General features: G+C 68.9%; 50 protein-coding genes, 1 rRNA gene, 2 pseudogenes and 1 riboswitch (1 of these 54 cut by a window edge). Of the genes and pseudogenes, 25 read left to right on the top strand and 28 right to left on the bottom strand.

What is annotated here, in order from left to right; genetic code table 11:
• From rrf to AB0C28_RS36615, 3 genes and pseudogenes are all read left to right on the top strand, one after another.
• Positions 1–88, top strand: a 5S ribosomal RNA gene (rrf, locus tag AB0C28_RS36605); the annotation flags it as partial.
• Positions 89–547: 459 nt separating this feature from the next.
• Entirely contained in the window at positions 548–1,183 is a 636-nt protein-coding gene (locus tag AB0C28_RS36610; RefSeq protein WP_358080186.1) for a transposase family protein, read from the top strand.
• A pseudogene (locus AB0C28_RS36615) lies at positions 1,120–1,584 on the top strand (transposase); the annotation flags it as partial. The gene AB0C28_RS36610 and the pseudogene AB0C28_RS36615, both read left to right, overlap by 64 nt.
• 123 nt (positions 1,585–1,707) lie before the next feature.
• On the opposite strand, the pseudogene AB0C28_RS36620 reads toward AB0C28_RS36615, so the two are convergent.
• Positions 1,708–2,205: pseudogene (locus AB0C28_RS36620) on the bottom strand (histidine kinase); the annotation flags it as partial.
• A gap of 629 nt (positions 2,206–2,834) precedes the next feature.
• On the opposite strand from AB0C28_RS36620, the gene AB0C28_RS36625 reads away from it, so the two are divergent.
• The 3 genes from AB0C28_RS36625 (at position 2,835) to AB0C28_RS36635 (ending at position 4,848) form a co-directional block, all read left to right on the top strand.
• On the top strand, positions 2,835–3,389 hold the full coding sequence (locus AB0C28_RS36625) for a carboxymuconolactone decarboxylase family protein (RefSeq protein WP_358080187.1): 555 nt from the start codon (positions 2,835–2,837) through the stop codon (positions 3,387–3,389).
• A 118-nt stretch (positions 3,390–3,507) separates the two neighbouring features.
• The gene (locus AB0C28_RS36630; protein ID WP_357853462.1) at positions 3,508–3,672 is read left to right on the top strand and encodes a hypothetical protein; all 165 of its coding nucleotides are present in this window, start codon (positions 3,508–3,510) and stop codon (positions 3,670–3,672) included.
• A gap of 378 nt (positions 3,673–4,050) precedes the next feature.
• On the top strand, positions 4,051–4,848 hold the full coding sequence (locus tag AB0C28_RS36635; RefSeq protein ID WP_357853459.1) for a hypothetical protein: 798 nt from the start codon (positions 4,051–4,053) through the stop codon (positions 4,846–4,848).
• Between the two features lie 813 nt (positions 4,849–5,661).
• Here AB0C28_RS36635 and AB0C28_RS36640 read toward each other — a convergent pair.
• The 4 genes from AB0C28_RS36640 to AB0C28_RS36655 all read right to left on the bottom strand — a co-directional run bounded on the left by AB0C28_RS36640 (position 5,662) and on the right by AB0C28_RS36655 (position 9,525).
• Positions 5,662–6,870: a hypothetical protein gene (locus AB0C28_RS36640; RefSeq protein WP_358080188.1), complete on the bottom strand. Its 1,209-nt coding sequence runs from the start codon at positions 6,868–6,870 to the stop codon at positions 5,662–5,664.
• 62 nt (positions 6,871–6,932) lie between these two features.
• Positions 6,933–7,679, bottom strand: coding sequence for an ATP-binding cassette domain-containing protein (locus tag AB0C28_RS36645; RefSeq protein WP_358080189.1), 747 nt, complete (start codon positions 7,677–7,679; stop codon positions 6,933–6,935).
• 66 nt (positions 7,680–7,745) lie between these two features.
• Positions 7,746–8,084 carry a hypothetical protein gene (locus AB0C28_RS36650; RefSeq protein WP_358080190.1) on the bottom strand — a complete coding sequence of 113 codons (339 nt, stop codon included), beginning with the start codon at positions 8,082–8,084 and terminating at the stop codon, positions 7,746–7,748.
• Positions 8,085–8,760: 676 nt separating this feature from the next.
• Positions 8,761–9,525, bottom strand: coding sequence for a PhzF family phenazine biosynthesis protein (locus AB0C28_RS36655; protein WP_358080191.1), 765 nt, complete (start codon positions 9,523–9,525; stop codon positions 8,761–8,763).
• Positions 9,526–9,693: 168 nt separating this feature from the next.
• Between AB0C28_RS36655 and AB0C28_RS36660 the strand changes: the two genes are divergently transcribed.
• Positions 9,694–10,077, top strand: a complete 384-nt coding sequence (locus tag AB0C28_RS36660) for a cell division protein SepF (protein ID WP_043633494.1) — start codon at positions 9,694–9,696, stop codon at positions 10,075–10,077.
• A 290-nt stretch (positions 10,078–10,367) separates the two neighbouring features.
• On the opposite strand, the gene AB0C28_RS36665 is transcribed toward AB0C28_RS36660, so the two are convergent.
• The 5 genes from AB0C28_RS36665 to AB0C28_RS36685 form a co-directional block, all read right to left on the bottom strand.
• Complete coding sequence (locus AB0C28_RS36665) at positions 10,368–11,702, bottom strand: hypothetical protein (protein ID WP_358080192.1); 1,335 nt, start codon at positions 11,700–11,702, stop codon at positions 10,368–10,370.
• 120 nt (positions 11,703–11,822) lie between these two features.
• Entirely contained in the window at positions 11,823–13,550 is a 1,728-nt protein-coding gene (gene argS, locus AB0C28_RS36670; protein WP_357853442.1) for an arginine--tRNA ligase, read from the bottom strand.
• Complete coding sequence (locus tag AB0C28_RS36675; RefSeq protein ID WP_358080193.1) at positions 13,547–15,901, bottom strand: HAD-IC family P-type ATPase; 2,355 nt, start codon at positions 15,899–15,901, stop codon at positions 13,547–13,549. The genes argS and AB0C28_RS36675 overlap by 4 nt, the downstream gene beginning before the upstream one ends.
• A 41-nt stretch (positions 15,902–15,942) precedes the next feature.
• The gene (gene plsX, locus AB0C28_RS36680) at positions 15,943–16,962 is read right to left on the bottom strand and encodes a phosphate acyltransferase PlsX (protein ID WP_358080194.1); all 1,020 of its coding nucleotides are present in this window, start codon (positions 16,960–16,962) and stop codon (positions 15,943–15,945) included.
• Positions 16,963–17,159: 197 nt separating this feature from the next.
• Entirely contained in the window at positions 17,160–17,717 is a 558-nt protein-coding gene (locus AB0C28_RS36685) for a DUF1707 domain-containing protein (RefSeq protein ID WP_357853433.1), read from the bottom strand.
• Between the two features lie 177 nt (positions 17,718–17,894).
• On the opposite strand from AB0C28_RS36685, the gene AB0C28_RS36690 reads away from it, so the two are divergent.
• Positions 17,895–19,211 (top strand): lysine 2,3-aminomutase, encoded by a 1,317-nt coding sequence (locus AB0C28_RS36690; RefSeq protein WP_357853431.1) that lies wholly within the window; start codon positions 17,895–17,897, stop codon positions 19,209–19,211.
• A gap of 408 nt (positions 19,212–19,619) precedes the next feature.
• Positions 19,620–20,582, top strand: coding sequence for a hypothetical protein (locus tag AB0C28_RS36695; RefSeq protein WP_357853428.1), 963 nt, complete (start codon positions 19,620–19,622; stop codon positions 20,580–20,582).
• A gap of 775 nt (positions 20,583–21,357) precedes the next feature.
• Here the strand turns inward: AB0C28_RS36695 and AB0C28_RS36700 are convergent.
• From AB0C28_RS36700 to AB0C28_RS36710, 3 genes are all read right to left on the bottom strand, one after another.
• Positions 21,358–21,513: a hypothetical protein gene (locus AB0C28_RS36700; protein ID WP_357853425.1), complete on the bottom strand. Its 156-nt coding sequence runs from the start codon at positions 21,511–21,513 to the stop codon at positions 21,358–21,360.
• Between the two features lie 381 nt (positions 21,514–21,894).
• Positions 21,895–22,761 carry an ABC transporter ATP-binding protein gene (locus tag AB0C28_RS36705; RefSeq protein WP_346111236.1) on the bottom strand — a complete coding sequence of 289 codons (867 nt, stop codon included), beginning with the start codon at positions 22,759–22,761 and terminating at the stop codon, positions 21,895–21,897.
• Positions 22,754–23,689: an ABC transporter permease gene (locus AB0C28_RS36710; protein WP_357853422.1), complete on the bottom strand. Its 936-nt coding sequence runs from the start codon at positions 23,687–23,689 to the stop codon at positions 22,754–22,756. Before AB0C28_RS36710 ends, AB0C28_RS36705 begins: the two co-directional genes overlap by 8 nt.
• Positions 23,690–24,161: 472 nt before the next feature.
• On the opposite strand from AB0C28_RS36710, the gene AB0C28_RS36715 reads away from it, so the two are divergent.
• The 5 genes from AB0C28_RS36715 to AB0C28_RS36735 all read left to right on the top strand — a co-directional run bounded on the left by AB0C28_RS36715 (position 24,162) and on the right by AB0C28_RS36735 (position 29,898).
• Positions 24,162–25,799, top strand: a complete 1,638-nt coding sequence (locus AB0C28_RS36715; RefSeq protein WP_357853419.1) for an ABC transporter substrate-binding protein — start codon at positions 24,162–24,164, stop codon at positions 25,797–25,799.
• A gap of 129 nt (positions 25,800–25,928) precedes the next feature.
• Positions 25,929–26,873, top strand: coding sequence for an ABC transporter permease (locus AB0C28_RS36720; RefSeq protein WP_346111240.1), 945 nt, complete (start codon positions 25,929–25,931; stop codon positions 26,871–26,873).
• Complete coding sequence (locus AB0C28_RS36725; RefSeq protein WP_357853415.1) at positions 26,866–27,846, top strand: ABC transporter permease; 981 nt, start codon at positions 26,866–26,868, stop codon at positions 27,844–27,846. The genes AB0C28_RS36720 and AB0C28_RS36725 overlap by 8 nt, the downstream gene beginning before the upstream one ends.
• 14 nt (positions 27,847–27,860) lie before the next feature.
• Positions 27,861–28,898 (top strand): ABC transporter ATP-binding protein, encoded by a 1,038-nt coding sequence (locus AB0C28_RS36730; protein ID WP_357853412.1) that lies wholly within the window; start codon positions 27,861–27,863, stop codon positions 28,896–28,898.
• Complete coding sequence (locus tag AB0C28_RS36735) at positions 28,882–29,898, top strand: dipeptide ABC transporter ATP-binding protein (protein ID WP_346111244.1); 1,017 nt, start codon at positions 28,882–28,884, stop codon at positions 29,896–29,898. Before AB0C28_RS36730 ends, AB0C28_RS36735 begins: the two co-directional genes overlap by 17 nt.
• A gap of 187 nt (positions 29,899–30,085) precedes the next feature.
• On the opposite strand, the gene AB0C28_RS36740 is transcribed toward AB0C28_RS36735, so the two are convergent.
• From AB0C28_RS36740 to AB0C28_RS36760, 5 genes are all read right to left on the bottom strand, one after another.
• Positions 30,086–31,270, bottom strand: coding sequence for a lipid-transfer protein (locus AB0C28_RS36740; protein ID WP_358080195.1), 1,185 nt, complete (start codon positions 31,268–31,270; stop codon positions 30,086–30,088).
• Positions 31,271–31,343: 73 nt separating this feature from the next.
• Positions 31,344–31,748: an OB-fold domain-containing protein gene (locus tag AB0C28_RS36745; RefSeq protein WP_358080196.1), complete on the bottom strand. Its 405-nt coding sequence runs from the start codon at positions 31,746–31,748 to the stop codon at positions 31,344–31,346.
• 25 nt (positions 31,749–31,773) lie between these two features.
• Positions 31,774–33,018, bottom strand: a complete 1,245-nt coding sequence (locus tag AB0C28_RS36750) for a S8 family serine peptidase (protein ID WP_358080197.1) — start codon at positions 33,016–33,018, stop codon at positions 31,774–31,776.
• Complete coding sequence (locus AB0C28_RS36755) at positions 33,015–33,806, bottom strand: hypothetical protein (RefSeq protein ID WP_358080198.1); 792 nt, start codon at positions 33,804–33,806, stop codon at positions 33,015–33,017. The genes AB0C28_RS36750 and AB0C28_RS36755 overlap by 4 nt, the downstream gene beginning before the upstream one ends.
• A gap of 127 nt (positions 33,807–33,933) precedes the next feature.
• The gene (locus AB0C28_RS36760; RefSeq protein WP_358080199.1) at positions 33,934–34,740 is read right to left on the bottom strand and encodes an SAM-dependent chlorinase/fluorinase; all 807 of its coding nucleotides are present in this window, start codon (positions 34,738–34,740) and stop codon (positions 33,934–33,936) included.
• A 117-nt stretch (positions 34,741–34,857) separates the two neighbouring features.
• Between AB0C28_RS36760 and AB0C28_RS36765 the strand changes: the two genes are divergently transcribed.
• The 3 genes from AB0C28_RS36765 to AB0C28_RS36775 are packed head-to-tail and all read left to right on the top strand — an operon-like array spanning position 34,858 to position 36,676.
• Positions 34,858–35,157, top strand: a complete 300-nt coding sequence (locus AB0C28_RS36765; RefSeq protein ID WP_346111251.1) for a DUF3263 domain-containing protein — start codon at positions 34,858–34,860, stop codon at positions 35,155–35,157.
• A gap of 39 nt (positions 35,158–35,196) precedes the next feature.
• A complete protein-coding gene (gene otsB / locus AB0C28_RS36770; protein ID WP_357853392.1) occupies positions 35,197–35,967 on the top strand; it encodes a trehalose-phosphatase in 771 nt (256 codons plus the stop codon).
• A gap of 34 nt (positions 35,968–36,001) precedes the next feature.
• Entirely contained in the window at positions 36,002–36,676 is a 675-nt protein-coding gene (locus AB0C28_RS36775) for a hypothetical protein (protein WP_358080200.1), read from the top strand.
• On the opposite strand, the gene AB0C28_RS36780 is transcribed toward AB0C28_RS36775, so the two are convergent.
• Complete coding sequence (locus AB0C28_RS36780; protein WP_358080307.1) at positions 36,654–37,826, bottom strand: MFS transporter; 1,173 nt, start codon at positions 37,824–37,826, stop codon at positions 36,654–36,656. The two genes, AB0C28_RS36775 and AB0C28_RS36780, sit on opposite strands and share 23 nt — an antisense overlap.
• 165 nt (positions 37,827–37,991) lie before the next feature.
• The gene (locus AB0C28_RS36785; protein ID WP_357853386.1) at positions 37,992–39,416 is read right to left on the bottom strand and encodes a trehalose-6-phosphate synthase; all 1,425 of its coding nucleotides are present in this window, start codon (positions 39,414–39,416) and stop codon (positions 37,992–37,994) included.
• Between the two features lie 221 nt (positions 39,417–39,637).
• On the opposite strand from AB0C28_RS36785, the gene AB0C28_RS36790 reads away from it, so the two are divergent.
• The 6 genes from AB0C28_RS36790 (at position 39,638) to AB0C28_RS36815 (ending at position 44,655) form a co-directional block, all read left to right on the top strand.
• Positions 39,638–40,096 carry an RNA polymerase sigma factor gene (locus AB0C28_RS36790; RefSeq protein WP_357853506.1) on the top strand — a complete coding sequence of 153 codons (459 nt, stop codon included), beginning with the start codon at positions 39,638–39,640 and terminating at the stop codon, positions 40,094–40,096.
• A gap of 79 nt (positions 40,097–40,175) precedes the next feature.
• A riboswitch (SAM riboswitch) is annotated at positions 40,176–40,317 on the top strand.
• Positions 40,318–40,330: 13 nt separating this feature from the next.
• Positions 40,331–41,563 carry a threonine synthase gene (thrC, locus tag AB0C28_RS36795; RefSeq protein WP_357853383.1) on the top strand — a complete coding sequence of 411 codons (1,233 nt, stop codon included), beginning with the start codon at positions 40,331–40,333 and terminating at the stop codon, positions 41,561–41,563.
• A gap of 24 nt (positions 41,564–41,587) precedes the next feature.
• Positions 41,588–41,863 carry a MoaD/ThiS family protein gene (locus AB0C28_RS36800; protein ID WP_132331077.1) on the top strand — a complete coding sequence of 92 codons (276 nt, stop codon included), beginning with the start codon at positions 41,588–41,590 and terminating at the stop codon, positions 41,861–41,863.
• 247 nt (positions 41,864–42,110) lie between these two features.
• Positions 42,111–42,311: a cold-shock protein gene (locus AB0C28_RS36805; RefSeq protein WP_106250594.1), complete on the top strand. Its 201-nt coding sequence runs from the start codon at positions 42,111–42,113 to the stop codon at positions 42,309–42,311.
• A gap of 329 nt (positions 42,312–42,640) precedes the next feature.
• The gene (gene groL / locus AB0C28_RS36810; RefSeq protein WP_357853378.1) at positions 42,641–44,269 is read left to right on the top strand and encodes a chaperonin GroEL; all 1,629 of its coding nucleotides are present in this window, start codon (positions 42,641–42,643) and stop codon (positions 44,267–44,269) included.
• Between the two features lie 149 nt (positions 44,270–44,418).
• Positions 44,419–44,655 carry a hypothetical protein gene (locus AB0C28_RS36815; protein ID WP_357853375.1) on the top strand — a complete coding sequence of 79 codons (237 nt, stop codon included), beginning with the start codon at positions 44,419–44,421 and terminating at the stop codon, positions 44,653–44,655.
• Positions 44,656–44,798: 143 nt separating this feature from the next.
• On the opposite strand, the gene AB0C28_RS36820 is transcribed toward AB0C28_RS36815, so the two are convergent.
• On the bottom strand, positions 44,799–45,329 hold the full coding sequence (locus AB0C28_RS36820; protein ID WP_357853373.1) for a YbhB/YbcL family Raf kinase inhibitor-like protein: 531 nt from the start codon (positions 45,327–45,329) through the stop codon (positions 44,799–44,801).
• A 63-nt stretch (positions 45,330–45,392) separates the two neighbouring features.
• Positions 45,393–47,402: an AAA family ATPase gene (locus AB0C28_RS36825; RefSeq protein ID WP_358080201.1), complete on the bottom strand. Its 2,010-nt coding sequence runs from the start codon at positions 47,400–47,402 to the stop codon at positions 45,393–45,395.
• 121 nt (positions 47,403–47,523) lie between these two features.
• On the opposite strand from AB0C28_RS36825, the gene AB0C28_RS36830 reads away from it, so the two are divergent.
• The gene (locus tag AB0C28_RS36830; RefSeq protein WP_346111262.1) at positions 47,524–47,856 is read left to right on the top strand and encodes a hypothetical protein; all 333 of its coding nucleotides are present in this window, start codon (positions 47,524–47,526) and stop codon (positions 47,854–47,856) included.
• A gap of 292 nt (positions 47,857–48,148) precedes the next feature.
• Here the strand turns inward: AB0C28_RS36830 and AB0C28_RS36835 are convergent, their stop codons facing one another.
• The 6 genes from AB0C28_RS36835 to AB0C28_RS36860 all read right to left on the bottom strand — a co-directional run bounded on the left by AB0C28_RS36835 (position 48,149) and on the right by AB0C28_RS36860 (position 54,969).
• Complete coding sequence (locus tag AB0C28_RS36835) at positions 48,149–49,063, bottom strand: IS982 family transposase (RefSeq protein WP_358080308.1); 915 nt, start codon at positions 49,061–49,063, stop codon at positions 48,149–48,151.
• Positions 49,064–49,158: 95 nt separating this feature from the next.
• Positions 49,159–49,977: an ABC transporter permease gene (locus AB0C28_RS36840; RefSeq protein ID WP_357853365.1), complete on the bottom strand. Its 819-nt coding sequence runs from the start codon at positions 49,975–49,977 to the stop codon at positions 49,159–49,161.
• Positions 49,974–50,981 carry an ATP-binding cassette domain-containing protein gene (locus AB0C28_RS36845; RefSeq protein ID WP_358080202.1) on the bottom strand — a complete coding sequence of 336 codons (1,008 nt, stop codon included), beginning with the start codon at positions 50,979–50,981 and terminating at the stop codon, positions 49,974–49,976. Before AB0C28_RS36845 ends, AB0C28_RS36840 begins: the two co-directional genes overlap by 4 nt.
• A gap of 237 nt (positions 50,982–51,218) precedes the next feature.
• Complete coding sequence (locus tag AB0C28_RS36850; protein ID WP_357853359.1) at positions 51,219–52,871, bottom strand: DNA repair helicase XPB; 1,653 nt, start codon at positions 52,869–52,871, stop codon at positions 51,219–51,221.
• A 146-nt stretch (positions 52,872–53,017) separates the two neighbouring features.
• A complete protein-coding gene (locus AB0C28_RS36855; protein ID WP_358080203.1) occupies positions 53,018–53,371 on the bottom strand; it encodes a DUF4190 domain-containing protein in 354 nt (117 codons plus the stop codon).
• 119 nt (positions 53,372–53,490) lie between these two features.
• A complete protein-coding gene (locus AB0C28_RS36860; protein WP_357853353.1) occupies positions 53,491–54,969 on the bottom strand; it encodes an AMP-binding protein in 1,479 nt (492 codons plus the stop codon).
• A 351-nt stretch (positions 54,970–55,320) separates the two neighbouring features.
• On the opposite strand from AB0C28_RS36860, the gene AB0C28_RS36865 reads away from it, so the two are divergent.
• A protein-coding gene (locus tag AB0C28_RS36865; RefSeq protein ID WP_358080204.1) for a hypothetical protein crosses the window boundary here: on the top strand, positions 55,321–56,110 show its 5' portion. Its footprint extends 575 nt past the window's final position; 790 of the gene's 1,365 nt are visible here — the first part of the coding sequence; it begins with the start codon at positions 55,321–55,323; its stop codon lies off the right edge, out of view.

Consider the following 56,110-nt stretch of genomic DNA (forward strand, 5'->3'; position numbering starts at 1 on the left):
CGGTTACATTCCGAACCCGGAAGTTAAGCTTCCCTGCGCCGATGGTACTGCACTCGGGAGGGTGTGGGAGAGTAGGTCACCGCCGGACAATCTTTCAGGAGAGGGTCTCGACGCTTCACAGCGTCGGGGCCCTCTTCTGCATGTCCGGACCTTTATGGTGCCCTGCCTTCTGACGCCTTCCGAGGCAGCTTCATGTCTCCACGTCTGGGCATGGGCGCATGAGGGCGCTCTCTCGCCAGGGCTGGCCTGCTGTGAGGGGTCGTGCGGCCGACGTCGTGTCGTAGCCGGACAAGCAAGGGACTCCGGCGAAGAGTTCAATGACCAAGAAGAGCCTGAACGCCGGAGACCCGACGACCAAGAAGAGCCTGAACGCCGGAGACCCGACGACCAAGAAGAGCCTGAACGCCGGAGACCTCATTTGCCGGCTCTTCGAACTTGATCGGGGTTTGAGGTGTCCGCCGGGCCCTGGAGGCTGGAGAGAGCTCGTGGCTCTCGATGATCCTTCTTATTGTCGAGGCAAGAAGATCACAGCAGAGAAGCCACGAGCATGGTCAACGATACGACGCTGCTGCTCGACCTGGACGGGGTGACCGTCACAAGGGTCGTCGCCGCAGCTGACGGGGTGCAGGATGGACCGGTGGTGCACCTGGCCACCGCGGATGAACGGGCCAAGTTCTGCCCGGAGTGCGGGGTCGCCGCGGTCCGGATGAAGGAATGGGTGACCACAAGCCCACGTGACCTGCCGGTGGCCGGGCGAGGGTGTGCGCTGCGCTGGCGTAAGCGCCGCTGGTGCTGTGACCAGGCGTCCTGCCCGCGCCAGACGTTCACCGAACAAGTGCCGCAGATCCCCGCACGGTCCCGGCTGACCCGGCGATTACGCCAGGCCACAGGCGCCGCCGTGGGAGATGGCGGGCGAACGGTGATCCAATCAGCGCGAGATCACGGGGTGTCCTGGCCGATCGTGTCCGCGGCGTTCACCGAGCACGCCCGCCGGGTGCTGCCCACCCAGCCCGGGCCGGTCGCCGTGCTGGGCATCGATGAGGTCCGCCGGGGACGGCCCCGCTGGATGACAGCACCGGCACGTGGACGACGGCGGTGGATCGCTGGCATACCGGCTTCGTGGACCTGTCCGATGATCAGGGTCTGCTCGGCCAGGTCGAGGGCCGCACCATCGCCGCCGTGACCGGCTGGCTCAACCAGCGTGATGCCACCTGGCGCGAGCAGGTGGCCTTCGTCGCGATCGATATGTGCACCATTTTCAAAGCCGCCGTACGCGCCGCGTTACCGCAGGCCCGTCTGGTGGTCGACTACTTCCACGTCGTACAACTGGCCAACCAGGCCCTCACCGAGATCCGCCGCCGCATCACCGTCCAGATCCGCGGCCGGCGCGGGCGCAAAGGTAACCGGGAGTGGGAACTGCGCAACCGGCTCACCCGCTCCGCAGCCCGGATGCACGGCTCTGAACTGGATCCGATGGTCGATGACCTGCAGGCGCTCGGCCGCATCGGCAAGCCGATCCTGGCCGCGTGGAACGCAAAGGAAGACCTGCTGGACCTGCTCGCCCTGGCCCGCACCAACCCTGACCGGACCGTCATCGCTGAGCGGCTGTTTCGCTTCTACGACCGCTGCGCCGTCTCCGGCCTGCCCGTTCAGGGGAAGGACGGCGGTGACGCGGTAGCCGTGCCCGGGTTGGGGCCCGGCCTCCAGTGTCCCGCCGTAGAGCGTGGCCCGTTCCCGCATCCCGATGAGCCCGTGTGCGCCCGAGGGCGCCGTCAGGCCGGTTCGCTTCGAGCTGCCGTCGTTGACGACCTCGAGGCGCAGGGTCTGGTCGCTGTACCGGATGACGCAGTCGATCCGGGTGGCGTCGGCGTGCTTGAGGACATTGGTGATCGCTTCCTGCAGGATCCGGTAGGCCGACAGGTCGATGCCCGGCGGCAGCGGTCGTGGGGTGCCCTCAACCCGTAGTTCGGCGCACAGCCCGCCGGCCCGTATCGAGTCGAGCAGGTCGCCGGCGTCGGCCAGCCGCGGCAGCGGGGTGTGCGGGGCGGCCTGGCCGGGTTCGCGCAGCAGGCCGAGCAGCCGGTGCAGCTCGGCCAGCGCCTGGCGACCGGTCTGCTCGGCCATCAGCAGGGCTTCCCGCTCGGCCTGCTGTTCGGGCCGCAGGAGCCGCCGGATCCCGCCGACGTGCAGGGCCATCGCGGTCATGCTGCTGGCCACGACGTCGTGCAACTCACGCGCGATCCTGGCCCGCTCCCTGTCGACGGCGACCTTGGCCTGCCAAGCGGCCTCCCGTTCGGCCTGCGCGGCCCGCTGTTCGGACAGCTGGGAGCTGAGTTGCCTAATGCGCAGCGCGTGCCGGCCAGCCACACACCGCCCACGTACATCCCCGCGTACAGCGGGTCAGCGGGCGAGGGCCCTTTCTCGATCAGCACCGCCACCCAGGCCAGGCCCACCGCCATGGGCAGAACCGCCATCGGGTGTCGCGCGTGACAGGCCGCCGAGCAGAGCGCGGTGACCAGAGCGAAGATCATCACAGAGCCGGTATTGGAGTCCACGCGGGCTGAACCCCTCCAGCGGACCGGCCAGCACGCGATCGAGCAGCACATCGACCACGTCGTCCGGTAATGGGGGCAGCTCGATCCTGTGCACCAGGCCTTCCTCCCACAAGGCACTGACCGCGTCGCGCACCCGCTCCCGTCTACGGACGCTGATCACCAGGATCGCCCGCGCGAACGCCGCGGCGATCTGGTCCCAGGCGGGCCGGAGCTCCTCGTACAGCTGCCGGCCCACTGCGGTCAACTCCACCCGGCGGCTATTTAGCCGAAGGAACCGTCATGACCTTTATCGACCACACGATCGAGTCCGCCCCAGCCGCCGCCCGCCGCTCCATGGAGGCCGTCCTCAAGCACCAGGGCTACCTGCCCTCGGCCGTCGCCCGTCTCGCCGGCTCCCCGCAACTCCTCAACGGTTTCCTGCAGATCAGTGGCCTGTTCGAGAGGACGACCCTGGAACCGATCGCCCGCGAGGTCCTCATCATGACCATCGCGACCCGCAACGGCTGCCACCTGTGCGTCGCCATGCACTCGGCCAATCTCACCTCCCTCGGCGCGGACCCTGACCTGATCGCCGCATTGCGGGAACAGCGGCCGCTGGGCGATGCACCGCTGGAGGCCATCCGGCTGTTCACCCTGGATGTGCTCGCCACCTCCGGAGCGGTCACTCCCGACACCTTGCGCTCGTTCCTTGAGCACGGCTACACCGAGCAGAACGCACTCGAGGTGGTCCTCGGCATCGGCACCTACACCCTGTCTACGCTGGCCAACCGGATGACCGGCGCACCCGTGGACGAGGCCCTCCAGCCCTTTGCCTGGACCGAGCACGCCATGTGAACCAGGAGTACAGCTCGAACCAGCAATAGGCACGCGGGCAACCGGGTCGGGGACGGTCTCGAACGTTACGTGCCGTCGCCGACGCCGGAGTTGCGCAACCCGCTCGGAGCTACGCGCGATGCTGGAAGAGGTGACCGGCGCGGCGCTGATCGAGGCAATGGCGGACGCGCGGGGTGAGGAATGGGGCCTGCGCAAGATCGGCACGAGCACCGGGATCTTGCATGAGCAGGTACGCCGGATGCTCGCCGAGGGCCATCCGGCCCGGGAGCATCCGGCGCGCTGAACGCAAGGGGGTTACTCGGCGGGCGGGGCGTGCGCAGCGGCCTCAGCTGTCCGTCGCGGACCAACTCGGGCGGGGAGAAACTTTGACGCGCTCCCCGGCGTGAACGCCGAGGACTCAGCCTGTGCCGCGTGATATCACGCGGCACTTCTGTGGCTTTGGCTGATCACCGTGGTCGGCCGAATCACCTGGACCTTCTGATGTTTCCGCTGTCCCGAATACGCAGTGAATCAGACGTAATGCGGATATTGCCTGCCGCGGTGTGCGGCTAGGCTCATCCGCGCGCGCCACACCGCGTGTCAATGGTCAGGTGGGTCGCCGCTGGTGACAGCCGCACCCAATGCTGTCGACCTACCTACGGTTCATGAAAGGACTATTTATATGTCACTCAAACTCGCTGTGAAGACGCTGGCCGCGGCCGCGGTCACGGTTGCGATCTTCGCCCCTGTCTCCGCGAACGCCCAGGCGGTCACCGTCAGCGTCGTGCAACAGGCATCCGGTTCGGCTGTCCTGGACGATGGCGAGCGCCTCACCGCCAACAAGTACCGTCAGTCCCCCAACGGCCTGTACCGGCTGGTGCAGGGCGGCGACGGCAACCTCGTGCTGCTCGACATGAGCACCAAGAAGGCGCTGTGGAGCTCGCAGACGCACGGCAACGCGGGCGCTTACACGGTGATGCAGCACGACGGCAACCTCGTGGTGAAGTCCGCGGCCGGCAAGGCACTGTGGAGCACCAAGACCTTCGGTAACGCGGGTGCCCGCCTCGTCGTCCAGAACGACGGCAACGCTGTCATCTACAGCTCGAGTGACCAGGCGCTGTGGGCATCGGTCCCCGGCAACTTCACGCTGCGGGCGGACGAGACCCTCGAGTCTAACAAGTACCGTCAGTCCGCCAACAAGCTGTATCGGCTGGTGCAGGGCGGCGACGGCAACCTCGTGCTGCTCGACATGAGCACCAAGAAGGCGCTGTGGAGCTCGCAGACGCACGGCAACGCGGGCGCTTACACGGTGATGCAGCACGACGGCAACCTCGTGGTGAAGTCCGCGGCCGGCAAGGCACTGTGGAGCACCAAGACCTTCGGTAACGCGGGTGCCCGCCTCGTCGTCCAGAACGACGGCAACGCTGTCATCTACAGTTCCAGCGACCAGGCACTCTGGTCCACCAAGACGGCTTCCTGACGAAGTAGGCGCCCTCTCTCCGCCAACCACAGACGCCTACCGGCTCAGCGTCCACCGTTCGACATCAACGGGCTCCGACAGGGGGTATCCCTGTAGGTGTGGGAAGCGATCGTGCTGATGGTCGCCGTCAGCGACTGGTTCACCTGTCTCCGGGTGACCTGGTTGCTGCTGGGCCGCTCGGCGATCGATTCTGATTGAGCGGGCGCCATGGAGTGAGGAGGCGTGACAGGCGCCAAGGGGTTGCCGCCAGGGACGACAGTCCGAGTGTGAGGAGGCAGGAGGAGAGGAGCAGGCTTGGTGCGTCGTCGTACGGGCGTGCGTTGAAGGTCCACCATGCACCGTCGCCCCAGTATGTTGAGAGGCACATCAGCCCGAGTGGGCCGGCCCATGACTGCCGGCGACCGAAGAGGCGGCCGCAGACGAGGGCCACGCCGAGCCAGGCCGACAGTGAGCGTAGGACGATCAGTGTGTCGGGGAGGTCCAGGAGCGCGGAGGAGATGGTCGGGTAAAGGGTGAAGCAGGCGAGCGACAGCCAGAGGAGATGGTGGCGCTCGGCTCTGCGGAGGATGTCCGATCCCGGTTCCTCCAGGGTCCGAAGGGTGCTGTGGAGACCTAGGGCGGGTAGCACGCCGACGCCTACGGTCAGCAGTTGCCAGGGGGATGGTGGTTTCTCCTGATGCGGTGGGCATCGGTATGTCGGCGGTGCCTGTCCATGCGGTGAGCAGTCCGGACAGGGCAGCGAGCGCGAGGGGCACCCAGGTGCGGTGGGTCAGGGCGAAGGTCAGGGGCGGGAACGTGTGGCCGCCGGTGCGGTTACGGACGAGGGCTGGGGTGGGCACAGTAGCTGTCCTTGACGCGGTCGAGTTGTCGGCGGGCCCAGTCGAATTGCTGGTCGGCGGGTAGTTCGCCGAACGCCTGAGAGGCTGACGACCAGGCCTTGCCCATGTCCTCGGAGAGCTGTGTCGTCCGGTAGGCGGGTCTGTTGCTCTCCGCCAAGTAGAACTCCAGCCATTTACGCAACGTCTCCGGCGTGAAGTCTTCGGCCTTCCAGATGGCCTTCCAGTCGCACGGTCCCAGTGTTCGGTTGAGGATCGCGTGGGACATGCCGAGCGCCAGGCCCCATTTGCTGCCGTCGGGAAACTTGAATGCGCCGTCGAGTTCGACCGCACGCTCGCCGTTGTCGTTTCGCTCGATTCGTTTCAGCCCGTACTGGTCCAGGTGGGCAGGGAGTCGCCAGTCCGTCGGGAGTGTGGCCGCCCGCTGGTCGAGCGCCCGTACCAGGGGGAGGTATTTTCGGTCCTCCGGCCACAGGCAGATTTCGATTGCTCCGGAGACGCACAGGGGGTGGTCCGGGACGTGGCGATCTGACACTCCCGTCGTGGACATCGTCACCAGTACGGCTCCGGTGCCGCCCAGGACGGTAAGGGTCAGGGATTTCCAGCGTTTCCTGTTCTTCGTGTATGCCCAGGCGATCAACGAGAGGAAGGCCATGACGGCGGCCGACCGTAGCAACAAGGCCAGCGGATCCGGCTGTTTCCATGCCGGGCCGCTTGCCACGCCGAGGTCCGCCGCGTCGCCGGGGAACGCCTCGAAGACGAACCAGCTCAATGAGGCGGTGAGTGCCGCGTACGCCGGGTTGGCGTAGCGGCCGATCGCCCAGCCCCAGGCGACGGCGAGGAGCATCACGATCGCGCCCATGAGGACATATCCGGCCCACAGCCCGAGCCCAGGGGGGAAGGTGGAGGCGGTGAGGGCGAAGCCTGCGGCGCCGCCGATGAGGTAGGGGACGAGGAGCAGGGCCGCTGCGGCGGCCAACCGGTACGCCTCCACCGCGGCGGAGGGTATGGTCGCCGATGCGGTCAGCTCGATGAGTCCGTGGCGGGTGTTCGAGCTGGAGACCCACGCCGCGGCGCCCGCCGCGAGGACGCTGAGATAGAAGGCGGACGCCTGGGTGGCGGCGCCCGTTTCCGGCCAGCTTCCGGTCCAGCTCACCGGTTCCGTCCCCAGCAGCGCGAGAGCCACCACTGTCAGCGGGAGCGGGGTCCACCGCAGCGGTGAGGTGCGTAGGTGGAAGAGGGCCGCCCTCACAGTCGCTGCTCCTGACTCGGGAGGAGGTTCATATAGGCGCGCTCCAGGTCTGTGTCTCCTGGCAGGTCGTCGCGGCTCAAGGCCGCCAGCTCGGCGGCCGTTCCGGCGAACGTGGGTCTGCCGCGGTGGAGTACGACGTCCCGGTCACAGATCGCGTCCACATCCTCGATGTGGTGCGTGCTCAGCACCACGACCGCGCCGTGGAGTCCGGCGACGAGTCTGCGGAACTGCAGGCGTTGTCGTGGGTCGAGGCCCACGGTGGGTTCGTCGAGCAGGACGAGCGACGGGTCACCGGCGATCGCCCACGCGATGCCCGCCCGCTGGAGCATGCCGCCGGACAGTCTGCGCATGCGGGTACGGCGCTGCTCCACGAGGTCGACCTGGATCAGGGCCCGCTCGGCGGCGTCGTCCCAGCGCTCGGCCGGCAGGCCCCGCATCCCTGCCGCGTACCGGACGAAGTCGACGACTCTCATCCCCGGGTCGAAGCCGAACCGCTGGGGAAGGTAGCCGATGTCGCGCCGGGCACGGCGGGCGGCGCGTTCGCCGTCGATGACCACCCCGTTGAGCGCGATCGTCCCCGTTCTCGGCGGCATGATGGTCGCCATCGTGCGTAACAGCGTCGTCTTGCCCGCGCCGTTGGGGCCGAGGAGTCCGACGACACCTGGCGTCAGCTCCAGGTCGAACCGTTCGATGGCATTCGTCCTGCCGTAGCCCTGGGTGATGCCGGTCAGTTTTAGGCTCACGGGAGCACCTTTCGCGACGGGTGGGGCGCGGTCGTCGCGCGGCCACGCCCCACGAGTTGCAGCGGCTTACTGGAACCAGGTGGTGATGTTGCGGACAGAGGTACTGCAGTCTTCGCCGTCGATGGATCTGGTGTCGCCCTCGCTCCTGTGTGCCGACACGGTCTTGTCCGGCCTGTTCGGGCAGTCGGCGATGGACAGGTACACGCCGGTCCAGCTCGCGCCACCCGCTCCGCAGTCCTGGTTCCAGTCCCTGGTGAACCAGATGCCGTAGCAGTTGCCGGCGCTGTTGCCCTTGCCCGCCGCGGTGGCGGCGGTGGAGGCGATGCCGAGGACGGCGCTCGCACCGAGGACGGCGACAGTGCCGGCCTTGGCGACGAGGGCCACGATTCTCATCGTCTTGGACATGACTCTCCCTGGTGCTGAGGTGGGAAATGCCGGAGACGGGCGCATGGACGTGCGCGCTCTCAGGCCGTCGTCCGGATCCGGGCGACGGCATCACGCTAGGACCGCACCGAGTTGTTCAGCAGTGGGTGAATGGCCTGAACAAACAATGGTGCTCCTGCGGTCGCCCCTCACCGGGCTCCCTGTGCAGGTTCACCAGCGGATATGGCTCGACTCGCTCGCTGGTTCCTTCGTCGCGGCCGGAGCTATTCGCGGCGGTTTCCGGAGAATTTCGGGTTCAGTCTTGGCGTAGGGGAATATGTCGGTGGGGCCTGCCAGCATGGCTTCATGATCACGTCAGTTGACGAACGCCTCTGGCTTTGTGTTGGTGTACGCGGGCTGACACCACCTGGGCGACTGGCGGTGTGGCTAGAGTGCTACGCCGTGGGGGCTCGTTCGTGGGAGGGCCGGCGGTGGCTGGCTGGGGCGTCAATGCGCCGGCCATGCGGGGGTGGGGCTCAGGGCCTGTCTGGGGCGCTGGGGCGGGGTCTGGTGTGCGGTGGGTGAGGGCAGGGGGCTGTGGTTGAGGGTGCCGGCTGCTGGGGCGGGTTGGGTTTTGGGGGGTTCTGGTGAGCTTTCAGGACTACTTGATGGTTCTGGCGGCAGAGGGACCAGGGCGAACTTCCGGGAGATGCGAGGGTCAGAGGTGCAGCGTGCCCGACATCACGGTGACGGCGTGGCCGGCGAGGTGGACGCGGTCGCCGTCATGGCGGACGTACACGGTGCCGCCTCGCGCCGACAGCTGGGCGCCGGTCAGGGAGGTGCGGCCGAGGCGGGCCGACCAGTACGGCGCAAGGGCGCAGTGGGCCGAGCCTGTTACCGGGTCCTCGTTGACGCCGACGTTCGGGGCGAAGAAGCGGGAGACGAAGTCGGTGTCCTCGCCGGGAGCGGTGACGATGACGCCTCTCGCGTCGATGGCGGCCAGGGCTTCGATATCGGGGGCGAGGGTGCGTACGGTTTCCGCCGAGTCCACCTCGACCAGCAGGTCGAGCGCGCTTTTTCCGACCCGCACCGGAGTGGTCCCGAGCGCTTTCTCCAGACCGTCGGGAACGGGGACAGGGGTCACATGCTTGGCCGGGAAATCCATTGTGATCATGCCGTCGGTGCGCCGATTCACGGTAAGGATCCCGCCGGCCGTGCTGAATTCCAGCTGCCCCGTCGCCGCACCGGTCGAATAGAGGACGTGTGCGGTCGCCAGCGTGGCATGGCCACAGAGCGTGACCTCCACCATCGGGGTGAACCAGCGCAGCGAATCCCCGAGCAGGAAAGCAGTCTCGGAGAGGCTCATCTCGTTGGCTACGCTCTGCATCCACTGCTCAGTAACCGGAGTGTCCAGCAGGCAGACCGCCGCGGGATTACCCTTGAAAGCTGTGTCGGTGAAGGCATCGACGGTGAAGAGGAGCATGTGGCTCAGGGTATACGGGGGGCGGATATCCAGCTGCAACCAGGCTGCAAGCCGTACAAAATGGAATTAGGGCTGGGCGTGTCGCGTGGCGAATGCGGAATCGTCGGTTACCGTCCAATGTGTAGGGACGTGCCGATTACGGTGAGTTCCTGAGGAAAGGACAAGCCGATGGGGGCAGTGCGCAAGGTGGTGAGCTACCTTGGCCTGAGCGGGGTCGATCACTACGACGAGGGCTATGACGACGACGAGCACTACGAGGACGAGTACGTCCCCGCGACCGAGCGGGCCGCCCGGCGGTGGCGCGCGAACGTCGACTCGTCGCGGATCGTGATGGTCCAGCCGCTCAAGTACAACGACGCGCCGTTGATCGGTCAGCATTTCCGTGACGGGCAAACGGTGATCATGGACGTTACGGGCATGTCGATGTCCGAGGCGACGAGGATGGTGGACTTCGCCGCAGGGCTGGCTTTCGGGTGTGAGGGGCGGATCGAGCGCATCGCCGAGCGCGTCTTCCTGCTCGCGCCGGCTCACGTGGAGATCGAGACCACCTGATCGCGCACTTCTAGGGAGGCCGTGCTGACCGCCAGATGATCCTCGTCTTATCCCCCTCCGCTCGTCGACTTGTACCTGCGGGCGGTCATCGTCTCCCATTGCAGCGCGCGTGCGTTATAGGGCCCTGCTGGTTATAGGGCTCGGCTGGTCATAGCGGCTGGTGGTCACGGGCTGGCTGCTCGAGGTCTAACCGGGTGGTCAGCCTTGCTGCCGGCAACGGCCTTGGCGGGTCTGTCTTGGCAGGCTCCGCGCGCCAAGCGGCAGGTGGCGGACAGCTTCGGTGCTGTAGGTCAGTGGGCGGCGCGGGGGCCGCGGCGGATGAGGAGGGTGAGTTCGGCGGCGTCTTCGGCGGCCTGCTTGGCCCGAGCGTCCGACTCTCGCGCGTACGCGTGCAGCGCCCAGACAGCCCCCTCCGCCAGCTCCTTCAGCTCGTTGACCTGGGAGGCCACGTAGCGGGCGTCCGCTTCGGCGAGTTTGCGGCGCTGCCAGAGCTGCCAGCCGGCCAGGCCGATCATGGCGATGGCGGCGGCGGCCAGGAGGCGGGAGGCGAAGACGGCGCCGATGAGGCAGGCCAAGCCCGCGACGGTCAGCACCACGGCGGCCCACGGGCGGCCCCGGGGCACGATGCCGTCGGTGACGATCGACTCTTCCGCCGCCGCCAGTGAGTCCTGGTCGGGGCCCTCGGGGCGCAGGTGGATGCGGTGGCCGAGGAGCGGCACGGTCAGGGTTTCCGGCGGGTCGAGGCGGCTGTCGGCTTCGAGTTCTTCGGCCACGCCGCGCAGGATGGGCGCCGCGACGTGCAGTGCGATGGCCGCGAGATGCGGATCGGCGCCGGGGCGCAGGTCGTCGAGCAGGTAGGAGCTGAGTGAGGCCATCGGCCCGGCCGGTCCGCCCAGGCCGATCAGGGAGCGCAGGACGGCCAGCGGCTCGTTCTCGGCCCAGGCGGCGGCGGGGCTGTTGGAGCTGTTGTCGAGGGGGGCTGAGGAGTCGTGGTCGGCCTGGCGGGCCGAGGTGATCTCCGCGCAGCGGCTGCGTAGCCTGGCCAGGCGGGCGGCGGCAACGGCGGGCCTGGCGAGTTCGGGGATCTCGGCCATCTCGGGGAAGTCGACCAGCGACGGCGGCACGACGACGGCGGATTCGCCGGGTACGAGCGCCTGGACCCATTCCTGCGGGTCGGCGCGGTCCTGGATGGCCAGCGCGTCGAGTTTGCGCAGCACGAAGATCTTGCCGGCGGGGCCGTACGCCCCCCGGGCGGCGGCCAGCCAGAGCGAGCGCTGGCCGTGGGAGACGGGGCGGTCGAGGGAGAGTTCGCCGAAGGCGGTGCCGAGCCAGGAGGCGTGGATGCGGCTGCCCTGCCCGGACACCGCCAGCGCCAGGCAGAGGAAGAGGGCGGTCTGTTGCTCGTCGCGGCCGGCCGCCTTGCTCAGGGGCTCCAGCGGGTCGTCGCCGGACAGGATGGCGACCAGCGCTTGGACGGCCGGGGGCAGCCAGTAGCCGGATACGTCGCGGAAGCTCGGTGCGGCAGGAGGCGCGGTGCCCTTCGCGGCGAGGTGCGCCAGCAGCGCCTCGGCATAGCGATGCAACTCGGTCGCTGCTGGGGGGCTCGCAGTCAGGTCCGTGCTCAAGGCAGAGAACTCCCCCAATTCGGCCTCAGTTCATGACCGCGTAAAGCGTAACCGCTGGGGCGCGCCAACCCGGTGGAGGCGCGCCCACGACGGAACGGGAGACTTTGAGTCAACTGCCTGTTACATGCGCTCGGGGACAGGGACGCCCAGAAGGTCGAGCCCGGTCTCCAGGACGCGCAACGTGAGCGCGCACAGGGCCAGCCGCTGCTCTCTCGTCTCGGGGTCGACGCCTTCCTTGACGACCGGGCACTCCTCGTAGAACGTGCTCAGCAGGCTGGCCGTCTGGAAGAGGAACGCGCACAGCCGGTGTGGCTCAGAGGCGGCGGTGACCTGGGCGACGAGCTCGCCGAAGCCCAGCAGGTGGAGGCCGAGCGCGCGTTCGGCCGGAGCGGCCAGCACGATCGGAGCGTTCGCCTCGCCCGGCTCGATGCCCGCCTTGCGGAAGATGGAGCGGATGCGGGCCGTCGCGTACTGCATGTAGGGGCCGGTGTTGCCGGTCGTGGCCACCATGCGGTCGAGGTCGAAGACGTATTCGCTGTCGTGGCTGACGGACAGGTCGGCGTATTTCACTGCGGCCATGCCGACGGCGTGGGCGATCTCCCGCTTGAGTGCCTCGTCGTAGCCGCGGTCCTCGATCAGCCGGGCGGCCCGGTCGATCGCCTCCTGGAGCAGGTCCATCAGCTTGACCGACTCGCCGGAGCGGGTCTTGAAGCGCCGGCCGTCCTTGCCCAGCATCATGCCGATGCGTACGTGCTCGGCGTCGACCGTGTCGGGCAGCCAGCCGGCCAGCCTGGCGGCGGCGAACACCATCTGGAAGTGCAGCGCCTGCTCGTTGCCGACGACGTAGAGGATGCGGTCGGCCTTGAGGTCGTGGACGCGGTAGCGGATGGCCGCCAGGTCGGTGGTGGCGTAACCGTAGCCGCCGTCGCTCTTTCTGATGATGAGCGGCAGCGGCTTGTCGTCGGAGCCGGTGAACCCGGGCGGGAACACGCACAGCGCGCCCTCACTCAGCTCCGCCGTGCCCGACGCCTCCAGGTCGTCGCAGGTCTTCTGGAGCATCGGGTTGTACATGCTCTCGCCGGCGATGTCGGTGTCGGTCAGCGTGACGCCGAGCAGGTCGTAGACCTTGTTGAAGAAGCGCACGGTGGCGTCCATGAACACGTGCCAGAGCCGCAGCGTGTCGGGGTCGCCCGACTGCAGGGTGGAGACCCGCGCCCGCGCGCGCGTCTTGAAGCCCTCGTCGCTGTCGAACTTGGCCCGCGCCGCCTGGTAGAACTCGGTGCCCTGGCCGGCTTCGAGCTGGGCGACCGCGGCCTGCTCGCCGATGTCGAGCAGGTGCTCGATGAGCATGCCGAACGGGGTGCCCCAGTCGCCCAGGTGGTTCTGCCTGATGACGGTGTTGCCCAGGTGCTCGTGCAGGCGGGCCAGGGAGTCGCCGACGATCGTCGTGCGCAGATGGCCGACGTGCATCTCCTTGGCCGCGTTGGGCGCGGAGTAGTCGATCACGACGGTCTGCGACGGCGTGGTCGTGCCGACGCCGAGGCGTGGGTCGGCCAGCATCTGCCTGGCCTCGGACTCGATGAAGGAGTCGGCGAGGGTGATGTTGAGGAAGCCGGGGCCGCTGACCTCGATCGTGCCGGGGAAGTCGGACAACTCCGCCCTGATCGCCTCGGCGACCTCCCGCGGGCTCCGTCGCAGACGCTTGGCCAGGCTCATCGCGACGTTCGCCTGGAAGTCGGCGAACTGGGAGGGCCGGATCAGCGGATCTGCGTCGGCGTGCTCCGGGCCGAACGCGCGGGCCAGCGCCTGCTGGACGCGCTCGGTGAGCACAATCTGCGGGTCGGTCATGGTCTAAGGGTACCGGCGACCTTGACCGAGACGCTTATCAGAAAGGCGGCCACGACCGAGATGCCGACGGCGATCAGATCGTTGGTGAGGTCGCCGGGTTCGAGGGCGAAGAACTCCCTGATGAAGGGCAGCGACAGGCCGACGCAGAACAGCGCCGCCATGGCCGCGACCATGGCCCCCCGCCACCAGTTGAGCGGCCTGGCGATCAGGACGAGGACCCACCAGGTGGTGAGGAAGAGCGTGATCACGGCGGCGGTCTGGTCCTCCAGGAGGGAGGAGGCGCCGTTGTGCGCGGCCCAGAACGACAGCAGCACGGCCAGCGCGCACAGCACCCCGGCCGGTACGGCGAAGCGCAGCACGCGGGGCACGAACCCGGGCTTGGCCCGCTCAAGCGTGGGGGCGAGCGCCAGGAAGAACGCCGGGATGCCGATGACCAGGGCGTTGGTCAGGGTCGAGTGGCGCGGCGCGAACGGGAACGCGACCCCGGCCACTCCGACCAGCAGCGAAATCACGATCGCGTAGAAGGTCTTGGTGAGGAACAGGTTGGCGACCCGTTCGATGTTGGCCAGCACCCGCCGGCCCTCGCCCACGACGTGGGGCAGGGTGGAGAACTTGTCGTCGAGCAGCACCACCTGCGCGACCGCCTTGGTGGCCGGGCTGCCCGCGCCCATCGCGATGCCGAGGTCGGCGTCCTTGAGCGCGAGCACGTCGTTGACGCCGTCGCCGGTCATGGCGACCGTGCGGCCTCGGGACTGCAGCGCGGTCACGAACTCGCGCTTCTGTCGCGGGGTGACCCGGCCGAAGACGGTGTGGGTGTCGAGTAGTTCGCCGAGTTTGTCCGGGTCGTCGTGCGGGAGCGTCCTGGCGTCTATGGCGCGGTCGGCGCCGGGGATGCCGAGGCCGGTCGCGATGGCCGACACCGCCTGGGTGTTGTCGCCGGAGATGATCTTGAGGTTGACGCCCTGCTTGGCGAAGTAGCTCAGGGTTTCGCGGGCGTCCGGCCTGATGCGCTGCTTGAACGTGAGGAGCGCGACAGGAAGCACGGTGGTGGGAGTGGAGGCGGGGTGCGGGGTCTCGCCGCCGGCGAGCTCTCCGGTCGTGGCCAGGTCGTCGGCGCGGCACAGTACGAGGACGCGGGTGCCGGTGGCGGCCAGTTCGGCGGCCCTGTCGTAGCAGTCGCCGCCCTGGAGCAGCACGTCGGGCGCGCCCAGCACCCAGACGCCGTGCTCGCCGAAGTCGGCCCCGCTCCACTTGCGCGCCGAGGAGAACGGCACGGTCTCGCCGGCCTTCCAGCCGTCGGCGGTGGTGGCGGGGTAGCCGGCCCTGATGGCCTCGGCGGTGGCGTTCGGCCGGCTGTCGAGGTGGGCCAGCGCGGCGAGCGCGGCGTCGATCGGCCGGCCGTCGGGCTGGACGGGGAGGACCTGGTCGAGGTCCATGCCGGCCGTGGTGAGGGTGCCGGTCTTGTCCAGGCAGAGCACGTCCACCCTGGCCAGGCCCTCGATCGCGGGCAGCTCCTGGACCAGGCACTTGCGCCGGCCCAGGCGGACGACGCCGACCGCGAAGGCGAGGGAGGTCGTCAGCACCAGGCCCTCGGGGATCATGGTGACGATGCCCGCGACCGCGCCGGTGATGGCGGTGCCGAGGTCGGCCGAGTTGTGCAGCTGGCTGTAGATCAGCAGCGCGCCGATGGGGATGACCAGCCAGGTGATGTACTTGATGAAGTTCGCGACGCCGGCCCGCAGCTCGGAGTGGGCGAGGTGGAAGCGGCTGGCCTCCTCGGCCAGGCGCACGGCGTACGCGTCGGTGCCGACCCTGGTGGCGACGAACGCTCCGGAGCCCGCCACCGCGAAGCTGCCCGACAGCACCTCCTCGCCGGGCTTTTTGTGCACGGGGTCGGCTTCGCCGGTGAGCAGCGACTCGTCCACCTCCAGCCCCTCGGAGTGGACGACCTCGCCGTCGACCAGCAGTCGGTCGCCGGGACCGAGCAGGATGAGGTCGCCCAGCACCACGTCACGGGGGCTGACCTCGCGTTCCGCGCCGTCGCGGCGCACGCGTACGGGAGCCTCGTTGATCACCGCGAGCTTGTCGAGCGTGCGTTTCGCGCGCAGCTCCTGGACGATGCCGATCAGCGCGTTGGCCACGATGACCAGCCCGAACGCGCCGTCCTGCCACTCGCCGAAGATCAGGATGAGGGCCCAGAGGACGCCGATGACCAGGTTGAACAGGGTGAAGACGTTCGCTCTGAGAATCGCGCTCAGCGACCTGCTCGACCGGCGTGGCACGTGGTTGGCCTTCGCCCGCGCCACCTGGGCGGACGTCAGCCCGGGCGCGGTCAAGGTGAGCCCGTCCACATAACCCCCCGTTTCTGTGGATCGGACTCACACCCTAGCCTTCACCACAACCTGTGGGAGCGACTTTGGGAGGCGGCCTTCTCGCCGATGGCCGGCACCACGCCGCCCGATGCCAGGTCGGCGGCCAGGCGGCAGGCCGCGCTGATGCCCTGTGCTCTGGAGGCGCCGTGGGCGATGACGACGGTGCCGTTGAGTCCGAGCAGGACGGCTCCTCCGTGCTCCTCGGCGTCGAGGCGGCGGCGCAGGCCGCGGATGCGGGAGCGCTGCATGGCGGCGCCGAGCCGGGCCAGCCTGCTGTCGCCGATGCTCTCCCTGAGCTCGGTGAACGCGTAGCGGACCGCGCCCTCCATCGTCTTGAGCGCCACGTTGCCGGTGAAGCCGTCGGTGGTGATCACGTCGACCTTGCCGGTGAGCAGGTCGTGGCCCTCGACGTTGCCGGCGAACTGGATGCCGGGGGAGGTCTGCAGCAGCTCGTGGGCGCGTTTGACGAGTTTGTTGCCCTTCTCCGCCTCGCTGCCGATGGTGAGCAGGCCCACCTTGGGGTCCTGGATGCCGTGGGCGAGCTCGGCGTAGGTGGCGCCGAGGTGGGCGAACTGCACCAGCATCTCCGGTTTGACCTCGGCGTTGGCGCCGGCGTCCAGGAGCACGGTGGGGGTGGGCAGCGTGGGCAGCGCGACGGCGATGGCCGGCCTGAGCACGCCCTGCTGGCCCTTGAGCCGGAGCTTGCCGGTGGCCACGATGCCCGCGGTCGATCCGGCGGACACGACCGCGGTGGCGTCGCCGCGGCGGACGAGGTGGCAGGCGACGGCGATGCTGGAACGGGGGCGGCGCAGGCTGGCCAGCGCGCCTTCGTCCATGGACAGGGCCTCCTCGGCCCGGACGATCGGGATCTCTTTGGTGGCGTCGTGGTCGGCGAGCGCCTCGTAGAGCACGCGGGGGGAGCCGACGAGGACGACGGCCAGGCCGCGTTCGCGCACGGCGTGCACCGCGCCCGCCACGATCTCGTGGGGTGCGTGGTCGCCGCCCATGGCGTCGAGCGCGATGGGCCTGCTGTCGGACACTGATCACCTCGTACGGCATCGAGCCCGCCGTCACGGCTTGGCCGGTACGCGGGCTCGGTATGTCCGCATCGCAGGCGAGGCAGGTGCCAGGTTAACCGGCGGGTAGGCCCTGTTGGTTCCCTTGAGGGCACGTTCCAGTCATGTCCGGGGCCGTCCGGGCCGGCGGCGGGCCTCGTCCAGGGTTTGGCGCCGCTCTTCTAGTGGAGGTTCCAGTCGTCCTTGCCGCGGGTGACGATGACCTTGGAGAACTTCGACGACCCGGTCACCCGGATCAGCGGCCCGTCGCCCTGGGAGCCGCCCGTCACGTTGCGCTTGCCGAAGAGCGAGCTGCCTTCGTCGATCACGTTGGCGTTGTCGGGCACGCGCACGATCACCTTGCTGAACCGCGCGTCGGTCTCGACGGTGATCTCGCGGCCTGGCAGCACGGCCTCCGACAGGTCGATGATGAGCGCGCCGAACCTGGCCGACAGTTTGAGGTGCCTGGAGGCCACCCAGTGGCCCTTGCGCACCATTTTGCTGAACGTCGAGTCGATGACCTGCCGTTCGACGCCGGCGGGTGGACTGGAGGCGGACACCTCGGGCAGGTCCCGGGTGAGGGGGACGAGCTCGCCGACGGTCTTGGCCGTGTAGGCCACGTCGAGGCGGTCGGCGTGCTCGACGCTGGTCAGTCTTCCTGTGGCGAGCGCCTCGCCGAGCACCGCGGCCACGCGGTCGCGGTCGGCGTCTGAGGCGCGAAGCTGCGCATGGTCGGTCACGGTATAGGAGTCTATGCCCGATCGCGATATGTCGCGAGTGTCCCGAACCTCAAGGAAAACTTGGAGCCCAGCGGAACCGGTGACGCCGCTGAGCGCGTCCGGGTATTAAGGACCGTAGACGCGCGACAGGGTCGTGAGGTTTACACCCGATCGAACAAAAAAGATGGGAAAGGCCTAGTGATCTTGAACCAGGCAGGCACGCGACGCTTCAAGGCGTACACGTCCAAGCACCTTGACGAGCTCCTGCGGCGTGCGGGGCTGGCTGACGACGAGCGGCTCAAGGTCCGCGCGGTCGCCACGGTGCTGCCCTTCCGGACGAACGCCTACGTCGTCGATGAACTCATAGATTGGTCTGCCGCGACCGATGACCCCATATACCGGCTGGTCTTCCCGCAGGCGGACATGCTTCCCGCGGAAGACGTGGCCAGGCTGGCCGACCTGCTGAAAGCCGAGGCCCCCAACTCCGAGATCCAGGCCGAGGCCAACCGCGTACGCGCCCAGCTCAACCCGCATCCCGCGGGTCAGAAGGAACTCAACGTCCCGAGGATCGGCGACGAGCCCGTCCCCGGGCTGCAGCACAAATATCCGGAGACCGTGCTGATCTTCCCCAAGCAGGGGCAGACCTGTCACGCCTACTGCACCTACTGCTTCAGGTGGGCGCAGTTCGTCGGAGACGCGGACCTGAAGTTCGCCTCCGACGACATCGGCCAGATGGTCGGCTACGTTCGCCGCCATCCCGAGGTCACCAGCGTGCTCATCACCGGCGGCGACGCGATGATCATGGGTGAGTCCGTGATCAGGCGCTACATGGAGCCGCTGCTCGAACTGGAGCAGCTCGAATCCATCAGGATCGGCACCAAGGCACTGGCCTACTGGCCGCAGCGGTTCACCACCGACCCCGACGCCGACGCCACGCTGGGCTTGTTCGAGGAGGTGGTGCGGGCGGGCAAGAACCTCGCGTTCATGGCCCACTTCTCCCACCCGCGCGAGCTGGAGTCGCCGCTGGTCGAATCGGCGGTCAAGCGCATCCTCGGCAGCGGGGCCACGATCAGGACCCAGGCGCCGCTGATTAGGTCGATCAACGACGATCCGGCCGTGTGGTCGCACATGTGGCGACGGCAGCACCGGATGGGGATGATCCCGTATTACATGTTCATCGAGCGTGACACCGGGCCCCAGGACTACTTCGCGGTGCCGCTGGCACGAGGGTACGAGATCTTCAGGGAGGCCTACTCGTCCGTCTCGGGGCTGTGCCGCACGGTGCGCGGGCCCTCGATGTCGGCCACACCGGGCAAGGTGTGCGTCGACGGCGTCACGGAGATCGCGGGGGAGCGGGTCTTCATGCTCCACTTCATCCAGGCCCGCGACCCGTCGCTGGTGGGCCGGCCGTTCTTCGCGCGCTACGACCCGTCCGCGGTCTGGCTGACGGATCTGCGCCCGGCCTTCGCCGACCGTTTTCCGTTCGAGCCGGCCGAGGCCCTGCTTCCCGCCTGACCGGTCGCGCGCGTCCACCGCGACCGGAAAGAGACCGGAAAGAATCGCACCCCCGGCCCGCGACTTTTACGCGACCCTTTGTTCGCGGGCCGGCAGGAGGCCTCCTCCGTGCGCACGCGCGCGTTCACGCGCGTGCGCACAATATCGAAACAAGGCCCTCCTATTTCCCGGTTTGTCTCTCCGCTCAACGCTCCCCCTTTACTCGGTAACCGGCCTGCAAACCCCTCCTACATGGGGATTCATGCGCCTGCGGCCGATCAATGCGAGTGATAGAACTGCTGGCGTAGCTCAGCCGTAGCGGCACGCTTCGTGTGGTGCCCATAGCGCGCACGCCACGGCATACGGGGGTTATCGATTCGCATTTCCACCGCATTCGAGAGCGATCGATCACGAGCCGGGAAGGCAATCATGAATCGAGTAGTCAAGACGGCCATGGCCGTCACAGCATTCGGTCTGGCCGCGGCGGCGATGGCCGTGCCCGCGCAGGCCGAAGTTCAATACAGCATCGCCAGGTACGCTCCCATCGACAGCCAGGGGGCGGGCACCGCCGCAGCCGGCAGCCCGCTGGGCGGCCTCCTGAGCGGCCTGGCCGGCAAGGGCCTGCTGGGCGGCCTGCTGGACGGCCTCAAGGCCAAGTCCGCCGCCAAGCCGGCCTCGCAGATGACCGAGGCGGAGCTCGACACCGCCGCCGAGAACCAGGCGGAGCAGGGCATCTCGGCGAACGGCTTCGAGGACGTCACCCAGGACGGTGGCCCGCTGCCCGAGCTGTCGCCCATCGTCGGCGGTTTCCCGCTCACCACCGGCAGCAGCCTCACCGGCTCGCTGCCCGTCCTGTCGGGCGCGGCCCGCATGGCGCAGCCGGCGACGCCCTCGGTCAAGGCGGGCAAGCAGGGGCGCGGCGAGGCCGCGACCACCGGCACGTCCACGCAGAGCGCGATCGCCGGCCTGCTCGGGTCGCCCGCAGGGGGCGCGGTGACCCAGCTGCACACCACCAGCCTGCTGCCGGCCTCCGACAGCGGCACCGTCATGGCCGGCACGACCAAGGGCTTCCAGTCCCTGTCGGCCGACCTCGTCCTCGGCGGTCTCGGCCAGGCCGCCCAGCGCGCCCTGCCGAACGCCGCGAGCGGCGGGCTGGCCCCGATGGTCGGGCACGTCGCGCCCGCCGAGATGGCGCCGGTCGTCGAGGCGCTGCCCGCGACCTCACAGGCCGCCGCCATGGACGACCTCGCCCCGCTCGTCGAGGAGGGCGCGAGCTTCGCCCAGGCCCGCGGGACCAGGGCCGCCGGCTCCTACAGCGATGTCATCACCGCCCTCGGCTGGACCACCGACGCGCTGACGAGCTCGGTGCGGGACCGCTGGGTTCGCGACTAGGACCGCGACGGAGGCGCTGATGAGCGTGGCCGGCCCGGTGCCGGCAGTACGGTTCGCGGGCGTCCTAGGTGCCGACGCCCGGGCACCGGACCCGCCGGCGACCTGGCGGCCCGCTCACGTGCCCCAGCTGTTCCCTGACGGCGGGTCCCGCATCGGGATGCTGCCACACTGACGCGGCAGGTCGCCGGGGCTCCCAGAGAGGTGCCGGGCGCCCGGGACACTGACGCGCGACGGTTGCGAGGCTCCCGCGGTCGCGGGCCGCCTCATCACGGGCCTGGGCGGACGCGCCCACGGCCAGGGCGCGGGCGCCGCTACTGCAGGGCAGCGGCGCCGCCCCACGCCGCCAACCCACGCCGCCAACCCTTGTGGTTGGCGGCGATTTCCATGTTCAGGGGATCTCCCCGCCGGCTTCTCCGCGTCGGTTTCTCTCCGCAGGCTTCTCCCTGCCGGCGTGGAGTGGTCTTTTTCTCTTCTTTTACGGCGGAGCCGAGGTAGCCGCCACCCGCCGCACATGGCCGGTGGCCTCCAGGAATACGCCCGCTGACCGCCACGTGGCGGGCCGCCGATACGCGCGCCCACTTGACCCCCTGAGGCGCAAAACCCCGGCCCCCGCGCAGCCCGTCGTATCGCCGACTTGGCCGTGGGTTCGGGGTGGCTGTGGTGGCTCTGGAAGGCGTGAGTGGCGGCTGGCCAGCCCCGGGGTGGCGGGGGTGTTCTTCGGGCGTTGTGGTGGCTCTGAACGCGGGCGTGGCAGGTCTGAAGGCGGGCTTGGCTGTCAGGGGAGGCGGACGCCTGTGCGGCGGGCTATCTGGGCCTGCAGGCGGGCCATCTGCCAGTGCAGGTCGAGAAGCTGCTCGGCGAGCTGCATTCTCGGGATCTCGGACACGTCCTCGGTGGCCAGGTGGTCAATCGCGGCCGAAAGCTCTGCCATCGCGAGCCCCCACTCCATCACCGTTCCTAGGATCGAATTGACGTTCGAATCCTATCGGAACGGCAGGCTCGGTGTCAGTCTTTTGTCCCGTGGGTCGCGGGAGTTTCGCACACAAGATCGAACTCCTGACCACGGAGGGGGGCAACTTTGGGCTCGCGTGACGGCGGCTCGCCACTGAAGGGTCAGAGGGCGTTTCCTGGAGGGCCATCAGCCGGAGTGCGGCGGGTGGGCTGCCTTGGCGGAGCCGTAAAGGATGGAGGGGTTGGGGCTCAAATCGGCGGGGTTGGGGCTTGAAGCGCCGCTGATCAGAGCGGCGCAGCTCGAAGCAGCGACCAGCGGCTCGGCAGCGCGCCGCCGAGCACCACGTGATCGAATATCGAATCAGCCCTTGTTGTAGGCGGCGATGACCTCTTTCGGGTCGCCGTCCATTTTGATTTTGCCCTTGTGCAGCCAGATGACCCGGTTGCAGGTCTCTTCGATGACGCGCAGGTCGTGGGCGACGAGGAAGACGGTGCCGGCCGACTCGCGGATCTGGCGGATGCGTTCCTCGCTCTTCTTGCGGAACTCGCGGTCGCCGGTGGCCAGGGCCTCGTCGATGAGCAGGACGTCGTGGGTCTTGGCGGAGGAGATGGCGAAGCGGAGCCGCGCGCCCATGCCGGAGGAGTAGGTCGACATGGGCAGCTGGACGAACTCGTCGATGCCGGAGAAGTCGACGATCTCCTGGTATTTCTCCCTGACCTCGGCGGGCGTCATGCCCATGGCGTAACAGCCGAGGACGATGTTGCGCTCGCCGGTCAGCTCGCGCATGAGGGCCGCGTTGACGCCGAGCAGCGAGGGCTGGCCGTCGGTGTAGACGGCGCCCTCGTGCGGCGGCAGCAGGCCCGCGATGGCGCGCAGCAGCGTGGACTTGCCCGAGCCGTTGCGGCCCACGATGCCGATGGCGTCGCCGTGATAGGCCACGAAGGTCACGCCCTTGACCGCGTGGACCTCTTTCATCTGCGGCCGCCCCTGGCGCTTCAGGATGCGCGTGAGGGCGTTGACCGCGTTGCCCTTCTCGTTGTCCGAGGCGGCGCCGTAGACGCGGTAGACGATGTGGAGGTCGTCGACGATGACGGTGGGAGTGCCCGTTGGTACGTCGAGGGGCCGCTTGCCCGGGGGCTCCGGGTTGGGATGCACTCTCACATCCTTGCCGGGGACGGCGGGCTTGTCGCCCTTCACCTGTGACAGCTCCTTGGTCAGTTCAGCCACGCCCGTACCTCTCCTCGGACCGCCAGAAGAACCAGAAGCCGAAGCCGAGTGCGAACACCGCCCAGAATACGCAAGACATCCATACCATCGGGGGCGGGTGGTGGCCGAACCCCTTGTTGTGGGAGGCGATGAGGATCTCGCGCATCCACTCGATGAAGGAGGCCGCCGGGTTGAGATACATCACGTTGGCCACCCACTGGGGCAGCTGCGCGGCGTCGACGACCTTGTCCTGGATCGAGAAGAAGACGCCCGAGGCGTAGAGCCACGTGCGGGTGATGAACGGCAGCAACTGGTTGAGGTCGCGCATCGTGGCGCCGAGCCGGGCGACCACCAGGCCGGCGCCGACGTTGAACATCGTCTGCAGCAGCAGCACCACGGGGATCATGAGCCAGTACCACGTGGGCCATTCCTGGGTGGCGACCACGAGCGCGAGCAGCACGCCCATGGAGATGGCCAGTTGCTGCAGCTCCTGGATCGTGTAGGCCAGCGGCAGCGACGCCCTGGGGAAGTGCAGCGCTCTGATCATCGACAGGTTGCCGGAGATCGACTTCGCGCCCGCGGTGACCGTGCGTTGCGTGAAGGTGAAGATGAACATCCCGGTCAGCAGGAAGGCCGGGTAGTTGTCGATGTTCTTGTTGCCGCCCAGGATGAGGCCGAACATCAGGAAGTAGATGCCGGCGTTGAGCAGGGGCGTCAGCACCTGCCACAGCTGGCCCAGCGCGGAATTGGAGTATTTCGTGACGTTGCGTGAGGTCGCGTACGTCAGGATGAAATGACGCCGCTGCCACAGCTGGCGCAGGTAGACAGGGAACCTCGGCCGTGCGATGGCACGACGAAGCCCGTATCTCTTGGCGAGCTTGGCCAGCGGCTCCTGCCCGCTTCGGCCGCCCGCCTGGGCGTCCGCTACAGCGGATTCCGGCTGGCTCATGGCAAGGACTCTATTGGATCCCGGTCGGTGGGGTGCCTGTCGCGCGGGTCGGCGACAGTCTGTTGGACGGAGCTTGCCGACGCCGGGTTCCAAGGCGTCGTCAAGACCTGCTCAACCGTAGCCCAGTGAACCGGGGTGTGGTGGCAAGGGCGCGACCACCGTCATGTAGAGGGTATTTTTCATCGACTGTTCACGTCCGTGCTCTACCCTCTATGGTTGTTTGCGCTGTTTGTACGTCTTTGGGCGGAATGCCCGTGACGGTGGATAGGCACACGTGTGACCGAACTGCAATGCGCCAGAGACTCCCTGGTGGCAAGTAGTAAGGGATAGTCGCGATCGACTGGCAGGGCGTCGGCTGGTTTGACCATGTCAGCCAAATCCGGGGGGATACCAGGAACCCCCCGTCAGGCTGCTCCGGATCACCGCAGCTCAGCGCTTGGCGCCCACCTGTAGAGGGAGGAATTCTTTCACCATGCGTGTTACTAAGGGCGCACGGATCGTCGCCGGTACCGCGCTGCTCGCCCTCGCGGTTGCCGCGTGTGGTGGCGGTGCCTCGGACAGCGGCGGCACTGCCGCGGGCGGCGGGGAGACGCCGGTCCGCATGGAGATCGGTGAGCCCCAGGAGCTCCTGAACCCCCAGAACACGACCGAGACCGAGGGCTCTGAGGTCCTCGCCGCCGTGTTCTCGCCGCTTGTGCGTTACGACGAGAACAAGCAGCCGGTCGAAGAGGCCGCCGAGTCGATCACCACGACGGACAGCAAGGTCTGGACGATCAAGCTGAAGTCCGGCTACACGTGGCACGACGGCACGCCGGTCACCGCCGCGGACTACGCGCGCGCGTGGAACTTCGCCGCCCTCCAGGACAACGCCATGAGCTCGTCCTACTTCTTCGGTCGCGTCGCCGGTTACGAGGACGTGCACCCGGGTGAGGGCAAGACGCCGGCGGCCAAGGAGATGAAGGGTCTCAAGGTCGTCGACGACTCCACGCTCGAGGTCACCCTCACGGCGCCGTTCTCGCAGTTCAAGACGATGCTGGGCTACACCGCCTTCTACCCCATGCCCAAGTCGGCCATCGGCCCCGATGGCAAGGTGACCCAGGCCTACGGCGAGCAGCCGATCGGCCAGGGTCTGTTCAAGCTGGACAAGCCCTACAAGAAGGGCACCGACCCGACCATCGAGCTGTCGGTCTACGACAAGTTCACCGGGAAGAAGCCCACGGGCTGGACCAAGCTCCAGTTCAAGGTCTACACCAGCTCCGAGACCGCCTGGAACGACCTCCAGGCCGAGAACCTCGACATCCACGACTCCCTGCCGGCCACGGCCATCTCGACGGCCAAGCAGGTGCTCGGTGACCGCTACTTCGACGAGCCCGACGCGTCGATCGGCTACATCGGCACCCCGCTGAAGTACAACAAGGACTTCGAGAACGTCGACGTCCGCAAGGCCATCTCGATGGCGATCGACCGGAAGACGATCACCGACACGGTCTTCTCCGGCACCCGTTCGCCCGCCGACGACTTCATCAACCCGGCCATCCCCGGCTACCGCCAGGGCGCGTGCGAGGCGTGCACGTACAACCCGGCCGAGGCCAAGAAACTGTACGAGGCCGCCGGCGGTCCGAAGACCATCGAGCTCGGCTACAACAACGACGGCGGCCACAAGGAGTGGATCGAGGCCGTCGCCAACAACCTGCGCGCCAACCTGGGCATCGAGGTCACTCCGAAGCCGTTCGAGAAGTTCCAGGGCATCCTGGACGCTCTGGACGCCAAGGAGTACAAGGGCCTGTTCCGGATGGGCTGGGCGATCGACTACCCGGCGGCCGAGAACTACCTGACCCCGATCTTCGGCACCGGCGCCATCGGCACCGGCTCCAACTACGGCGGTTACTCCAACAAGGACTTCGACGACCTGGTGGCCAAGGGCGACCAGGCCACCGACGCGGCCGAAGGGCTGAAGTTCTACCAGCAGGCCGATGACATCCTGCTCAAGGACCTCCCCTACATCCCGGTCTACTTCTACCGGAGCAACTTCGGGCACTCGACGAAGGTCAAGAACGTCAAGCTCAACCTGCTCAACCAGATCAACTGGGCCGACGTCGAGAAGGCCTGACGTCATTCGCGGGGTGGGCGGCGGCTCTCGCCGTCCACCCGTCGGATGGCTGAGCTTGGAGGCAGCCACTCGAGCCGGGTAAACCACGGACTCTGGGGGCTGCCTCCAAGTGTGTACCGGAGGGCTTGAATGGGCCGATATGTCATTAGGCGACTGATCCAGGCGATACCCGTCCTGCTCGGCGCCACGCTACTCATCTTCTGCATCGTCTTCGCACTGCCCGGAGACCCCATCGCGGCACTGTTCGGGGACAAGCGTCCGGACGCCGCGATCGCCGAGGTGCTGCGCGAGCAGTACCACCTCAACGATCCGCTGCTGCTGCAGTACTGGTACTACATCAGCGGCGTTCTCTTCCGCGGTGACTTCGGGGTGAACTTCGCCGACATCCCGGTGTCCCAGATCATGGCCGGCAAGTTCCAGATCACGCTGAACCTCGCGCTGACCGCCCTGGTCATGGAGGCCGTCATCGGCGTCGGCCTGGGCCTGTGGGCGGCGCTGCGCCGCGGCAAGGCCACCGACACCATGATCCTCGCCTCCACGCTGCTGCTGATCTCGGTGCCCACGCTGGTGACCGGATTCGTGCTGCAGCTCCTGCTGGGTGTGAAACTCAAGCAGTGGACCGGAGCGGACATCTTCCCCGTGGCGGGCACGTTCGCGGGCTGGCGCAGCTACCTGCTGCCCGGCTTCGTGCTCGCGGGGACGTCCATCGCGTACCTGACCAGGCTCACCAGGACGAGCCTGGCGGAGACGCTGAGGGCGGACTACATCCGCACGGCCACGGCCAAGGGCCTGTCCAGACGCCGGGTCATCGGCAGGCACGGGCTGCGCAACGCGCTGATCCCGCTGGTCACCTATCTGGGCGCCGACCTCGGCAACCTGATGGGCGGCGCGGTCATCACCGAGACGATCTTCAATCTCCAGGGGATCGGAAACCAGCTCTTCACATCGGTGTACCTGCGCGAACAACCCGTCGTCGTCGGTATCGTCACCGTACTGGTGCTGGTCTACATCCTGGCCAACCTGGTCGTCGACTTGTTGTACGCCGTGCTAGACCCGAGGATCCGCTATGAGTAACCCAACCCCGCCGGTCGGGCCGGGACTCCCGGAGACGCAGACCATGGTCTCGGACACGGTGACCGCCCCCGCGCCGCCACGCCAGGGCAAGCACAAGCAGGCCAAGGGCGGCAAGCCCGCGAGCCTGTGGACCGACGCCTGGTACGACCTCAGGCGCCGGCCGATGTTCATCCTGTCGGTGATCATCATCCTGATCCTGCTGGTCATGTCGTTCTGGCCGCAGCTGTTCACCTCGGTCGACCCGTTCAACGCCAGGACGTGCGACTTGTCCACGGCGCGGCAGACGCCCAGCGCGGGCCACCTGTTCGGACGGGACAGCCTCGGCTGCGACGTCTACTCCAGGACGATCTACGGGGCCCGCAACTCCATCGTGATCGGGGTGCTGACCACGATCATCACCACGCTCGTGGGCGGGCTGCTCGGCATCATCGCCGGCTACAAGAGCGGCGTGGTCGACACGGTCTCCTCGCGGGTCACCGAGATCTTCTTCGCCATCCCCCCGATCCTGGGCGCCCTGCTGATCGCGGCCACGTTCCGCGGCCGGGCCAACAGCATCCTGCTGGTCATCATCGCGCTGGCGGTGCTGGGCTGGCCGATGACGTACCGCATCATGCGGGCGGCCGTGATCACGGCGAAGAGCCAGGACTTCGTGGTCGCGGCCAGGGCACTGGGAGCGGGAGCGGGCCGGATCATGTTCCGCCACCTGCTGCCCAACTCGGTGGCCCCGGTCATCGTGGTGGCCACGATCAACCTGGGCGGATTCATCGCGGCCGAGGCCGCGCTGTCCTTCCTGGGCGTCGGCGTGCAGTCGCCGGACATCTCCTGGGGCCTGATGATCGCCGACGCGCGCAACAGGTTCCTGGAGGCGCCGCTGCCGCTGATCTTCCCGGCCGTGTTCCTGTGCGTCACCGTGCTGGCGTTCATCATGATGGGCGACGCCGTGCGCGACGCGCTCGATCCGAAGCTCAGGTAGGAGGGAGGATCAAAGTGACGAAGACGACTCCGGACGCGTTGCCCGCCGAGGGAGGGCCGGGCGACGGGCCGCTGCTCGCCGTCGACAACCTGCACGTGGAGTTCCGCACCCGCGCGGGCGTCGTGCGCGCGGTGAACGGCGTGAGCTACACGGTCGGCGCGGGCGAGACTCTCGCCGTGCTGGGCGAGTCGGGGTCGGGCAAGTCCGTGACGGCTCAGGCCATCATGGGCATTCTCGACATGCCACCGGCGGTCATCCCCAAGGGGGAGATCCGCTTCAGGGGCACCGACCTGCTCAAACTGTCGGAGGACGCCCGCACGCAGGTGCGCGGGCAGCGGATCGCGATGATCTTCCAGGACGCGCTCTCCGCCCTCAACCCGGTCTTCACCGTGGGCTGGCAGATCAGTGAGATGTTCCGGGTGCACCGGGGCATGTCCAAGGCCGACGGCATGAAGAAGGCCGTCGAGCTGATGGACCGGGTCCGCATCCCGGCCGCCAAGCAGCGCGTGCACGACTACCCGCACCAGTTCTCCGGGGGCATGCGCCAGCGCATCATGATCGCCATGTCGATCGCGCTGGACCCCGAGGTGCTGATCGCGGACGAGCCGACCACGGCGCTGGACGTGACCGTCCAGGCGCAGATCATGGAACTGCTGGCCGAGCTGCAGCGCGAGAGCCAGATGGGCCTGATCCTCATCACCCACGACCTCGGCGTCGTGGCCGACGTGGCCGACAAGATCGCGGTCATGTACGCGGGGCGCATCGTGGAGAACGCCCCCGTGTACGACATCTACAAGTCGCCCGCGCATCCGTACACGAAGGGCCTGCTGGACTCGATCCCCAGGGTCGACCTCAAGGGCCAGGAACTGTACGCGATCAAGGGCCTGCCGCCCAACCTGCTGGACCTGCCGCCGGGTTGCTCGTTCAACCCGCGGTGCCCGTACCGGCAGGACAACTGCGTGACCGAAGCCCCCCCGCTCTACGAGATCAGCGGCGTGCGCAGCAGCGCCTGCCACTACTGGAGGGAGGTCCTCGATGGCGAGCGACAGTGAGCGCATCCTTGAGGTGCGCGACCTGGTCAAGCACTTCCCGCTGACGCAGGGCATCCTCTTCAAGAAGCAGATCGGCGCGATCAAGGCCGTCGACGGCGTCTCGTTCGACCTGAACAGGGGCGAGACGCTGGGCATCGTGGGCGAGTCGGGCTGCGGCAAGTCCACCCTCGCCAAGGTGCTGATGGCGCTGGAGCGGCCCACCTCGGGCTCGGTCAAGATCAACGGCCGGGACATCGCCAAGGCCAGGGGCGGCGAGCTCAAGCGCATGCGGCGCAACATCCAGATGGTGATGCAGGACCCGTACACCTCGCTGAACCCCCGGATGACCGTCGGCGACATCATCGGCGAGCCGTACGAGATCCACACGGAGGTCGCCCCCAAGGGCGACCGGCGCACGAAGGTGCAGGAGCTGCTGGAGGTGGTCGGACTCAACCCCGACCACATCAACCGCTACCCGCACCAGTTCTCCGGCGGACAGCGGCAGCGCATCGGCATCGCCCGCGGGCTGGCGCTCCAGCCGGAGATCATCGTCTGCGACGAGCCGGTCTCCGCGCTCGACGTGTCGATCCAGGCGCAGGTCATCAACCTGCTCGAACGGCTGCAGAACGAGTTCAACCTGGCCTACATCTTCATCGCCCACGACCTGTCGGTGGTGCGCCACATCTCCGACCGGGTCGGGGTGATGTACCTGGGCAAGTTCGTCGAACTCGGCAAGGACACGGAGATCTACGACCGGCCCGCGCATCCGTACACGCAGGCGCTGCTGTCGGCGGTGCCGGTGCCCGACCCCGAGGGCCGGGAACAGCGGGAGCGGATCATCCTCCAGGGCGACCCACCGTCGCCGGCCAACCCGCCGAGCGGGTGCCGGTTCCGGACGCGGTGCTGGAAGGCGCAGGAGATCTGCGCCGAGGAGGAGCCGCTGCTGCAGATCCGGCCGGGCACGGCGCACGAAAGCGCCTGCCATTTCGCCGAAACCCATGATGTGGTGCACGTGGGGTAGTTGCTTTCCCTCTCTTTCTGGAGGGCCCATCTGTTACGGCGGCGCCGGGTTGCCCCAGACGCCGTACGTGGCTGATGGCCCTCCAGGGAGACGCTGGCTGAACCCGTCAGTGGCAGAGCGCCGTTACGGCGCTCTGTGGGCCTCGTGGCGTGGTTCAAAGCCTGACCCGGTTTCAGGGGGCTCCAGCTCAGCGGGTGGCGATGATCGCTGAGCCGTGGCCGAACAGGCCTTGGTTGGCGGCCAGGCCCACGCGGGCGTTCTCCACCTGGCGCGCTCCCGCCCGGCCGCTGAGCTGCACGGTCAGCTCGCAGAGCTGGGCGATGGCCTGGGCCGGGATCGCCTCGCCGAACGAAGCCAGGCCGCCCGACGGATTGACCGGGATGCGGCCGCCCAGCGCGGTCTGCCCGTCGCGGAGCAGCTTGTCCGCCTCGCCTGGCGGGCAGAGGCCGATGTCCTCCATCCAGTCCAGCTCCAGCGCCGTGGACAGGTCGTAGACCTCGGCCAGCGACACGTCCTGCGGGCCCAGGCCCGCCTCCTCGTACGCCGCGTGCGCTATCGCCGCCCTGAAGGGCAGGTGGCCGGACGGGGGGTCGGTGACGCGGGAGTCCGTGGCGAAGTCCGGCAGTTCCAGCACCGTGTTCGGGAAGGTGGGCGTGACCGTGGAGACGGCGGCCAGGCGTACCCGGGTGCCGCCGTGGCGGCGGGCGTACCGTTCCGAGGCCAGGACCACCGCCGCGCCGCCGTCCGAGGTGGCGCAGATGTCCATGAGGTGCAGCGGGTCGGCCACCATGGGCGAGGCCAGCACCTGCTCGGCGGTGACCCGCCCGCGGTAGCGGGCCAGCGGGTTGAGCGAGCCCGCCAGCGCGTTCTTGACCTTGACGGCGGCGAAGTCCTCCGGCGTCGAGCCGTGCACGGCCATCCGGCGCCGGGCGTAGAGGGCGAAGTAGGCCGGGTTCGTGGCGCCGAGGAGGCGGAAGCGCAGCCAGTCGGGGTCGTCGGGGCGGTCGCCGCCCACCGGCTTGAAGAAACCCTTCGGGGTCGCGTCCGCCCCGACCACGAGGGCGACGTCGCACAGTCCCGCCAGGATCCTGGTGCGCGCGATGTCCAGCGCCTGGGCCCCCGACGCGCAGGCCGCGTAGCAGGAGGCGACCCTGGCGCCCGACCAGCCCAGCGCCTTGGCGTAGGAGGCGCCGGAGACGAAGCCCGGGTAGCCGTTCCTGATGGTGTCCGCGCCGACCACGAACTGCACGTCCGTCCAGGCCAGGCCGGCGTCCTTGAGCGCCTCGCGGGCGGCGGCGACGCCGTAGTCGAGGAAGGGACGGCCCCACTTGCCCCACGGGTGCATCCCGGTGCCCATCACGACCACGCTCATGACGCTCGCCTCCAGCGGTGTACCCGTGTCATTCCTGGCCTCATGGCGCTCGCGCGCACCCCTGTCACGGGCCTCATGACGGCCGCCCCCACATCCACACCAGCGGGCCGTCGGCCAGCGGGCCCGAGGTCAGCTCCAGTTCCATGCCCACCGTGAGCTCGTCCACCGTCAGGCCCTTGACCTGCCCGAGCACCACGATTCCGACCTCGTCGAGCTCGACCGCGGCCAGCGTCACCGGCTCGTACGGCTGCGCGGCCACGTACGGCGCCGGCGGCGGGTAGCAGGCGTTCGTGTACGACCAGACGCGTCCGCGCCGTGGCAGCCCGAACACCTCCATCTCCGTGCCCGCGCACCGGGGGTCGGGGCACGAGCCGTGCCGTGGCGGGAAGCACACCGCTCCGCAGGCCGGGCACCGGGTGCCCAGCAGGCGGACGCCCGCTTCCTCGATGGCGAACCAGCCGTCGATCGCGTACGTCATAGCCGGAGTATCACACAAGCGCTTGCTAGGTTACATCCCTCCGCCGGGTCCTGCGCCGCAGCACCACCCGCGCCGACATCACCACCATCAGCAGCAGCATGCCGCCCACCACCGGCACCCTGGTGGCCGGCACGGGCCCGTCGCCGAAGTACGGCCCAGGACCGGCGGCCAGGGCGGTGACCGGCACCGCCAGCCGGTCCGCCATCCGCAGGGCGAGCAGCGCGTCGACCACGCCGTGCCCGTAGGCGGGGCTGTAGCCGCCCGACGGCTGCCGCCCGGTGCCCAGCTCGATGGCCCTGCGCACGTGGTAGGGCGACATGCCGGGATGCGCCGACCTGATCAGCGCCGCGATGCCCGCGACCATGGCGGCGGCCGAGCTGGTGCCGTCGCCGACCACGTACGAGGTGCCCGCGTCGGCCGTGACGATCTGCGTGCCCGGCGCCACCACCGACACGTAGTCCTGCTTGTTGGAGAACCGGGCCACCCTCATCCGCCGGTCGACCGCGCCCACCGCGATCACCCCCGGGTAGGCGGCGGGGAAGTTCTTCCTGTTGGCGGCGGCGCCGTCGTTGCCCGACGAGGCCACCAGTACCGCTCCCTTGCTGATCGCGTGCTGGACGGCCTCCTCCTCCGCCGCGTACCCCTCCCACGCGCCGCTGCCGCCGCCGAGCGACATGCTGATGACGTCGGCGCCGTGGTCGGCCGCGTACCGGATGCCCTTGGCCAGCGCGTCACGCCAGCCGGAGAGCTGCCTGCCGCGCCGCGGGTCGCCGTTCTCCAGCGTCACCCGTACGGACAGCACCTTGGCGGCGGGGGCCACCCCGATGATGCCGCTGCCGTCGCCGTGCCCGCGACCCGCGATCAGGCTGGCCATGGCGGTGCCGTGCGGGCCCCAGGGCACGTCGCCGGTGCCGGTCAGGTCGGGGCCCTGCATGACGGCGCCGCGCAGGTCGGGGTGGTTCGCGTTCACACCGGTGTCCAGTACGGCCACCACCACGCCCGCGCCCTTGCTCACCCGCCACGCCTCAGGCAGCCGCAGTGTGCCGAGCTGCCACTGCCCGGCCCGCGCCGCCTCCCCCAGATCACCGACATCGTCTGCCACGCCGGTCGCGCCCGCTGCGCCTGCGGCGCCTGTCGCGTACGCCGCGCCTGCCGTGTCCGCTTTGTCTGCGGTGCGGGTCGTGTGGGTGGTGGCGTGGGCGGCGGTGCCGGGGACGGCGATGACGGCCGTCAGGCCGGCCACCAGCGTCGGGACGATGAGCCGCCTCATCGGGTCAGCGCCTGGTGCAGGACCGTCGCCAGTTGCCGCGCCGCGTGCCGCAGTCGGACCATGGCGCCGTCGCCCGGCCGGTACGCCCGCCCGTCGGCGTATCCGGCGGCCGTCGCCACCACATAACGCTCGTCGGAGTCGACCACGACGCCGGTGAAGTACTGCCGATCGCCGAACCGCTCGGCCGCTCCGCCGGGGAAGGCCACCGGCCGCACGGTGGCGGGCCGCCCGGCATCGGCGAAAACGGCCCCGAGACCCGCCGTCGGGCCTGCCACGAAAACGGTCCCGAGACCGGCTGTCGGGCCTGCCACGAATACGGCTTCGGGATCGGCCGCTGGGCCTGCCGCGAAACCGGCCGTGAAACCGTCTGCCGACCTGTCCGTGCGACCGTCTGCGGATCCGTCCGTGAGTCCGTCTGCGGACCCGTCCGTGAGACCGGCTCCCGGATCGGTGGCGGGAGCGAGGGTCTGGGTGGGTGGCCGGCTGTCGAGTACGGCGATGCCGACGGTGACGACGAAGGTGCCGGTGCTGTCCGCGTACGTGGCGCGTAACGCCGTACGGCACCCCGGACCCACGACGGCCGGCTGGAAGGCGCGGCGGCAGGGCGCCTCGGGGGCGACTCCGGCCAGCACGTACGTGACCCGCGCCCCCGAAGGGCTGGAGCCGGGCACCGAGTCGGGGAAGACCCGGGCGACCGGCCACGCGTGCCAGCGTTCTGAGACGGTCGGGGCCGGTGAGGGCCAGACCGCGGCCATGATGGACAACAGCACAAGGGACAAATGGAACATGTCAACCTCGAACAGGAGGGGAGGGACCTCCGATCTGTTCCGCATTCTGACACGAGAGCGTTCAGTCATTCCGACGCTTCGGTAAACAGACCGATACGTGGAGTAATTCCGATCTATGGCTTTCCGCCTACGGAGTGGGCGAAAGTCGGACATGTGCCCCAGGCGGGAGCCCCAGCCGCTGGGCCGCGTCACCACAGTTGATCGCGATGGCGATCAGCCCGGCCGAGTCCGCGAACGCCACCAGTTCCCCCGGCGGCACCGCCGCGTACGTCTCACGGAAGGGAAGCGCGAGCTGCCGCCGCCCCAGCCACACCCCCAACGTGTCGCCCACCCGTACGCCCAGCGCCTGAAGGTCGCCGGCCGCGATCGACAGCTGCGTGTTGCCGTAACGGTCGACCGAGACCACCTCGCCCTCCACCGAGCCCTCGCGCAGCTGCGAGGTCGGCTCGGGCAGCGAGACCAGCCGGGACAGCGGCACCTCGGGCCCCAGGTCCGCCGGAGGCAGCCCGCCGTACAGCCGCCCCGCGACCGGGGCGAAGACATCGCGCCCGTGGAAGGTCGGCGAGACCGGATGCAGGAAGTGCTCGGAGTTGCTGATCTCGTACGCCGCCACCGCGCCGCCGCTGGCGTGCACCGCCCACGAGAGCACCCCGTTGTCGGGGCCGATGAACACCCGGCCGCCCGCCTCGACGGCCACCGCCCGCCTGGCGCCGCCCGCGCCCGGATCGACCGCGCCGATGTGGATGCCCAGCGGCAGGTAGGGGATGGTCTGGGCCAGGACCGCCGCCCCGCGCCGTACGTCGCCGGAGGGGATCAGGTGGCACACGTCGATCACGCGGGCCTCGGGAGCGATGCCGGCGATCACGCCATGACAGGCCGCCACGTAACCGTCTTCGAGGCCGTAGTCCGTGAGGAGCGTGATGACTGAGGTCACATTTGGTGACTGTACGTCCCTCAATCCGCCGTGAACAGCCGCACTCGGCACATTACGATGGCCTCGGGCCGCGTGCGAGCGACGTGACCGTCACTCGCCCCTTTCGAGGAGGACACCATGGGAGCACCGCTCAGCGGTGACAATGCTGCCCAGGAACCGTCCCGACAACCGCTCTCAGAACGCGACATCGAGCTCCTCGCCTTCGAGCGCCAATGGTGGCGCTACGCGGGCGCGAAGGAGCAGGCCATCAAGGAGAGCTTCGGTTTCTCCGCCACGCGCTACTACCAGCTGCTCAGCGAGCTGATCGACAGGCCGGAGGCTCTTGAGCAGGACCCCATGCTGGTCAAGAGGCTGCGCAGGCTTCGGTCCACCCGCCAGCGCGAGCGCGCCGCCAGAAGGTTTGGCATGCGCCCCTGACCGGCTGGGTACGGCAGCCGCGTGAAGAACATCCCTGGAATGGAAGCGATCTTGCGTGATCCGGCAGGCGCCGTGATCGGGCTCGACTTCGACGGGACACTGTCGCCGATCGTGCCCGATCCGGCCCAGGCCGTGATCCATCCCGAAGCGCCGGCCGTACTCGCCGACCTGGGCGCTCACGTCCTCGCGGTGGCCGTCGTGACCGGCAGGCCCGCGGCCACCGCGCTGGAGCTCGGCCCCGGCCTGGCCGACGTTGAGGGGCTGGTCGTGCTCGGCCACTACGGCTTCGAACGCTGGGAGGACGGACGGATCTCCGCGCCCCCGCCCCCGCCCGGGGTGCCCAGGGCCGAGGCGGAGCTGCAACTGCTGCTCGGCACGCTCGACCTCAAGGGCGTCGTCATCGAGGACAAGGGCCGGGCCGTGGCCGTGCACACCAGGCGCAGCCCCGACCCCGAGGGCGCGCTGGCCGTGCTGCGCGAGCCGCTGGCCAAGCTGGCGGAGAAGCACGACCTGGTGATCGAGCCTGGGCGCATGGTGCTGGAGCTGCGGCCGCCCGGCATGGACAAGGGACACGCGCTGAGCCTGTTCCTGGCAGAGAAGGCCGCGAGGTCGGTGATGTTCGTGGGTGACGACCTGGGCGATCTGGCCGCGTTCGACGCCGTACGCGCCTCGGGGCTGCCCGGGGTGACCGTGTGCAGCGGCTCCGCCGAGGTGACCGCACTGGCCGAACGGGCCGACATCGTGGTGGACGGGCCGCAGGGCGTGGTGGCGCTGCTGCGCGAGCTGGGGTCGGCGTTCAGTCGTTCGTGATTGTGCTGCAAGTCCCGCTTTCTAGGGTCGGGGCATGCCCAAGCGTCATCTCGCCGTCGCGGCCCTCACCGCGATCACCCTCCTCGCCGCACCCTTCTCCACCGGCGCCGCGTACGCCACCAGCGCCCCGTACACCGCGAACGCCGCAAACACCGCGAGCACGGCGTACGCCACAAGCGCCGCGAGCACCGCGAACGTGAGCAGCGTCGCGACCACTCAGCCGCTCAAGCTCAGGGGCGGGCTGACGCTCCACCTGCCGATCACATGGGCGGTCCACCGGGTCCGCCCCGACTGGACCCGCGTGGTCACCGGCAAGTGCGCCAAGCCCTCCAGCGGTTACGGCACCCCGGGCTGCCGGAGCTTCTGGGTGCTCGGTCCCAAGGCCATCAAGTACGGCAACGAGTTGTTCCACGCCTACGACGGGAGGCGGCCGTTCTATCCCGCGAGCGACGTGCAGCAGTGCCCGAGCAACGGCAAGTGGGGCCAGACCCTCGGCTCGGCCAAGGCCACGGGGCTGCGCCAGGTCGGCCCCGGGCACAAGGCCGCCTACCGCGAGTGGCGGGCCTCCTGCGTCTCGTACGCGAACGGCAAGGTGAAGTCGCGTTACACGCAGCGCGAGTGGTACCTGCCGAAGACCAGGATCCTCGTCGTCGACCAGTGGAGGACGCCGGGCCTGCCGGACGTGCTCAGGAACGCCGACTGGAGCTGAGCACCCCGGCCACGGCCAGGCCGATGAGCACCGGCACCAGGAGGAACGCCTTCCAGGTGCCGAAGCCGTCCGCGAGCGCGCCGAGCGCGAGCGGGCCCACCGCGATGGCGGCTCCCGCCCAGATCGGCGAGGCCGCAGCGGCCAGGTCGGCCCGGCCTCCCGCGCCGGCGATCAGCCCCGACAGCGCCAGCGGGAAGTGCAACGAGGCGCCGAGCCCGCAGACCACCAGCCCGGCGTAGGAGAGCGCCGGGTGGGTGCTCAGCCAGAACAGCAGCCAGCCCGCGAACGCCACCGCCAGCGCCCCCACGAACAGCGGCACGGGGGGCAGGCGCAGCGCGAGCTGAGCCCCGGCGAACCTCCCGGCCGCCAGCCCGCCCACGAACGCCGTCAGCCCCGTGGCCGCCGTGGCCGCGCTGATTCCCGTACGGCCGGCGAACAGGTCGGCGGCCCACAGGTTGAACGTGAACTCCATCGCCACGCAGCAGAACAGCACCAGCCCCGCCAGATGAAACCCCCACCCCGGCCTGCCCACCGCCTCCGTACCCGCACTGGCTTCGGCCGGCTGTTGCGGGACAGGAGGCGATGGCGGCCAGACGCGGCCCATGAACAGGGCCAGCAGCACGCTCACGACCGGTGTGACCAGCAGCGCCGCCCGCCAGCCGAACGTGCTCTGGGCGACCACGCTGAGGCAGAACGTCATCCCCATGCCCACCACCACGCCCACGGCGTTGGCCTCGCTGATCGCGGCCGGGCCCGCCGGGCCGTGGTGGTCGCTGAGCGCGGCCATGGCGGTGTAGAGCATGATCGAGCTGAACCCGCCCGAGACGCCGTACCCGAGCATCGTCAGGGGCAGGGCGTCGGCGGGGACGATCACGAGCAGGCCGGCGTTCATCCCGGCCAGGCCGATCCAGGTCGTCGCGCGCCGGCCGAACCTGCGGGTGAGCGCCGGCAGCAGCAGCCCGGCCACGATTGTGCCCACGGCCATGGCGGTGCCGTGCAGGCCCGCGACGGTGGCCGGGACGCGCAGGTCGGCGCGGAGCAGCGGCAGGGCGGCGCTCAGGCCGTACATGTAGGTGGCGAACGCGCCGAGCTGCAGGTAGATGAGCCAGGTCGGGCGATCTCTGATCAGCCGGATGGGCGGTAAGACCATGCTCACCCGGCAGCCTCCTGATCGGTGAGGGGCGTCGCCTTCTCATGGTAGGTCAGCGCGCCGAGCCCGCTCGGAACCGGGGGCCGAGCAGACTCAGGCGAAAACCCGCAGAGCAGGCTCGGGCGAAACCGCTGAGCCGGATCGGGTGAGAACCCCCGAGCCGGCTCAGGTCAGGGCGTCGAGCTGGGCGGCGAACCACTTCTGCGGCGGCAGGGCGGTCGCGGCCGCGTGCAGCTTGTCGCGGCGCATGCGGCGCTCGTCCTCCGGCATGACCAGCGCGTCGTGCAGGGCCGCCGCGGTGCCGCTGATGTCGTACGGGTTGACCAGGAGCGCGTGCTGCCCCAGCTCGGCCGCCGCCCCCGCCTCCCGCGACAGCACCAGCGCGCACCGCTCGGACAGGACAGGCCCCTCCTTGGCGACCAGGTTCATGCCGTCGCGGATGGGGTTGACGAGCAGCACGTCGGCCATCCGGTACGCGGCCAGCGAACGCGGATAGTCGTCGTTGACGTTGAGTATCAGCGGGTCCCAGTCGTCGGTGGCGTACTCGTCCTCGATCTCCTGGGCGCGGCGCTGCACCGAAGCGGTGTATTCGCGGTATTCGGGCAGGTCGTGCCGGCTGGGATAGGCGAAGGCGAGGTGGACGACCCGGCCGTGCCACTCGGGATGGGCGGCCAGGAACTCGCGGTAGGCGATCAGGCCGCGGACGATGTTCTTCGACAGCTCGGTGCGGTCGATGCGGACGATCAGCCTGCGGTCGCCCACCTGGTCCCTGAGCGCGGTCATGTGGGACTCGACGTCGGGCTCGCTGGCCCGCTCCCACAGTGCCGAGCCGTCCACGCCGAGGCTCTGCACCCCGATGCGGGTCGTGCGGCCCTCGTGGGTGACGCTGCGCCCGACGCGGTCGGCCTCGGCGCCCAGCAGGCGCTCGCAGCAGTCCATGAACGCCTGGGCCCATCTGTCGGTGAGAAACCCGGCGTGATCGGCCCCCAGGATGCCCTCCAGGACCTCGCGCGCCACCTCGTCGGGCAGCAGCGAGAAGTATTCCGGCGGCGCCCACGGCGTGTGGCTGAAGTGGGCGATGCGCAGGTCGGGCCGCTCGGCGCGGAGCATGGCGGGGGTCAGCGTAAGGTGATAGTCCTGCACCATCACGCGGGCGCCGTGGCCGGCCTCCTCGGCCAGCGCCAGCGCGAACGCCCCGTTGTAGTCGCGGTAGGACTCCCACTCGCGCTCGAACCTCGTGCCGAAGTTGGGCGTGTTGGGGATGTCGTAGAGCAGGTGGTTGACGAACCACAGGGTGGAGTTGGCCACGGCGTTGTAGGCGCGGTGGAAGACGGCGGGCGCGATGTCGAGCATGCGCAGCGGGCCCGTGTCGTAGCCGGCCTGGTCGATGCGGCCGCCGGAGGCCAGGCGCACGGCGCTGCGGTCGCCGTCGGACAGCGCGGCGCAGACCCACAGCACGCCGTCGTCCTTGGCCACGCCCGACAGGCCCGAGACGAGCCCGCCGCCGCCGCGCCGCATGGTCAGCTCGCCGTCGTCGGAGACGGTGAAGGAGACCGGGCCTCTGTTGGAGGCGAGCAGGACGCTGTTCATGGACATCCTCGGTCAGTGAGTCGCGGGATTGTCGCGGGATTGACGCGCGGACCGCGCCATCTCGCGTGCGGCGGGGCGAGGAAGTCAACTAGGCTCCCATCGATCACAAACATAGGATCCCATCTATGGCGCTTGATGAGCTAACCGAGGAACTCGCCCGCTCCGCGGCCGGAGGAGACCATCGCGCACTTGGCGAGCTCCTGGCGCGGATCGAGCCTGACGTGCTGCGCCACTGCGCCCGAATCCTCCCTTATCACCAGGATGCGGAAGAGGCCTCGCAAGATACGTTGCTGGCCGTGGCGCGCAACATCGGCCGCTTCGAGGGGCGGGCCAGGTTCAGCACCTGGCTGCACATCGTGACCGCCAACTGCGCGCGGACGACGTACCGGACGCTCAAGCGCAGGTCGGCCGAGCAGAGCTCGGACGAGCTGCCCATGCAGAAGCCCGACGTGCGGCGGGTCAGCGTGATCGCGGGCTCGCGGCTCGACCTGCTCGACGCGATGGAGGCGCTGGAGGCCGACAAGCCCGACCTGGCGCAGGCGCTGGTGCTGCGCGACATCGTCCAGCTCGACTACAACGAGGTGGCCGAGCAGCTCGGCATTCCGCTCGGCACCGCGAAGTCCCGCATCCACCAGGCGCGCAAATACGTGCAGGGTGTCCTGGGCGAGGATTATCGCTGAGACCACCCGTCCCACATGGTGAGACAGGTGGAAGTTTCGGCCACTTGAGCGGGTAGAGTCCAGTTCAACAACTTCATATTGCTCATCCAGAGGGGTGGAGGGACCGGCCCTGCGAAGCCCCGGCAACCCTCCCGGCTTTCGACTCGCGACCTGGCGAGGCCGACCGGGACTAGGTGCCAATTCCGGTTCGCGGTCAAGGTGGCCGTGGGCGAAGATGAGGGAAGGCCTCGCTTCATGTCGCTCGACTTTGGTCCTGCTGTCGGTCTGTCCTGCCGCGAGTGCGGCGCGCGTTACCCCCTGGGTCCGAGCTTCGCCTGTCTGGAGTGTTTCGGGCCGCTTGAGGCGGCCTACGACTTCGGCACGGTGACCCGGGCGGACATCGAGTCCGGCCCGGCCAACATCTGGCGTTACCGCGCGCTTCTCCCCGTCCCGGCTGACGTGACCGAAAAGCCGAATATGAACCCGGGCTGGACCAAATTGGTCAAGGCCGGAAACCTCGGCAAGTCACTGGGCCTCAAATCCCTGTACGTGAAGGACGACTCGGGAAACCCCACCCACTCCTTCAAGGACCGCGTGGTCGCCATGGCCGTCGAGGCGGCGCGCAACTTCGGCTTCCACACGCTCTCCTGCTCCTCCACGGGCAACCTCGCGGGCGCGGTCACCGCCGCCGCGGCGCGGGCCGGGCTCGACGCGTGCGTGTTCATCCCGTCCGACCTCGAAGCCGCGAAGATCGCCATGGCCCGCGTGTTCGGTGGTCGGCTGATCGCGATCGACGGCAGCTACGACGAGGTCAACCGGTTCTGCTCCGAGCTGATCGGCGACCCCATGGGCGACAAGTGGGGCTTCGTCAACGTCAACCTGCGGCCCTACTACGCCGAGGGCTCCAAGACGCTCGCGTACGAGATCGCCGAGCAGCTCGGCTGGCGGCTGCCCGAGCAGATCGTCATCCCCATCGCCTCCGGCTCCCAGCTCACCAAGATCGACAAGGGCTTCAAGGAGCTGATCCAGCTGGGGCTGGTCGAGGACACGCCCTACAAGATCTTCGGGGCACAGGCCGAAGGCTGCTCGCCGGTGTCGGCCGCGTACAAGGCCGGTCACGACGTCGTCCAGCCGGTCAAGCCCGACACCATCGCCAAGTCACTGGCCATCGGCAACCCGGCCGACGGTCCCTACGTGCTGGACATCGCACGACGCACCGGAGGGGGCGTCGAGGACGTCACGGACGCCGAGATCGTGGCCGCCATCAAGCTGCTCGCCTCGACCGAGGGAGTCTTCGCCGAGACCGCGGGCGGGGTGACCGTCGGCGTGCTGAAGAAGCTGGCCGAGAGCGGCAGGCTCGACCCCGAGGCCGAGACCGTGGTGCTGAACACCGGCGACGGGCTCAAGACGCTCGACGCCATCAGCGACGACGCCGCGCCCACGGCCGTGATCCGGCCCTCCCTCGACGCGTTCCGCGCGACTGTCTGACAACCAGGAAAGGCGACATTTACCATGAGCGTTTCTGTGCGGATTCCCACCATTCTGCGCACGTACACCGGGGGCAACGCCGAAGTGAGTGGCGAAGGCGCGACTCTTCGTGACGTGCTCGCCAAGCTGGACTCCGACTACCCGGGCATCGGCGCGAGAATTCTGGATGAATCGGGCAAGATTCGACGTTTCGTCAACGTTTATGTTGGGGAAGAGGACGTCCGTTTCGCCCAGGGTCTCGACACTCCCGCCCCAGAGGGCACGCAGATCTCCATCATCCCCGCGGTCGCCGGCGGCTGAGTGCCGCGGCATCCCCGATCGTGGAAGGCGCCCCTTGTGGGCGCCTTCTGCTTTTCCAGGGCTAATTCACCGTTGTACGAGCTTCGCTGCGAAGAAATACCTGGTTTGCAGATTGACTCTGTTGCCAAACCCCGTGCCACAGGTATGGTCGAGGGCGATCGTCTGCATGATTTTCAGTTATGTCAGGCGATTACAGGCCTCGCGGAGGAATGGGCGAGATCTGAGAGACCAGTAAGAGGAGTCGGAAGTGGCGCAGGGCACCGTCAAGTGGTTCAACGCGGACAAGGGCTACGGCTTCATCGCGGTAGACGGTGGTAAGGATGTATTCGTCCATTACTCAGCGATCATGATGGACGGGTACCGCTCTCTCGAACAGGGTCAGCGCGTCGAGTTCGAGATCACGCAGGGCCAGAAGGGGCCGCAGGCGGAGTCCGTCCGCACGGTCTGAGGTCACGTCAACTGGTATGCACCGGGCGGGCTCGCACGGCAGCGCAGTCCGTGCGAACCGTCACCTCTCAATCGTCGACTCGCGTGCGGCGAGCTGCTTCGGGCGGCTCGCCGTACTGACTTCTGACCTGGGGAGGAACATCCGGCGCGGGTGCGTTCGCTTGCACTCGGCAGGGTAGAGTGCTAAACAGTTCGTTGGCACTCTGTGCAGCAGAGTGCCAACATCGGATCGAGACGATGGGGTCTGCCGAACGGAGATGCGGGCCCATGCCGTCGCGGGCGTCGGCTCGGTCCACGACAAGCCACCCTGTATCTGGGAGGTCTAGCCTTATGGCAGCCAAGATGATCGCGTTTGACGAGGACGCCCGGCGCGGTCTCGAGCGCGGTATGAACCAGCTCGCCGACGCCGTCAAGGTGACTTTGGGTCCCAAGGGCCGCAACGTCGTGCTGGAGAAGAAGTGGGGCGCTCCCACGATCACCAACGACGGTGTGTCCATCGCCAAGGAGATCGAGCTCGAGGACCCTTGGGAGAAGATCGGCGCCGAGCTGGTCAAGGAAGTCGCCAAGAAGACCGACGACGTCGCGGGTGACGGCACCACCACCGCCACCGTGCTCGCCCAGGCGCTGGTGCGCGAGGGTCTGCGCAATGTCGCCGCCGGCGCCAACCCGATGGCCCTGAAGAAGGGCATCGAGGCGGCCGTCGAGCGCGTCAGCGAGGAGCTCTCCAAGCTGGCCAAGGACGTGGAGACCAAGGAGCAGATCGCCTCCACCGCCTCCATCTCCGCCGCCGACCCCGAGATCGGCTCGCTCATCGCCGAGGCGATGGACAAGGTCGGCAAGGAAGGCGTCATCACCGTCGAGGAGAGCAACACCTTCGGCCTTGAGCTCGAGCTCACCGAGGGCATGCGCTTCGACAAGGGCATGACGTCGATGTACTTCGTGACCGACTCCGACCGCATGGAGGCCGTGCTCGAAGACCCGTACATCCTGATCGTCAACAGCAAGGTCTCGGCCAACAAGGACCTGCTGCCGCTGCTCGACAAGGTCGTGCAGTCCGGCAAGCCGCTGCTGATCATCGCCGAGGACGTCGAGGGCGAGGCCCTGGCCACCCTGGTCGTCAACAAGATCCGAGGCCTGTTCCGCTCGGTCGCGGTCAAGGCCCCGGGCTTCGGTGACCGCCGTAAGGCCATGCTCAACGACATCGCGATCCTGACCGGCGGTCAGGTCGTCGCCGAGGAGGTCGGCCTCAAGCTCGAGACCGCCACCCTCGACCTGCTGGGCCGCGCCCGCAAGGTGGTCGTCACCAAGGACGAGACCACGATCGTCGACGGTGCCGGTGACGCCGAGCAGATCGCGGGCCGGGTCAACGAGATCCGCGCCGAGATCGAGCGCACCGACTCCGACTACGACCGCGAGAAGCTGCAGGAGCGCCTGGCCAAGCTGGCCGGCGGCGTGGCCGTGATCAAGGCCGGCGCCGCGACCGAGGTCGAGCTCAAGGAGCGCAAGCACCGCATCGAGGACGCCGTGCGCAACGCCAAGGCGGCCGTCGAGGAGGGCATCGTCCCCGGTGGTGGCGTGGCCCTGCTGCAGGCCGGCGCCAAGGCGTTCGACAAGCTGGAGCTGACGGGCGACGAGGCCACCGGTGCCGCCATCGTCAAGAAGGCGCTGGAGGAGCCGCTCAAGCAGATCGCGGTCAACGCCGGCCTTGAGGGCGGCGTCGTGGTCGAGCGCGTGCGCAACCTCACCCCGGGTGAGGGCCTCAACGCCGCGACCGGCGAATACGTCAACATGTTCGAGGTGGGCATCCTCGACCCGGCCAAGGTGACGCGCTCCGCGCTGCAGAACGCCGCTTCCATCGCGGCGCTCTTCCTCACCACCGAGGCCGTCATCGCCGAGAAGCCCGAGAAGACCCCCGCTGCGCCGGCCGGCATGCCCGGCGGCGGCGACATGGACTTCTAGGTCTTTTCTCGTCGTAAGAACGAAGAGCGGTCCGGGCTTTTCCGGGCCGCTCTTGTTTTGTTTGACTGCCATTACGTTTCACAATTGCTCGGCTACTCCAAGTGAGGAAGGGTGGTGCCACCACACCACCTGTACAAAGGAGTAAGAGGATGCTTTCCCGCAGCAAGCGCATTTTCGGCGTCGCCGCCCTGGCTCTCGTCGCCGCCACCACCGCCCCGGCCGCCCCGGCCTTCGCCGAGCGGAGCGCCCTGTCGCTGAACGACATCCCCCTGCTGCGTGAGCTGCAGGGGCCGATCTGCCTGCCCAACGCGCAGACCGGGCTCACGGTGCTCGACGCGCTGCTTCCGCAGCTCATGGCCTGCCCGGAGGGCTGGCTGGCCGACTGAGGCCGCCCGGCCCGCGGCCGGATCCGGCCGGCTTCGGCCGCCGGTGGGCGGGCCCGGCTGACACACGAGGTCGCCGGCGGTGACGATCGCCGGCACGAAAAGCGCCCCGCCGCCGTGGCGGGGCGCTTTCATGTGTCTCGCGGTCAGACGCCGTAGAGGGCGACGATATGGCCGCGGGCCAGGGTGTTGGCGGTGATGTTGAAGCCCACCACCGCCGGGCTGGCGTCGCTGTCGACGCCCAGCCGGTCGACCCCGAGCGCGTGGACCGTGAAGACGTAGCGGTGCGGGTCGCCGGGGGGCGGGGCGGCGCCGCCGTACGCCTTCGTGCCGTAGTCGTTGCGCGCGTGCCCGGCGCCCTCGGGCAGGCCCTTGAAGTCGGGAGAGCTGCCCGCGCCCGCGGGCAGCTCCGTCACCGAGGCGGGCAGGTCGAACAGCACCCAGTGCCAGAAGCCGCTGCCGGTGGGGGCGTCGGGGTCGTAGCAGGTGACGGCGTAGCTCCGGGTACCCTCGGGGGCGCCGGACCAGCGCAGGTGGGGAGACTGGTTCCCGCCCGTCATGCCCCAGTCGTTGAAGACGTGGAGGTCGGGGAGCCTCGCGCCGTCCTGGAGGTCGTCACTCTCGACCGTGAGCGCGGGAACCGACGGCAGGTATTCGTGTGGAAGCGGTGCGGGCACGGCATCCTCCTAGGTTGAGAGCTGCTTGCCCAGCCATCCTAGAAGCGGCCGTGCCCGCCGCTCTCACGCCGTCAGCTGCGCCGGGAGCGTCTTGTCGTGCAGGACCGTCAGGGAGGTCACCGCTCGGGTCAGCACGACGTACAGCCGGGCCAGGCCCCTGGGCTCGGCGGCGACGATGTCGGCCGGCTCGACCACGATGACGTGGTCGTACTCCAGACCCTTGGCCAGCGTGGCGGGCACGATCAGCAGGCGGTGCTCCTGAGCGGCGTCGGGGTCGAGCACGGCGTGGGGGAGCTCCGCCAGAGCCCGCGAGACCTCGTCGATGAGCGCGTCGGGGACGATGACCCCGATCGAGCCCTCCTTGTCCAGCGCCTCCTGGGCCGCCCGGGCCACCGAGCCGCCCTCGCTCACGGTGAGCGAGCCGAGGCCGGGGCGCAGCGAGCGCGGGGCGGCCAGGGCGGGCGCGATGGAGGGGAGCAGCCGGGCGGCGTAGTCGAGCACCTCGCGCGGCACACGGAAGCCCAGCGTCAGCTCCGTCACCTCGCCCTCGCCCTGCCCCAGGTGGTGCAGCACCGACTCCCACGAGGTGGTGGACCACGGCGTCGTGCCCTGGGCCAGGTCGCCCAGCACGGTGGCCGAGCCGTTGCGGCAGCGCCGGCCGAGCGCGCGCAGCTGCATCTCGGACAGGTCCTGGGCCTCGTCCACCACGAGGTGGCCGAGCGACGGCGTGCGCTCCATGAGGTCGCCCAGCTCGTCGAGGAGCGCGGCGTCGGCGGCGGACCACTTCGCCGACTTCCAGCTCCGGTACGGCTTGCGCCAGATCAGCAGCTCCTGCTCCTCCGGCGACAGATCCGACTTGGCGGCCTTGACGGCCCGGCCGAGGAAGCCGGGGTCGGACAGCAGCCGGAACAGCACCTGCTCGGGCGTCAGCTTGGGCCAGACGGCGTCCACGAGCTGCTTGACCGGCTTCGACCTGGCCACCGCGTCCTGCACCCGGTCGTCGGGAGACTCGCCGCGCTGCTCCATCCTGACCAGCACCATGTGGGCCAGCCGCTGCGCCAGGGCGGCCCGGCCGGGGTTGTAGCGGGTGGTGCCGCGCAGGGAGGCCACGATCTCGCGGACCTCGTAGTCGGCCACCCGGTGGCGGTAGGCGCCCTTGGTGAACACCAGGCCGTCCTCGGGCTTGACGATGTGCAGCCAGAGCGCGGCTTCGAGCACCGGCGCCATCCTGGCGTCGCCCTTCACCGCAGCCACCAGCGGGTCCTCGGGCGCCGCGTGGTCGCCGAGCAGGCCCGCCACCGTGGTCTGGTCGACCTTGACCTCGCCGAGCGCGGGCAGCACCGAGGAGATGTAGGACAGGAAGGCCCGGTTGGGGCCGACGATCATGACGCCGGACCTGGCCAGCCGCTCGCGGTGGGTGAACAGCAGATAGGCGGCGCGGTGCAGGCCGACGGCGGTCTTCCCGGTGCCGGGCGCGCCCTGCACGCATACGGTCTGGGCCAGCGTGGCGCGGACGATCTCGTCCTGGTCGGGCTGGATGGTGGCCACGATGTCGCGCATGGGCCCGGTGCGGGGCCGTTCGATCTCCTCGGTGAGGATCTTCGACGGGCCGATCTCGCCGCCCTCGCCGAGCGGCTCGTCCTCGAACGCGGTGAGCGCGCCGCCGTGGTAGCCGAAGCGGCGCCGGCGTACGACGCCCATCGGGTCGGCCGGGCTGGCCTGGTAGAACGCGCGGGACACCGGCGCCCGCCAGTCGATGACCAGCGGCTTGCTTCCGCCGTCGTGGACGTGGCGGCGGCCGACGTAGATCGTGCCGGGCAGGTCGTCACCCGCGGCACGGTCGAGGCGGCCGAAGAACAGCGGCGTGTCCGGATGGTCGGCCAGGGCGGCGACGCGCTGGTCGAGCAGCGACTGGAGGATCTGCTGCGACACCCAGTCGCCGGCCGCGTCGGCGGACAGGGACTGGGCGTGGGCGCGCATGGCCTTGAGCGCGGCCCTGGACTCGGCCAGATGCGCCTGCTCGGCGGCCAGCACGTCGGTGGGTATGTCGGGTGCCAGCTGGTGTGCGGGCATGCGGAAGTGCCTCCCTGTCGGTTTCGGAGGTGGTCAAGGCAGCGAATCGACCAGTTTAACGGCGACTTCGACATGACTCCAAAGCATTTACCGGCGGCGGTCTGGGTACGCACAGGAGGTGGTGCGGGTCCAGCTTCGTTTCTCGCCGGTCATCCCCACGATCGCGAGCTTCCTGCTCGCCGCGCTGTGGGGTCTGTCGGTGTTCGCTGGGTGGGGGGCGCAGGCGTTCTGCGCGGGCGGGGAGGCCGCCTCACTGTGCTCGCAGCGCCTGTCCACGGTCTCCGCCGTCTCGGGGCTGTTCGCGGTGCTGGCCGCCTGCTGCACGGTGGCCGCCTGGCTGCTCCCGTGGCCCAGGCACGATCCCCACGCCTTCGCGCGGCTGATGGGCGCCGGGGTGCTGGCATGGATCGTCGCGGAGGGTGTGCTCTTCCTCGGTGGCCTGCTCGTGCGCTGAGGGGCCTGCCGGTGCGCCGAGAGGGCATGTTTGACGTGCTCGGCTTGCGCGAATTACCACAGATCCGTACGTTCGTAACGAACCTGGGAACACCGAGATAATCGGGCATTTCAGGTGGGTTTGTCGGATCATGGGGGTATGTCGCAGGCGGCGTGATAGTACGCAGGTGAGGGGGGTGGTTCGAATGTCGTCGGCCCGCGGAGTCTCGTGGACATGACACCACGCGGATGTGCCCGGCCGCTCGGGCGAGCGGCCGGGCATCACCATTCCTAGATGATTGCTTCCAAGGGGTTCAGTGGTCGTAGGCGGTCAGGGCACGCATGACGGGCTGGCCGGTCTGATCGTTGTGCCAGATCACGCTGGTCAGTGCGAGGATCCGCTGTAGGACGCGGACCATCACGCCGGCCGCAGTGCGGCCGCGGTGGCGTTCGAGGTCGAGCTGGCCCTTGAATGTCTCGTTCACCGACTCAATAAGCTGCCGTAGCGGCCTGAACAGCTGCGAGCCGGGACGCTCGGCCTCGTCCTTACGGGCAGGCCGCAGCAGCTGGAGGCCCAGCTCGGTGAGCCGCTGCTCGAAGCCGACGCCGAAATGATTCTTGTCATCGATCAGGGTTTGACCGGGCCGGTCGGTGGCCAGCCGCGGTTCGACATCGAATATGGCAAGCAGGGTCTCGCGCTCGTCGGCCTTGGCTCCTGTCAGCGCGAACGCCACTGGCAGTCCGTGCAGCGTGCACACCAAGTGCAGCCGCAGCCCCCAGAAGAACCGAAAGTGACTGGCGCAGTACCCGTACTCGGCCCACTCTGCCAAGTCCGAGCGTTTGACGGTCTCCCGGGAGCGGCCGCACTCCACCGGAGTGGAGTCCACTACCCACACGTCGTCCGACCAGAGCATGGTGTCGACCGCGAGCAGCCGGATGACCTGCTGGATCAGCCTGCCGGCCTTGCGCAGCCGTTTGTTGTAGCCGGGTGCCTTGGGCAGATACGGGAACAGGTGCCCCAGGTGCGTACGGGCGTGGCGGATCCACCGGCGCTCGGAGGTGAAACCGAGCAGGGCCTGCATCACCGACAGCGTGACCAGCTCGGCGTCGGACAGCCTGGGTGGAATCCCCACCGTCGGCCGCCACGGCGCTAGCTCCGGGGATTCCAGCAGCAGATCGTCGGTCCGCACAAAGAGTGCGGTCGTGAGGGTGTCCAGGTCAGCATCCAGCGTCTGAGTCCTCCACGGTTCAGCGTTGACCAGCACCGATCCTGGACACTCGCCCGACAGGCCCGGCGCGTCGTCGCCTGGCCCGATCGGCTGCGTCACGCCGCCTTCCGATAGGCGCGGAAGGCGTGCGTGGACATCAGGCCCATCACCAGGGCTGTTGCTGCGAGCAGCCCCAGGTGTGCCCAGAGCGTGCTCCAGTCGATGTGGGCGAGCATCGCCTCCCGGGCCGCGGTGACCGCCCATTCCATGGGGTTGTAGTCGGCGACGTGGCCGACCCAGGCGGGTGCGAGGGCAAGGTCCATCACGGCCGAGCTGAGGAACATCAGCGGCAGCGTGGTGAATTGGGAGATCGCAATGAGCGTTGCCTGCTGGCGGGTCAGCAGGGCGACGACGTCGGACAGCGCCGAGAAGATCAGGGACAGCAGCACTGCGGCGAGGAGTGTGACGGCGACGCCGGCTGCGCCCCCGGGGAAGCGGGCACCGGCGAGCAACGCGATGGCCACGATGATCAGGCTCTGGATGAGCGTCTGGATCGCCTGGTAGGCCATGGTCGCGATCACCAGGGCAACCCGGCTGGCCGGGGAGGTGAGCATCCGGTCCATCACGCCGCGGTCGATGTCCTGGAGGTAGGTCGTTCCCGCCCATGCGCTGGTGAACAGCGCGGTCATCATCACCACGCCCGGGGTGAGAAACTGCAGGAAGCCGCCGTCTGCGTGGGTGAACCCGGGCAGGTTCACGACCGAGCGGAAGAGCTGGCCGAACAGCAGCAGCCAGATCACCGGCTGGACGAGGCCGATAATGAGGAAGGTTGGCATCCGCCTCAGGCTGCGCAGCAGCCTGCCGGTCAGTAGCGCGGAGTGCGTGATCACGGTCAGCGGAGCCGAACTGGCGAAGCGCGCGGGTGCGGTGATCACTTCGTCACCTCCAGAGTCTTCGGGGCCGCGGCGGCGTCGAGGCTGTGGCCGGTGTGCCGGAGATAGACGTCATCGAGCGAGGGCCTGGCGAGCGTCGCGGAGCTCACCGCGACGCCCGCTTCCTCCAGCGCAGCAAGGACCGGTGGCAACGCCCGGGCACCGTCACTGGTACGGCCGCGGACGGTGCTGCCCTCCAGGGTGATCTCCCGCAGCTCGGGCACCGTCCGCAACACCGCAAGCGCCCTGTCGTCGGCCTGGGCGAGTTCCACGTGCACCGCATCGCCGCGCAGCTCGCTCTTGAGCTCGTCCGGGGTGCCCGCGGCGACCACCGTGCCGTGATCGACGATCGCGAGCCGGTCGGCGAGGTGGTCGGCCTCCTCCAGGTAGTGCGTCGTCAGGAGCACCGTCATCTCCTCCTGCCCGGCCATCCGCGCGATCTCGGCCCACATCTCGCTGCGGGCCTGCGGGTCGAGCCCCGTCGTCGGCTCGTCGAGGAAGAGCACCTGGGGGCGATGCATCAAGCCGAGCGCGACGTCGAGCTTGCGGGCCATGCCGCCGGAGTACGTCTGCACCAGCCGGTCCGCGGCATCGGCCAGGCCGAACCGGTTGACGAGCTCGCGGGCCCGCGCCACGGCATCCCGGCGGGACATCCCATGCAGGCGCCCGGCAAGCAGCAGGTTCTCGGTTGCGGTGGCCATCGGGTCCGTGCCGGGCTTCTGGGACACGAACCCGATCGCCCGGCGCACCCGCTCCGGCCGCGTCCGCACATCGATCCCCGCCACGCGCGCGGATCCGGAATCGGCGGCCGAGAGCGTCGAGAGGATCTTCACCGTGGTCGACTTGCCGGCCCCGTTCGGGCCGAGCAGCCCGAAGACGCTCCCCTTCGCCGCGGAAAAGCTCAGCCTCCGCAGTGCCGTGACCGGCGCCTTGCTCCGGCCCGCAGGATAGGTCTTGACCAGATCGACGGCCTCCACAGCCGGATCTGTTTCCTGGGCAGCACCCATCGTCACACCCCTTGTCAGGATCTGGTGTGACTTCCACCTTCCTGGTGTCACCGGACACGAGGAGGCTGAATGGCGAGGGTGGGACCCTACGGTGAGAAGTCGCCACAGACGCTAGCACACGAGGGCATGTGGCCAGTTCCGAAGCGGACCAGGGCACCCGCCGCCCTGAACACCTACGACCGCTGCCCCCTTGGAAGCAATCATCTAGGGGCGTCTCAGACGCCCCTCAGACACCACTCAGACGCCGCCGAGCACGTCGTCGGCGTCGATGATCTGGTACGCGTACCCCTGCTCGGCCAGGAACCGCTGCCGGTGCGCCGCGAACTCCTGGTCCACCGTGTCCCTGCTGACCACCGTGTAGAACCGCGCGCCCCCGCCGTCGGCCTTGGGCCGCAGCACCCGCCCGAGCCGCTGCGCCTCCTCCTGACGCGAGCCGAACGTCCCCGACACCTGGATCGCGATGGCGGCCTCAGGCAGGTCGATGGAGAAGTTGGCCACCTTCGACACCACCAGCACCTGGATCTCCTTGTCGCGGAACGCCTGATAGAGGCGTTCGCGCTCCTTGACCCGGGTCTCGCCCTTGATGACCGGCGCGTTGAGGTGCTCGCCGAGCTCGTCGAGCTGGTCGATGTACTGGCCGATGACCAGCACCTGCTCGCCCAGGTGGCGCCGGACCAGCGCCTCGGTCACGTGCGTCTTGGACGGCGTCGTGGCGCAGAAGCGGTAGCGCTCGTCGGACTCGGCCATCGCGTACGCCAGCCGTTCCTCGTCCGTCAGCGTCACGCGCACCTCGACGCAGTCGGCCGGCGCGATCCAGCCCTGGTTCTCCATCTCCTTCCAGGGCGCGTCGTAACGCTTGGGGCCGATCAGGGAGAACACGTCGCCCTCGCGCCCGTCCTCGCGCACCAGCGTCGCAGTCAGCCCGACCCGCCTGCGGGCCTGGAGGTCGGCGGTCATCCGGAAGATCGGCGCGGGCAGCAGGTGGACCTCGTCGTAGACGATCAGGCCCCAGTCGCGGGCGTCGAACAGCTCCAGATGGCTGTAGACGCCTTTGCGCCTGGTGGTCATCACCTGGTAGGTCGCGATGGTGACCGGGCGGATCTCCTTCTTGGTGCCGGAGTATTCGCCGATCTCGTCCTCGGTCAGGGACGTGCGCTTGAGCAGCTCGGTCTTCCACTGGTGGGCCGAGACCGTGTTGGTGACCATGATGAGTGTGGTGGCCTCGGCGTGGGCCATGGCGGCCGCGCCGACGATGGTCTTGCCCGCCCCGCAGGGCAGCACGACCACGCCGGAGCCGCCGTTCCAGAACGCCTCGGCCGCCTCGCGCTGGTAGGGGCGCAGCTCCCAGCCGTCCTCCAGCAGCTTGATCGGATGCTGCTCGCCGTCGACGTAGCCGGCCAGGTCTTCGGCGGGCCAGCCGAGCTTGAGCAGCGCCTGCTTGACGTTGCCCCGGTCGCTCGGGTGCACGGCGACGGAGTCGGCGCCGATCCGCTCGCCCAGCATCGGCTGGATCTTCTTCGAGCGCAGCACCTCTTCGAGCACGGCCCGGTCGGTGGAGGTGAGGGTCAGACCGTGGACCGGGTCCTTCTCCAGCCGGAGCCGGCCGTAGCGGGCCATGGTCTCGGCGATGTCCACGAGCAGCGCGTGGGGCACCGGGTAGCGGCTGAAGCCGATGAGCGCGTCGATGACCTGCTCGGCGTCGTGGCCCGCGGCGCGCGCGTTCCACAGCGCCAGCGGGGTGACGCGGTAGGTGTGGACGTGTTCTGGAGCGCGTTCGAGCTCGGCGAACGGGGCGATCGCCTTACGGCAGGCGTCGGCTCTTTCGTGGTCGACCTCAAGCAGCAGCGTCTTGTCCGACTGGACGATCAGCGGTCCATCGCTCACTGGCATTTCTCCGTGGGGTTCAGACGGGGGCTCGGCGCGACAGGACCATCGTCTCGTGATCCCGGCGTCCCCGCTTCAAGACTCCAACAACGGTGGAGCCAGGATTAGTCCACGATGCCGGCTGAGGGACCGGATGGGGGCGGCCGCGCGGCCTAGTCGTCGAACGCGCCGCTGACCCCGAGGATGACGAAGCCGGCGATGGTCAGCACGAAGCCCGCGCCGAACAGGATCCAGCTCCACATCACCATGCTGCGGGCCGAACGCGGATCGGTGTTGGCCCGGCCGAGGGCCAGGCCGGCCAGGATCGCGCCGGGAATGCCGAGGATGTTGCAGCACGAGACGACCGCGAGCAGGTTGAGCACGAGAGAGACGATGGCGTTGGCGTTGGGGCCGTTGTTACGTGGTGGAGGCGTGCCGTAGCCGTAGCCGTACTGCGGGGGCGGCTGCTCACCGTAGGGGGCACCATAGGGCTGGTACGGATAGCCCGACGGGTTTTCCTGACTCATGTTCACCTCCAGACAGGTCAACACTTATCACGGAATTGGCCGGCGCCTGACCCGATGTACGAGATCACAGGGCCTCCGGGCATCGCTCGCGCGAGATCGCCGGGCCGTCCGGGCGTCGCTCAGCCGAGTCGTTCCCGCAGTGCCTTCCTGTCCAGCTTGAGCACGCTCGTCACCGGGACGGAGTCGACGAAGCGCACCTCACGGGGATACTTCACCCGCCCCACCCGGTCCCGAGCCCACCCGATCAGCTCCTCGGCCGTCACCTTCGCACCCTCCCTGAGCTGCACGAACGCCACGACCTCCTCCCCGAGATGCGGGTCGCGGCGGCCCACGACGCCCGACAGCACGACGTCCGGATGCCGGTTGAGCGCGTCCTCCACGTCGCGCGGGAAGACGTTGAAGCCGCCCCTGATGATCAGGTCCTTCTTCCTGTCCACGATGTAGAGGTAGCCGTCGTCGTCCACGCAGCCGATGTCCCCGGTCCGCAACTCGGCCCCGACCAGCGCCGTGCCCTCGGGGTCCGGCTCGTGCTCGCCCCAGTAGCCGAGCATCAGCGACTCGCCCGAGACGCAGATCTCGCCCACGTCCCCCGTCTCCACCGCCTCGCCGTCGCCGTCGCGGACGGTGATCGAGTAGCCGGCCAGCGGCAGGCCGACGCTGCCGACCCGGCGCCGGCCCGGCGGGTTGAAGGTGGTGACCGCGCTCGTCTCGGTCAGGCCGTAGCCCTCCAGGATCTGCGTGCCCGGCATCCTGCGCTCGAACTCCTCCAGCGCCTCCCGGCCGAGCGGCGCCGCGCCGCAGGTGAGGAAGGCCAGGTCGGGCAGTGGGTGCTCGTCGAGCGGCTCGGCGAGCAGCAGGTGGATCATGGTGGGGACGACGCTGCCGTACTGGACGCGGTGCTCGGCGGCCAGCGCGAGGAACGCCTTCGGGTCGAACCAGCGCATGAGCACCGCCTGCTGCGGCTCGGTGGCGTGCATCGAGGCGACGGTGACGATCAGCCCGTACGCGTGCGACAGCGGCACGGGGATCAGCGCGCGGTCGAGACCCTCCTGGCGGGACAGCTCGAAGGCGTCCTTGGCGACCTGCCACAGGCCGCGGTGGCTGAGCATGACGCCCTTGGCCCGGCCCGTGGTGCCGCCCGTGTACATGAGGGCGGCCAGGTCGCCGGGGGATCTGGTCACGGGGCCGCGTCCGGTCGACTGCTCCAGCTCCGCCGTGTCCACGTAGACGGGGATGTCCACGTCGGCGGCGCGTACCGTGGCGGCCAGTTCCGGCGAGGAGACGATGGCGCGGGCGCCGCTGTCGAGCAGGATGTGCCGCAGTTCCTCCGGCCCCACCAGGAACACCACCGGCGTCACCACCGCGCCCGCCGCCCACAGCGCCTGGTAGATGAGCGGCACCTCGGGGCAGTTGGCCATCATCACGGCCACGCGGTCGCCGGGCCGGATCCCCGCCTCGGCGAATCCGCCGCACATCCGGCGCGCCCGCTCGGCGAGCGTGTGACTGCGGTGCCAGACGCCCTCGTAGAACACCGAGTCGTGGTCGTCGAAACGGTCCCACGACTCCTCGGCCAGACGGCCCAGCGTTTGCTCGGTCACATGCCCAACCTGATGCGAGTGAGGAGGCGCAGTCAAGTCTCCTTCGCCTTGACTAGTCATTGTGGACGGTCTTCATGTAGCCCGTAAATGAGCATAAATCCGCTTTCGTGTCATTTGTGTTTTCAGTTTGGCCGGGATCGTGTAATGGTGGAAGATCTGAGGGCCGCGAGGTCTTGAGTAGTGAGGAAAGGTCCGCTCTGCGTATCCGGCCCGACCTGACTGCGCGACTGTTTTCGCAGGTAGGGCTGGAGATGGTGACGCTGTGCGACCCCGCCGTACGCGAATGAAGAAACTTGTTGGGCAGGAAAGCTTCCTGTAGAAAACTTCCCCGTTAATCCCGAGGTGACTTTCGTGACCGAAACGCCTGTACCGGGCGAGATCGACCTCGACAACATAACGCTCACCGGAAGTCTCAGAACGGTCGGTGACCATCTCCGTGCCGTGGCCGGTCCGGCCACGGGAGACCTCAGCCGGAGGGAGGCCGACGCGCTGCTCTGCCCCTACCTGGAGCCGGGCGGCTTCCCCGAGGCGATGCGCCGGCTGACCACCCGCCACCTGCTCGTTCTCGTCGGCGAGGAGGAGACGGGCCGGCGATTAGGCGGGCTCGCGCTGCTGTCGCGCATGTCGCTGGCCGAGAGCACGATCACCGTGCTGTCCCCGGCGGCGGCGGCGGGCGAGCTGCTGACCGGCATCGACTACGAGCCGGGCCGGGCCTACCTGCTGCACGACTGGATCACGCCCAGCACCGACCGCACCGAGCTGGTCAACCTGGCCCGCAAGCTGGCCGAACTCGGCTCCTACCTGGTCGTCACCAGGGGCGGCGAGCTCTCCCAGGCGGTCGAGGTGGAGCAGCGGTGGACCGTGCCGGACCGGGGAGAGCTGTTCGACCTGTGCCTGCGCACGTTCGACCGGCGCGCGGGGCTCGGCGGCGACGAGGTGGGCAGGGCCAGGGACCTGGCGCTGACCCTGGCCACCCCCGCCGAGGTCGTGCGCCTGGCCGCGCGCCTGACCCGGGGCGACGAGCCGGCCGGTGACGAGGTGGCGGCCTGGTTCGACACCAAGCCGCCCATCCGCGAGGTGCTGGCCGTGGCCGCGCTGGCGTTCACCCACCGGCTGGCCGGCTCCGTCTACGAACGGCAGC

It is taken from the genome of Nonomuraea sp. NPDC048892 (assembly GCF_040649735.1).
GTDB lineage: Bacteria > Actinomycetota > Actinomycetes > Streptosporangiales > Streptosporangiaceae > Nonomuraea > Nonomuraea maheshkhaliensis.

What these genes read in the sequence shown, in the direction of transcription:
- AB0C28_RS36610 (WP_358080186.1), top strand. Translation starts at nt 548, where the DNA reads ATGGTCAACGATACGACGCTGCTGCTCGACCTGGACGGGGTGACCGTC.
- AB0C28_RS36625 (WP_358080187.1), top strand. Translation starts at nt 2,835, where the DNA reads ATGACCTTTATCGACCACACGATCGAGTCCGCCCCAGCCGCCGCCCGC.
- AB0C28_RS36630 (WP_357853462.1), top strand. Translation starts at nt 3,508, where the DNA reads ATGCTGGAAGAGGTGACCGGCGCGGCGCTGATCGAGGCAATGGCGGAC.
- AB0C28_RS36635 (WP_357853459.1), top strand. Translation starts at nt 4,051, where the DNA reads ATGTCACTCAAACTCGCTGTGAAGACGCTGGCCGCGGCCGCGGTCACG.
- AB0C28_RS36650 (WP_358080190.1), bottom strand. Translation starts at nt 8,084, where the DNA reads ATGTCCAAGACGATGAGAATCGTGGCCCTCGTCGCCAAGGCCGGCACT.
- AB0C28_RS36655 (WP_358080191.1), bottom strand. Translation starts at nt 9,525, where the DNA reads ATGCTCCTCTTCACCGTCGATGCCTTCACCGACACAGCTTTCAAGGGT.
- AB0C28_RS36660 (WP_043633494.1), top strand. Translation starts at nt 9,694, where the DNA reads ATGGGGGCAGTGCGCAAGGTGGTGAGCTACCTTGGCCTGAGCGGGGTC.
- argS (WP_357853442.1), bottom strand. Translation starts at nt 13,550, where the DNA reads ATGACCGACCCGCAGATTGTGCTCACCGAGCGCGTCCAGCAGGCGCTG.
- AB0C28_RS36695 (WP_357853428.1), top strand. Translation starts at nt 19,620, where the DNA reads ATGAATCGAGTAGTCAAGACGGCCATGGCCGTCACAGCATTCGGTCTG.
- AB0C28_RS36700 (WP_357853425.1), bottom strand. Translation starts at nt 21,513, where the DNA reads ATGGCAGAGCTTTCGGCCGCGATTGACCACCTGGCCACCGAGGACGTG.
- AB0C28_RS36710 (WP_357853422.1), bottom strand. Translation starts at nt 23,689, where the DNA reads ATGAGCCAGCCGGAATCCGCTGTAGCGGACGCCCAGGCGGGCGGCCGA.
- AB0C28_RS36715 (WP_357853419.1), top strand. Translation starts at nt 24,162, where the DNA reads ATGCGTGTTACTAAGGGCGCACGGATCGTCGCCGGTACCGCGCTGCTC.
- AB0C28_RS36720 (WP_346111240.1), top strand. Translation starts at nt 25,929, where the DNA reads ATGGGCCGATATGTCATTAGGCGACTGATCCAGGCGATACCCGTCCTG.
- AB0C28_RS36725 (WP_357853415.1), top strand. Translation starts at nt 26,866, where the DNA reads ATGAGTAACCCAACCCCGCCGGTCGGGCCGGGACTCCCGGAGACGCAG.
- AB0C28_RS36735 (WP_346111244.1), top strand. Translation starts at nt 28,882, where the DNA reads ATGGCGAGCGACAGTGAGCGCATCCTTGAGGTGCGCGACCTGGTCAAG.
- AB0C28_RS36740 (WP_358080195.1), bottom strand. Translation starts at nt 31,270, where the DNA reads ATGAGCGTGGTCGTGATGGGCACCGGGATGCACCCGTGGGGCAAGTGG.
- AB0C28_RS36745 (WP_358080196.1), bottom strand. Translation starts at nt 31,748, where the DNA reads ATGACGTACGCGATCGACGGCTGGTTCGCCATCGAGGAAGCGGGCGTC.
- AB0C28_RS36750 (WP_358080197.1), bottom strand. Translation starts at nt 33,018, where the DNA reads ATGAGGCGGCTCATCGTCCCGACGCTGGTGGCCGGCCTGACGGCCGTC.
- AB0C28_RS36755 (WP_358080198.1), bottom strand. Translation starts at nt 33,806, where the DNA reads ATGTTCCATTTGTCCCTTGTGCTGTTGTCCATCATGGCCGCGGTCTGG.
- AB0C28_RS36765 (WP_346111251.1), top strand. Translation starts at nt 34,858, where the DNA reads ATGGGAGCACCGCTCAGCGGTGACAATGCTGCCCAGGAACCGTCCCGA.
- otsB (WP_357853392.1), top strand. Translation starts at nt 35,197, where the DNA reads ATGGAAGCGATCTTGCGTGATCCGGCAGGCGCCGTGATCGGGCTCGAC.
- AB0C28_RS36775 (WP_358080200.1), top strand. Translation starts at nt 36,002, where the DNA reads ATGCCCAAGCGTCATCTCGCCGTCGCGGCCCTCACCGCGATCACCCTC.
- AB0C28_RS36780 (WP_358080307.1), bottom strand. Translation starts at nt 37,826, where the DNA reads ATGGTCTTACCGCCCATCCGGCTGATCAGAGATCGCCCGACCTGGCTC.
- AB0C28_RS36785 (WP_357853386.1), bottom strand. Translation starts at nt 39,416, where the DNA reads ATGAACAGCGTCCTGCTCGCCTCCAACAGAGGCCCGGTCTCCTTCACC.
- thrC (WP_357853383.1), top strand. Translation starts at nt 40,331, where the DNA reads ATGTCGCTCGACTTTGGTCCTGCTGTCGGTCTGTCCTGCCGCGAGTGC.
- AB0C28_RS36800 (WP_132331077.1), top strand. Translation starts at nt 41,588, where the DNA reads ATGAGCGTTTCTGTGCGGATTCCCACCATTCTGCGCACGTACACCGGG.
- groL (WP_357853378.1), top strand. Translation starts at nt 42,641, where the DNA reads ATGGCAGCCAAGATGATCGCGTTTGACGAGGACGCCCGGCGCGGTCTC.
- AB0C28_RS36815 (WP_357853375.1), top strand. Translation starts at nt 44,419, where the DNA reads ATGCTTTCCCGCAGCAAGCGCATTTTCGGCGTCGCCGCCCTGGCTCTC.
- AB0C28_RS36825 (WP_358080201.1), bottom strand. Translation starts at nt 47,402, where the DNA reads ATGCCCGCACACCAGCTGGCACCCGACATACCCACCGACGTGCTGGCC.
- AB0C28_RS36845 (WP_358080202.1), bottom strand. Translation starts at nt 50,981, where the DNA reads ATGGGTGCTGCCCAGGAAACAGATCCGGCTGTGGAGGCCGTCGATCTG.
- AB0C28_RS36850 (WP_357853359.1), bottom strand. Translation starts at nt 52,871, where the DNA reads ATGCCAGTGAGCGATGGACCGCTGATCGTCCAGTCGGACAAGACGCTG.
- AB0C28_RS36855 (WP_358080203.1), bottom strand. Translation starts at nt 53,371, where the DNA reads ATGAGTCAGGAAAACCCGTCGGGCTATCCGTACCAGCCCTATGGTGCC.